36 protein-coding genes and 1 rRNA gene are annotated in these 43,114 nt (G+C 72.0%); 11 read left to right on the forward strand and 26 right to left on the reverse strand.

Translation table 11 applies throughout. The features are described from left to right. Positions 1–5: 5 nt before the first annotated feature. Positions 6–641, reverse strand: coding sequence for a LysM peptidoglycan-binding domain-containing protein (locus tag JW592_RS31035; RefSeq protein ID WP_229377152.1), 636 nt, complete (start codon positions 639–641; stop codon positions 6–8). A gap of 449 nt (positions 642–1,090) precedes the next feature. On the opposite strand from JW592_RS31035, the gene JW592_RS31040 reads away from it, so the two are divergent. Both JW592_RS31040 and JW592_RS31045 read left to right on the forward strand, forming a co-directional pair. Next, complete coding sequence (locus JW592_RS31040) at positions 1,091–1,981, forward strand: DUF8842 C-terminal domain-containing protein (protein WP_504739940.1); 891 nt, start codon at positions 1,091–1,093, stop codon at positions 1,979–1,981. Between the two features lie 236 nt (positions 1,982–2,217). Continuing rightward, a complete protein-coding gene (locus JW592_RS31045; RefSeq protein WP_209268612.1) occupies positions 2,218–2,478 on the forward strand; it encodes a hypothetical protein in 261 nt (86 codons plus the stop codon). 111 nt (positions 2,479–2,589) lie between these two features. Here JW592_RS31045 and der read toward each other — a convergent pair whose 3' ends face one another. The 5 genes from der to aroH form a co-directional block, all read right to left on the reverse strand. Continuing rightward, entirely contained in the window at positions 2,590–4,068 is a 1,479-nt protein-coding gene (gene der, locus JW592_RS31050) for a ribosome biogenesis GTPase Der (protein ID WP_209268613.1), read from the reverse strand. A gap of 77 nt (positions 4,069–4,145) precedes the next feature. Beyond that, positions 4,146–4,814, reverse strand: a complete 669-nt coding sequence (locus JW592_RS31055; RefSeq protein WP_209268614.1) for a lysophospholipid acyltransferase family protein — start codon at positions 4,812–4,814, stop codon at positions 4,146–4,148. After that, complete coding sequence (gene cmk / locus JW592_RS31060) at positions 4,811–5,536, reverse strand: (d)CMP kinase (protein ID WP_209268615.1); 726 nt, start codon at positions 5,534–5,536, stop codon at positions 4,811–4,813. Before cmk ends, JW592_RS31055 begins: the two co-directional genes overlap by 4 nt. Before the next feature lie 251 nt (positions 5,537–5,787). Next, positions 5,788–6,897, reverse strand: coding sequence for a prephenate dehydrogenase (locus tag JW592_RS31065; protein ID WP_209268616.1), 1,110 nt, complete (start codon positions 6,895–6,897; stop codon positions 5,788–5,790). 38 nt (positions 6,898–6,935) lie between these two features. Next, on the reverse strand, positions 6,936–7,325 hold the full coding sequence (gene aroH, locus JW592_RS31070; protein WP_209268617.1) for a chorismate mutase: 390 nt from the start codon (positions 7,323–7,325) through the stop codon (positions 6,936–6,938). A gap of 100 nt (positions 7,326–7,425) precedes the next feature. On the opposite strand from aroH, the gene JW592_RS31075 reads away from it, so the two are divergent. Further along, the gene (locus tag JW592_RS31075; protein ID WP_209268618.1) at positions 7,426–7,746 is read left to right on the forward strand and encodes a DUF952 domain-containing protein; all 321 of its coding nucleotides are present in this window, start codon (positions 7,426–7,428) and stop codon (positions 7,744–7,746) included. A 151-nt stretch (positions 7,747–7,897) separates the two neighbouring features. Here the strand turns inward: JW592_RS31075 and JW592_RS31080 are convergent, their stop codons facing one another. The 9 genes from JW592_RS31080 to pyrG all read right to left on the reverse strand — a co-directional run bounded on the left by JW592_RS31080 (position 7,898) and on the right by pyrG (position 19,616). Continuing rightward, the gene (locus JW592_RS31080; RefSeq protein WP_209268619.1) at positions 7,898–9,199 is read right to left on the reverse strand and encodes a pseudouridine synthase; all 1,302 of its coding nucleotides are present in this window, start codon (positions 9,197–9,199) and stop codon (positions 7,898–7,900) included. Continuing rightward, entirely contained in the window at positions 9,199–9,912 is a 714-nt protein-coding gene (gene scpB / locus JW592_RS31085; RefSeq protein WP_229377153.1) for an SMC-Scp complex subunit ScpB, read from the reverse strand. Before scpB ends, JW592_RS31080 begins: the two co-directional genes overlap by 1 nt. After that, positions 9,905–10,984 (reverse strand): segregation and condensation protein A, encoded by a 1,080-nt coding sequence (locus JW592_RS31090; protein WP_209268620.1) that lies wholly within the window; start codon positions 10,982–10,984, stop codon positions 9,905–9,907. Before JW592_RS31090 ends, scpB begins: the two co-directional genes overlap by 8 nt. A 25-nt stretch (positions 10,985–11,009) precedes the next feature. Next, positions 11,010–11,702 carry a hypothetical protein gene (locus JW592_RS31095; protein ID WP_209268621.1) on the reverse strand — a complete coding sequence of 231 codons (693 nt, stop codon included), beginning with the start codon at positions 11,700–11,702 and terminating at the stop codon, positions 11,010–11,012. Further along, on the reverse strand, positions 11,699–12,763 hold the full coding sequence (locus JW592_RS31100; RefSeq protein WP_229377154.1) for a ParA family protein: 1,065 nt from the start codon (positions 12,761–12,763) through the stop codon (positions 11,699–11,701). Before JW592_RS31100 ends, JW592_RS31095 begins: the two co-directional genes overlap by 4 nt. 529 nt (positions 12,764–13,292) lie before the next feature. Next, the gene (gene ald, locus JW592_RS31105) at positions 13,293–14,408 is read right to left on the reverse strand and encodes an alanine dehydrogenase (RefSeq protein ID WP_209268642.1); all 1,116 of its coding nucleotides are present in this window, start codon (positions 14,406–14,408) and stop codon (positions 13,293–13,295) included. A 394-nt stretch (positions 14,409–14,802) separates the two neighbouring features. Then, entirely contained in the window at positions 14,803–17,139 is a 2,337-nt protein-coding gene (locus tag JW592_RS31110; RefSeq protein WP_209268623.1) for a tetratricopeptide repeat protein, read from the reverse strand. 183 nt (positions 17,140–17,322) lie between these two features. After that, the gene (locus tag JW592_RS31115; RefSeq protein ID WP_209268624.1) at positions 17,323–17,961 is read right to left on the reverse strand and encodes an NUDIX domain-containing protein; all 639 of its coding nucleotides are present in this window, start codon (positions 17,959–17,961) and stop codon (positions 17,323–17,325) included. Positions 17,962–17,966: 5 nt separating this feature from the next. Continuing rightward, positions 17,967–19,616, reverse strand: coding sequence for a CTP synthase (gene pyrG, locus JW592_RS31120; protein WP_209268625.1), 1,650 nt, complete (start codon positions 19,614–19,616; stop codon positions 17,967–17,969). A gap of 419 nt (positions 19,617–20,035) precedes the next feature. Here pyrG and JW592_RS31125 point away from each other — a divergent pair, with 419 nt between their 5' ends. Then, entirely contained in the window at positions 20,036–21,865 is a 1,830-nt protein-coding gene (locus JW592_RS31125) for a glycoside hydrolase family 15 protein (protein ID WP_209268626.1), read from the forward strand. 124 nt (positions 21,866–21,989) lie between these two features. On the opposite strand, the gene JW592_RS31130 is transcribed toward JW592_RS31125, so the two are convergent. The 8 genes from JW592_RS31130 to JW592_RS31165 all read right to left on the reverse strand — a co-directional run bounded on the left by JW592_RS31130 (position 21,990) and on the right by JW592_RS31165 (position 30,836). Then, positions 21,990–23,195, reverse strand: coding sequence for a glycosyltransferase family 4 protein (locus JW592_RS31130; RefSeq protein WP_209268627.1), 1,206 nt, complete (start codon positions 23,193–23,195; stop codon positions 21,990–21,992). Positions 23,196–23,453: 258 nt separating this feature from the next. Further along, a complete protein-coding gene (recN, locus tag JW592_RS31135) occupies positions 23,454–25,196 on the reverse strand; it encodes a DNA repair protein RecN (protein WP_209268628.1) in 1,743 nt (580 codons plus the stop codon). Between the two features lie 125 nt (positions 25,197–25,321). Beyond that, positions 25,322–26,335: an NAD kinase gene (locus JW592_RS31140; protein ID WP_209268629.1), complete on the reverse strand. Its 1,014-nt coding sequence runs from the start codon at positions 26,333–26,335 to the stop codon at positions 25,322–25,324. Next, positions 26,332–27,138, reverse strand: a complete 807-nt coding sequence (locus JW592_RS31145; protein ID WP_209268630.1) for a TlyA family RNA methyltransferase — start codon at positions 27,136–27,138, stop codon at positions 26,332–26,334. Before JW592_RS31145 ends, JW592_RS31140 begins: the two co-directional genes overlap by 4 nt. Positions 27,139–27,141: 3 nt before the next feature. Then, positions 27,142–27,591, reverse strand: a complete 450-nt coding sequence (locus tag JW592_RS33080; RefSeq protein ID WP_229377155.1) for a hypothetical protein — start codon at positions 27,589–27,591, stop codon at positions 27,142–27,144. Between the two features lie 152 nt (positions 27,592–27,743). Continuing rightward, entirely contained in the window at positions 27,744–28,625 is an 882-nt protein-coding gene (locus tag JW592_RS31155) for an ABC transporter ATP-binding protein (protein WP_229377156.1), read from the reverse strand. A 73-nt stretch (positions 28,626–28,698) separates the two neighbouring features. Then, the gene (locus tag JW592_RS31160; protein WP_209268631.1) at positions 28,699–29,751 is read right to left on the reverse strand and encodes a FecCD family ABC transporter permease; all 1,053 of its coding nucleotides are present in this window, start codon (positions 29,749–29,751) and stop codon (positions 28,699–28,701) included. Next, a complete protein-coding gene (locus JW592_RS31165; RefSeq protein WP_209268632.1) occupies positions 29,748–30,836 on the reverse strand; it encodes a FecCD family ABC transporter permease in 1,089 nt (362 codons plus the stop codon). Before JW592_RS31165 ends, JW592_RS31160 begins: the two co-directional genes overlap by 4 nt. A gap of 198 nt (positions 30,837–31,034) precedes the next feature. Here JW592_RS31165 and JW592_RS31170 point away from each other — a divergent pair, with 198 nt between their 5' ends. Together JW592_RS31170 and JW592_RS31175 are read left to right on the forward strand one after the other, a co-directional pair. Then, the gene (locus JW592_RS31170; protein WP_209268633.1) at positions 31,035–32,045 is read left to right on the forward strand and encodes an ABC transporter substrate-binding protein; all 1,011 of its coding nucleotides are present in this window, start codon (positions 31,035–31,037) and stop codon (positions 32,043–32,045) included. A gap of 83 nt (positions 32,046–32,128) precedes the next feature. Beyond that, on the forward strand, positions 32,129–33,013 hold the full coding sequence (locus JW592_RS31175; protein WP_209268634.1) for a siderophore-interacting protein: 885 nt from the start codon (positions 32,129–32,131) through the stop codon (positions 33,011–33,013). Positions 33,014–33,043: 30 nt separating this feature from the next. On the opposite strand, the gene JW592_RS31180 is transcribed toward JW592_RS31175, so the two are convergent. Then, entirely contained in the window at positions 33,044–34,117 is a 1,074-nt protein-coding gene (locus JW592_RS31180) for an HAD hydrolase-like protein (RefSeq protein WP_209268635.1), read from the reverse strand. A gap of 157 nt (positions 34,118–34,274) precedes the next feature. On the opposite strand from JW592_RS31180, the gene JW592_RS31185 reads away from it, so the two are divergent. From JW592_RS31185 to JW592_RS31205, 5 genes are all read left to right on the forward strand, one after another. Beyond that, a complete protein-coding gene (locus tag JW592_RS31185) occupies positions 34,275–35,561 on the forward strand; it encodes a DUF1015 family protein (RefSeq protein ID WP_209268636.1) in 1,287 nt (428 codons plus the stop codon). 130 nt (positions 35,562–35,691) lie between these two features. After that, positions 35,692–37,212, forward strand: a complete 1,521-nt coding sequence (locus JW592_RS31190) for a pyridoxal phosphate-dependent decarboxylase family protein (protein WP_209268637.1) — start codon at positions 35,692–35,694, stop codon at positions 37,210–37,212. A gap of 23 nt (positions 37,213–37,235) precedes the next feature. After that, positions 37,236–38,564, forward strand: a complete 1,329-nt coding sequence (locus JW592_RS31195) for a lysine N(6)-hydroxylase/L-ornithine N(5)-oxygenase family protein (RefSeq protein ID WP_209268638.1) — start codon at positions 37,236–37,238, stop codon at positions 38,562–38,564. Next, the gene (locus JW592_RS31200; RefSeq protein ID WP_209268639.1) at positions 38,561–39,145 is read left to right on the forward strand and encodes a GNAT family N-acetyltransferase; all 585 of its coding nucleotides are present in this window, start codon (positions 38,561–38,563) and stop codon (positions 39,143–39,145) included. Before JW592_RS31195 ends, JW592_RS31200 begins: the two co-directional genes overlap by 4 nt. Beyond that, positions 39,142–40,953 carry an IucA/IucC family protein gene (locus JW592_RS31205; protein WP_209268640.1) on the forward strand — a complete coding sequence of 604 codons (1,812 nt, stop codon included), beginning with the start codon at positions 39,142–39,144 and terminating at the stop codon, positions 40,951–40,953. Before JW592_RS31200 ends, JW592_RS31205 begins: the two co-directional genes overlap by 4 nt. A gap of 145 nt (positions 40,954–41,098) precedes the next feature. Here the strand turns inward: JW592_RS31205 and JW592_RS33480 are convergent, their stop codons facing one another. Then, positions 41,099–42,379: a tetratricopeptide repeat protein gene (locus JW592_RS33480; protein WP_307805609.1), complete on the reverse strand. Its 1,281-nt coding sequence runs from the start codon at positions 42,377–42,379 to the stop codon at positions 41,099–41,101. Between the two features lie 520 nt (positions 42,380–42,899). Continuing rightward, a 5S ribosomal RNA gene (gene rrf, locus JW592_RS31215) occupies positions 42,900–43,016 on the reverse strand. Between the last annotated feature and the right edge of the window lie 98 nt (positions 43,017–43,114).

Below are 43,114 nucleotides of genomic sequence, written 5' to 3' on the forward strand. Positions count from 1 at the left end.
ACGGCTCAGACCTTGAGCTTCTGCCCGACGAGGATCAGATCGGGGTCGCCACCGATGACGTCCTTGTTGGCGCGGTAGACGTCCTTCCAGCCCTTCCCGTGCGCTGCCGCGATCGAGCCGAGCGTGTCACCGGTCTTGACGGTGTAGTTGCCGGAACCCCCGCGTGCGGAGCCCCGGTCGGGGTGCGAGGCGGGGCGGTCGTCCGACGGGGACCCGGCCTGCGGCGCCGACTGCTGTCCGGCACCCTGCCCGGACTGCTGCGACCCGGCGGCCGGCTGGGAAGCCTGCGGCGGCGTGCCGGAGGCCCCGGCCTTGACCGAGCAGTTGGGCCAGGCGCCCCAGCCCTGAGCCTGCTGCACCTTGGTGGCGACAGCGATCTGCTGCGCCTTGCTGGCCTTGTCGGCGGTGGAGGCGTAGGCACCGCCTCCGAACGCCCGCCAGGTGCCGGCCGAGAACTGCAGGCCGCCGTAGTAGCCGTTGCCTGTGTTGGTCTGCCAGTTCCCTCCGCTCTCGCACTGGGCGATGCGGTCCCACACTCCGTCGTTCGGCGCCGCCGAGGCCGTCGGAGCCGTGGCGGCGAGCAGGGCGAGCGGGGCGGCGAGACCGGCGCCCGTGAGCACTGCTGTACGACGCTTGGACAAATCAAACCCTCTCGACGAACCCGGGAATCCCCGTTGCTCCCCCGTGTGGACGAGTGCTGGTGGACGCATCCGGCGCCCGCACTCGGCTCCACCTGTCCCGGGTGATGCTCGTTGCACCGCCGTGGAATGTAGGGAGCGTCTCGCCCGAGTTTCAACCAGAACCATGTCTTTGCAGGCCATGCGTCGGTTACCAGGTATAACAGCGGTTTTAGGACACCCCACAAATGCATATGATCCGGGCGATAGTTGACAGCCCGGCACCTCTTTTGTGAGTCACTTCACCCGTCGAACCTCCCTGCCCACGGCAGGTATTGACGGGGTGTGAACCCTTCCGTCTCCTATGTGACCGGTTGCGTACGAACAGGGGACGCGCGCAGGCGCCCGCGCGTGACCGTGACCACAGATCACCCGTTGTCCAGGCGAACCGGAACCCAACGCCAGGAGCTCCCGTGTCCCCCATGCTCGATGTCAGTGACGCCGTACGCGCCGAGATCGGTGAAGCAGAAGCCGACAGGCTGCTCGCCGGAGAGAACGACCCAGGAGACTACGACTGCACCTCGTGCCGCACCCGGGGCAACACCAACCAGGAGCGCACCAGCACCGTGCTGTTCGTCGGCGAGGAGACCGCCGTCCTCGCCTTCGCCCACGCCGCGTGCATCCCCTCCCAGGTGGTGACGGTCAGCGAGGACCAGCTCCAGGGCGCCGTGCGCTCCATCACCGCGAACGAGACCGCACCACCCGCCGCGCAGCCCGCCGCGTCACTCGCGGGGCAGCCCGCGCCGTCCGCCGCGGCAGCGCCGCCCTCCCCCGGCGTCCCGTCACCGGCAGCGCCGCCCGCCACGGCACCGTCGGAGTCCGGGGCGCGCCAGGCGGTGCTGGGCGTCACCTGCGGCCAGGTCCTCATCGACGACACACCGCACCCGGCCCTGGTCGTCGAGCCCACCGGACCCATCGCGCGCCCGGGTTCGGACGGTCCCGGCGACGACTTCCTGCCGCTGCTGATCGAGCAGGGCTTCATGCCCGTCACCGAGGTCGGGCGGCTGCCCGCGCCGGTGGCCGGCTGGTCGGTGCTGGTGGCCATGGGCCGGCTGCACGCCGTCTTCCAGCCCCCCGCGACCCCGGGCGGGCAGCCGGTCCCCTGGTGGCAGGCGCACCAGCCGCTCGCCGTCACCGAGGGCTGGCGCACGGCGGCGGCCAAGAACCACACGGTCGTGGTCTACGCCGCACCCGCCGGTTCGATCGGCCAGCAGCCCCGTGAGGACCTGATGCGGGAGGCGCTGGAGAAGGCGGCGGCGAGCGGTGCCCTGGTCGCCGGAACGATGCCGCTGACGGGTACATGAGCCGCCCGCAGCCGCCGCACCCGAACCGTGCCAGGACCCAGGGGGCGGCGGGGAACGACGCCGGCAGAAGACAGGGACAACCCGTACGATCCGGTCATTCGTCACACGAGCCCGCATCCGGGGCGCCGCACGGTCGTTGGGCAGACGTGCAGCAATACGAGCCTCTACGAGCCCACCACCCGAACCTCGGCCACGGGCGCGCGGTGTCCGCATCCGGAGCCCCGGCTGTTCCCCGGATGCGGACGCCGCACAGCGCGGCCCCGGAGGGGTCCACGCCCATCTACGACTCGCTGTACGCGGAGTACCGCAGACTCTTCCGCGCGCTGCCCGGGGACCGGACGGGCGAGGAAGAGCTGCGGTTCGAGGGGTTCGGCACGGTGCACGGTACGGGCACGGGCTCCTGGGGCGACCAGGAGACGTCTGCCGGCTCCTGGCACACCCCCTCCTGGCACCTGCCCGCGCTGCCCCCGGCCCCCCGCCACGGCCACCCGCACTGAGCCCGGCCGCGCCGCCGCGGCCGGGCGGGCGCGGGCCGGGGCGGTGCGGACAGGAGCAGCGCGGGGCGGGGGGCGTGGGCCCCCGCCACCGACGCAGCCCAGGCCCTGTGGCTACTTCTTGCGGCCGCGCTTCTCGCGCACCCGCACCGAGATCTGCACCGGCGTCCCTTCGAAGCCGAACTCCTCACGCAGCCGCCGCTCCACGAACCGGCGGTAGCCGGCCTCCAGGAAGCCGGAGGCGAACAGCACGAAGCGCGGCGGCCTGGTGCCCGCCTGGGTGCCGAAGAGGATGCGGGGCTGCTTGCCGCCGCGCACCGGGTGCGGGTGCGAGGCGACGATCTCGCCCAGGAAGGCGTTCAGCTTGCCTGTGGGAACCCGGGTCTCCCAGCTGGCCAGCGCCGTCTCGATCGCCGGCACCAGCTTCTCCACATGGCGGCCCGTACGTGCCGAGACGTTGACCCTGGGCGCCCAGCGCACCTGGACGAGCTCCTGCTCGATCTCCCGCTCCAGGTAGTAACGGCGCTCCTCGTCCAGGGTGTCCCACTTGTTGTACGCCAGCACCACGGCCCGGCCCGACTCCACGGCCATGGTGATGATGCGCAGGTCCTGCACGCTGATCGACTCGCTGACGTCGATCAGTACGACCGCGACCTCCGCCTTCTCCAGCGCGGCAGCGGTGCGCAGCGAGGCGTAGTAGTCGGCGCCCTCGGTCATGTGGACCCGCCGCCTGATGCCCGCGGTGTCGACGAACTTCCAGGTCTTGCCGCCGAGTTCGATCAGCTCGTCCACCGGGTCACGGGTGGTGCCCGCCTGCTCGTTGACGACGACGCGCTCCTCGCCCGCCACCTTGTTCAGCAGCGAGGACTTGCCGACGTTGGGGCGGCCGATCAGCGCGACCCGGCGCGGCCCGCCCAGCGGGGTGCCTCCGAAGGTCTGCTGGGGCGCGCTGGGCAGTGCCTTGAGCACCTCGTCCAACATGTCGCCCGTACCCCGGCCGTGCAGCGCCGAGACCGGGTACGGCTCGCCCAGCCCCAGCGACCACAGATACGCGGCGTCCGCCTCGCCCGAGGGGCCGTCGACCTTGTTGGCACACAGCACCACGGGCTTGCCGGCCCGGCGCAGCAGCTTGACGACGGCCTCGTCGGTGTCGGTGGCCCCCACCATGGCGTCCACCACGAACACCACGGCGTCGGCTGCCTCGACGGCGAACTCGGCCTGCGCGGCGACGGAGGCGTCGATGCCCAGCACGTCCTGCTCCCAGCCACCGGTGTCCACCACCTTGAAGCGGCGGCCCGCCCACTCGGCCTCATAGGTGACCCGGTCCCTGGTGACTCCCGGGCGGTCCTCCACCACGGCCTCACGGCGGCCGATGATCCGGTTCACCAGCGTCGACTTGCCGACATTCGGGCGGCCGACGACGGCGAGGACGGGCAGCGGCCCGTGCCCCGCCTCGCCGAGCGCGACCTCGACCTCCTCCTGGTCGAAGCCCTCCTCGGCGGCGAGCTCCATGAACTCGGCGAACTCGGCGTCACCCAGCTCACCGTGTACCGGCTCGGTGCCGTCGTCGGCGGGGTGCATCTGGTCGTTCATGACGTCTCGTCCTCGTCGTTCAGCGGGGTCTGCTTGAGCTGCTGCCGGTGCCGCGGCTCAGGTTGCGGATCTGCGGGTCAGCGGCCGGTGAACCGCCTGGCCTCGGTCAGGTGCCCGGCGAGCCGCTCCTGAAGCCGTACGGTGGCCTCGTCCAGCGCCGTCCGCGTCCGGCGCCCTGAGCCGTCGCCCACGGTGAACGGATCACCGAACACCACGTCGACCCGGCTGCGCAGCGGCGGCAGGGCCCGTATCACCCGGCCCGGGCGGTCCGCGCTGCCCAGCACCGCGACCGGGACCACGGGCGCGCCGGAGCGCAGCGCGAAGTAGGCGAGCCCACCGCGCAGCGCCGCGAAGTCGCCCTCTCCCCTGGTGCCCTCCGGGAAGATACCCAGCACCCCACCGGCCTCCAGCACCGCCAGCGCCCTGGTTATGGCGGTGCGGTCGGCGGCGCTGCGGTCCACCTCGAGCTGGCCGATACCGTGCAGGAACCTGTCGAGCGGCCCGACGAACGCCTCTTTCTTGATCAGGAAGTGCACCGGCCGGGGCGCCGTGCCCATCAGCATGGGTCCGTCGATGTTGTGCGCGTGGTTGACCGCCAGGATCACCGGACCCGTCGGCGGCACCCGCCAGGCGCCCAGCACCCTGGGCCGCCACAGCGAGTACATCAGCCCGATGCCGATCCGGCGGCCGACAGCGGCGCCGCGCTCGCTGGGCGCTCCGCCCCCGGCCGGGTCGCTCGCCGTCACCTTGTCGCCTTCTCCATGCCTGTCGCGTTCTGCGCGGACCCCGCCTTGCCCGCGGCCGCCTTCTCCACCAGGGTGACGACGCACTCGACGACCTGCTCCAGGGTCAGCTCGGTGGTGTCCACCTCGACGGCGTCGTCGGCCTTCTTCAGGGGCGAGGTCTTACGGCTGGAGTCCGCCTTGTCCCGCGCGGTCAGCGCCTGCTGGGTGGCGGCCAGGTCGCTGACGGGCTTGCCGTCGGCGGCCTTCAGCTCGCCGTTCCGGCGTGCGGCCCTGGCCTCGGGCGAAGCGGTCAGGAAGACCTTCAGGTCCGCGTCGGGCAGCACCGTGGTGCCGATGTCCCGGCCCTCGACGACGATGCCGCCGCGCGCCTCGGCAGCGATGGTCCGCTGCAGCTCGGTGATCCGCTCCCGCACCTCGGGCACCGCGCTGACGGCGCTCACCGCCGCGGTGACCTCCTGGGTACGGATCGGGCCCGAGGCGTCCACGCCGTCGGCGGAGATCGCCGGGGCCAGCGGGTCGGTGCCCGAGACGATGCTGGGCTTGCCGGCGGCGGCCGCGATCGCGTCGGGGTCGGCCACGTCCACGCCGTTGTTCAGCATCCACCAGGTGATCGCCCGGTACTGCGCGCCGGTGTCGAGGTAGCTCAGCCCCAGCTGCGCCGCGACGGCCTTGGAGGTGCTCGACTTGCCCGTGCCGGAGGGGCCGTCGATGGCGACAATCACCGAAGACGCTGAAGACGCTGCCGGGGTTGCAGACACGGTTGTGAGCACCTTTCGTGGGTCTGAGGCTCGGCGCACGCGGCGCACGGACGGACGGGGACCGGTCCTGGTCCCCGTGCAGGACGGGCCTGGGTCCTCGCACAAGGCTACCGGCTGCCATGGACGCGCCGGGCCGCGCGTCCGGGCCGCTGCCCTGACATGCGGGGCACTGCTTCCACTGCGGGGCCACTGCCCTCACCGCCGGGGCACTGCCCTCACTGCCGGAGGGACCAGCCCCGTTCCCGCAGCACCTGCTCCAGCACCGGTACCGCGCCCGGCTCCACCATCAGCTGCATACGGCCGGCCTGCTGTCCGGTCGCGTGCTCGATACGGACGTCCTCGATGTTGACGCCCACGGACCCGGCGTCGGCGAAGATCCTGGCGAGCTGCCCGGGACGGTCGCTGATCAGCACCGTCACCGTCTCGTACGTGGCCGGCGCCTGGCCGTGCTTGCCCGGCACCCGGGCCCGCCCCGCGTTGCCACGGCGCAGCAGCGCCTCGACGTCAGCGGCGCCACCGGCCCGCTTGGCCTCGTCGGCCGAGTCCAGCTCGCGCAGCGCCCGGACCGCCGCCTGGAGATCCGTGGCCACCTCGGCCAGGATGTCGGCCACCGGGCCCGGGTTGGCGGACAGGATGTCCACCCACATCGCCGGGTCGGACCCCGCGACCCTGGTGACGTCCCGGATGCCCTGGCCGCACAGCCGCACATCCGTCTCGGCGGCCTCCTCCAGCCGCGCGGCCACCAGGGAGGAGAGCAGCTGCGGAGTGTGCGAGACCAGCGCAACAGCCCGGTCGTGCGCGTCGGCGTCCATCACCACCGGCACAGCGCCGCACAGCGCGATCAGCTCCAGCGCGAGGTTGAGCACCTCCGTGTCGGTGCCCGGCGCCGTGTCCGTGCCCTGGGTGGGGGTGAGTACCCACGGCCGCCCCTCGAACAGGTCGGCCGTCGCCGCGAGCGGCCCCGACTGCTCACGGCCCGACATCGGGTGGCTGCCCAGGTAGGTCGTCAGATCGCCGCCCAGCTCGACCAGCTCCCGCCGCGGACCGCCCTTGACGCTGCCCACATCGATCACCCCGCGGGCCAGCCCCCGCCGCTGTACGTCGGCCACGGCCGACGCCAGGTGAGCGGGGGGTACGGCCACGATCGCCAGGTCGACGGGGGAGCCCGGCGCCGGCTCCCCCTCCGTCCCGGCGCCCAGCGCGGCGGCCGTCCGGGCCCGCTCCGGGTCCCGGTCGCTGAGGTGCACCTTCACTCCCCGCGCGGAGAGGGCCAGCGCGGCCGAGGTGCCGATGAGTCCCGTGCCGAGCACGAGGGCGGTGCGCATTGCCGGGGGATGTCCTTACGCGTTGCTGAGGGATGTCCCTACTGAGCGATGTCCTTGCGGAGTGCCGCGGCCGCCCCGAGGTAGACGTGAGAGATCTCCGACCTGGGCAGCGTGGTCTCCGTGTGAGCCAGGATACGGACCACGCGGGGCATCGCACCCTCGACCTCCAGCTCCTGCGCGCAGATCAGGGGCACGTCCACGAGGCCCAGCTTGCGGGCCGCGGCCGCCGGGAAGTCGCTGTGCAGGTCCGGGGTGGCGGTGAACCAGATGCTGATGAGGTCCTCGGCGGAGAGGTTGTTCCGTTCCAGCACCGTGGTCAGCAGCTCGCCCACCCGTTCGGCCATGTGTTCGGCCTCGTCCCGGTCGAGCTGGACGGCACCGCGCACCGCACGTACCGCCCGTTTGGAACCTGTGGCATGTTCGGACACCGCCGCTCCTCCCCTGGACCGGTACCTGGCCGGGTCAGGCTAGATACGCCCACGCGCGGATGTCCGGGCTGCCCGCCCACTGAGACGGTACAAGTGAAGCATGCTCTTCCACGTGGTCCCGCTCGACGACTGGTTGCTCGCCCCGGACCGCCCTTACGCGCCGCGCGCGCTGGCCGAGGACGGGTTCATTCCGTGTACGGACGACGAGGCACGGGCGCTTGCCGTCGCCGATTCCCATTTCCGGGATGCCGTCGGTCCTGTGATGGCACTCATGATCGACGAGCGGCGCCTGGACGCACGGGTGTACTGGGAGCCGGAGCCGCGCATTCGTGGGCGGGTGAACCGGTCCGCGGTGGCTGGGATGCTGGAGGTTCGGCGCGATGCGGAAGGGAGGGCCGTCGAGTTGGCCCTCTGGTCCTGAGACCCCTTCCATTGGTGCCCCCGCTTGTGGACGCACGCCCCGTTTGTTGCTTCGGCTGCCGCCGACAGGTCGTGTCGGGGGGGGACCCGGGGGGTTGGGGGGCGAAAGCCCCCCAACGTGGAAGAGGGTCAGAGAGCTGAGCCCTCAGCCATCAGAGGTCGACCTCTTTCATGAGCATGCCGACTTCGGTGTTGGTGAGGCGCCGGAGCCATCCGGACTTCTGGTCACCAAGGGCGATGGGCCCGAAACGGGTCCGCACCAGCTTGTCCACCGGAAAACCCGCCTCGGCCAGCATGCGCCGCACAATGTGCTTGCGGCCCTCGTGGAGGGAAACCTCCACGAGGTAGTTCTTGCCGGTGTTCTCGACGACCTTGAAGTGGTCGGCCCGCGCATAGCCGTCGTCCAGCCGGATACCGGCCTTCAGCTGCTTGCCCAGGTCCCGGGGCAGGGGGCCCTGGATCGCGGCAAGGTAGGTCTTGGTGACGCCGTAGCGGGGGTGGGTGAGGCGGTGGGCCAGCTCACCGTGGTTGGTGAGCAGGATGATCCCCTCCGTCTCGGTGTCGAGGCGGCCCACGTGGAAGAGCCGGGTCTCCCGGTTCTGTACGTAGTCGCCCAGGCACTGGCGGCCCTCGGGGTCCTCCATGGAGGCGACGACCCCGGCGGGCTTGTTGAGGGCGAAGAAGATGTAGGACTGGGTCGCGATGGTCAGCCCGTCGACCTTGATCTCGTCCTTGGCGGGGTCGACGCGCAGGCCCTGCTCGCGGACGATCTCGCCGTTGACCTCGACCCTGGCCTGCTCGACGAGCTCCTCGCAGGCGCGCCGAGAGCCCATGCCCGCGCGGGCCAGCACCTTCTGCAGGCGCTCGCCCTCCTGCTCGCCGAAGGTCTTGGGGAGCTTGACCGGGGGCTTGCTGTGGCGGGCCCGGTTGCGCTCCTCGATCTTGGCCTCGTACTCGCGGGGGCGCGCGGGCGCGGAGACCTTGCGGGCGCGTGCCTTGGGTGCGCCGCTCTTGGTCACGTCCTTGCGGACGTTGCTCTTGGCGCCGCCGGGCTTGCCGCCGGTGCCCTTCGGGGCACCGGGCCGGGGACCGCCGGCCTTCGGGGCACCGGCCTTGGGAGCGCCGGGCTTGCCTGCCGGCTTTCCGCTCGCGGGCTTTCCGCTCGCGGGCTTTCCGCTCGCGGGCTTTCCGCTCGCGGGCTTTCCGCCGCCGGGCTGGCCGCCGCCCTGGGTGTAGCGGCGCTCCTCGGGGCGGAGCGGCCGGGAGCCCGAGGACTGCTGCCGCCCTCGCTGCCCGCCGCCCTGGCCCCGCTCGCCGCGGGGCGCGCCCTGGCCTCGGGGGGCGCCCTGACCGCGCTGGCCGCCTTGCCCGGGCCGGCCCCCCTGGCCGGCGCGTCCCGCGCCGCCCTGCTTGCCGCCTCGGTTTCCGCCGGTGTTCCTGCCGCTGCTTCGCATCAATGTTCCGTCTGGGAGTCGGGGGAAGGATCGTCTACGTCGAACGACGGCATACCTTCCTGGGTCTCCCCCTCCACGGCCTCCGCTTCCGGAAGGAAGGGCGCCAGCTCCGGAAGCTCGTCCAGGCCGCGCAGGCCCATCCGCTCCAGAAAGTAATGCGTCGTCCTGTAAAGGATCGCACCTGTTTCGGGTTCCGTGCCCGCCTCCTCCAGCAGACCCCGCTGGAGGAGGGTGCGCATCACGCCGTCGCAGTTCACTCCGCGTACGGCGGAGACCCTGGAGCGGCTGACCGGCTGCCGGTAGGCGACGACGGCGAGCGTCTCCAGCGCGGCCTGGGTCAGCCGGGCCTGCTGCCCGTCGAGGACGAAGCGCTCGACCGCGTCCGCGTAGTCACCGCGTGTGTAGAAGCGCCAACCGCCCGCGACCAGGCGCAGTTCGAAGCCGCGGCCCTGTGTGGTGTATTCGTCGGCGAGCTCACGCAGCGCGTCGGAGACCTCACGGGGGCGCCGCTGGAGGACCTTGGCCAGGTGCTCGGGGGTGGCGGGCTCGTCCACGACCATCAGGACGGCCTCCAGCGCGGGCTTGAGCGGCAGCTGTGCGGCCTCCAGGGCTCCGGCGGGCTCCGGGTCCGCCTGGTCGCGGGCAGCCTCGGCGACGGCTTCCTGCACCTCGTAGCTCTCGGACCTCTCGTCGGTCCGGGTGGTCTCAGTCATCCTTGCGCTCCCCTGGCTCCTGGTCGAACTCGTCGGTCACCAGCGGCTCGGTGTCCGCCGTGCCGCTCCATCTGACGAGGAGCGCGCCCAGCGCCTCGTCCTGCTCCAGCGCGACCGCCCGCTCCCGGTACAGCTCCAGCAGCGCGAGGAAGCGCGCGACCACGGTGAGGGTGTCGGGGGCGTCCTCGGTCAGCTCCTGGAAGCTGGCCTCACCCCGCTCCCGCAGCCGGGCGACGACCACTTCGGCCTGTTCGCGGACGCTGACGAGCGGAGCGTGGATGTGCTCGACGTACACCTGCGGTCTGGGCTTGGGCCGCATCGCCTTGACGGCCAGCTTGGCGAACCCCTCGGGGCCGACGCTGAGCGCCACTTCGGGCAGCAGCTCCGCGTGGTGCGGTTCCAGGCCCACGGTACGGGGGTGGCGCCGGGCCTCCTCGTCCAGCCGGGCAGCGAAGATGCCGGCGATCTCCTTGTAGGCGCGGTACTGGAGGAGCCGTGCGAAGAGCAGGTCCCTGGCCTCCAGCAGTGCCAGGTCCGCCTCGTCCTCCACCTCGGCCTGGGGCAGCAGCCGCGCGGCCTTGAGGTCGAGCAGGGTTGCTGCGACGACGAGGAACTCGGTGGTCTGGTCGAGATCCCACTCCGGGCCCATGGCCCGGATGTGGGCCATGAACTCGTCCGTGACCTTGGAGAGGGCGACTTCGGTGACGTCCAGCTTGTGCTTGGAGATCAGCTGGAGCAACAGGTCGAAGGGGCCCTCGAAGTTGTCGAGCACGACCCGGAAGCGGCCGTCGTCGGGCTCGTCCTCGCGCTCCTTCGCCGGTTCCTCGGGCACCGGATGGGCGGCGGCCTGTTCCGGTTCGGCCGCAGGCTCATCCGGCTGGGCGGCGGCCTGTTCCGGTTCGGCCGCCGGCTGTTCCGGCACGGGGGCCGGGACGGCCGGTGGGGGTGCCTGGGCAGGTGCGGCGGGCGCCGCTGCCAGGGGCTCCGGTTCCGACTCGTACGCCGCTCCGGGCCCCCGCCCCAGCGGTCGGCGGGAGCCCCGGCTGCGGAGTGCGTCGTCAGGAGTGGGCATCGCAGGCAGCGTACTGGCAAGCAGGTCAGCGCCCGCGCAACCGCCGTACGAGAATGCTCGCGTCTCCTCGCGATTCGAGATCGGCCAGCACGACGGCGACGGCCTCGCGCACGATCCGGCCGCGGTCGACGGCGAGTCCGTGTTCGCCGCGCAGCACGAGCCGGGCGTGCTCGAGGTCCATCAGCTCCTCGGCCGAGACATAAACCGTGATCTTCTCGTCGTGCCGTTCGCGTCCGCTGGGGCGGCGGGCAGCCCGGCCGCGGCGGGAGGCGGCAGGTGCCGGCGCTGCGGAGGACGAGGCGGCCGACGCCGAAGCGCCTGTCGCCTGGCGGCCCTTGGCCGCACCACCGCGTCGGCCGGCCCGTTCGGCCGGTGCGGGAACGGCCTGTTGGGGCGGAGCGGCGGCGCGCTGCTCGTCCGTCTTGGCTCCGCCACGCGTCCCGCGGACAGTACGACGGCCGCCGCTCACCGGCTCACCGCCGAGTTCACCGGTCTCGGCCGCCACCGCCTGTCCGTCCGTGCCGGCCTCCGGATCAGGCTCGGAGGCGGGAGCGGGCACCTTGGGTCCCGGGGACGGCGCGGCCGGCGCCGGGCCCGGCTGCGGGGTCTCCCCGTTGGTCTGGCCGGCCTGTGCGGACGGCTCCTGTTGCGGCGCCGAGGGCTGTACGGCGGCACCGCCGGTCGTACGGAACAATTCGTCGGCTGCCGGGAGACTCACTCGGCGTGGCACCGGGCGAGCACCTCCCTGGCGAGCTGGCGATAGGCGGCGGCACCGACGGAGTTGGAGGCGTAGGTGGTGATCGGCTCGCCCGCGACGGTGGTCTCGGGGAAGCGGACGGTGCGCCCGATGACGGTGTGGTAGACGTTGTCGTCGAACGCCTCCACGACCCGGGCGAGCACCTCGCGGCTGTGCACGGTCCGCGAGTCGTACATCGTCGCCAGAATGCCGTCCAGCTCCAGTTCGGGGTTGAGCCGCTCCTGCACCTTCTCGATCGTCTCGGTGAGCAGCGCGACGCCGCGCAGCGCGAAGAACTCGCACTCCAGCGGCACGATCACCTTGTGCGCCGCGGTGAGCGCGTTGACGGTGAGCAGGCCGAGCGAGGGCTGGCAGTCGATGACGATGAAGTCGTAGTCGTTGAGCAGCGGGCCCAGCGCGCGCTGGAGTGTCGACTCCCGGGCCACCTCGCTGACGAGCTGCACCTCGGCTGCCGACAGGTCGATATTGCTGGGCAGCAGGTCCATCCCGGCCACCGCGGTCTTCAGCAGCACCTCGTCGGGTGCCAGGCCGCGCTCCATCAGGAGGTTGTAGACCGTCAGGTCCAGCTCCATGGGGTTGACACCGAGGCCGACCGAGAGCGCGCCCTGCGGGTCGAAGTCGACGAGCAGTACACGGCGTCCGTATTCGGCGAGGGCCGCTCCCAGATTGATGGTCGACGTCGTCTTGCCGACGCCGCCCTTCTGGTTGCACATCGCGATGATCTTGGCCGGGCCGTGTTCGTTCACCGGGCCCGGGATCGGGAAGTACGGCAGCGGGCGCCCGGTGGGGCCGATGCGCTCACGGCGCTGGCGCGCGGCGTCGGGTGCGAGCGTGGCCGCGTACTCCGGATCGGGTTCGTACTCCGCGTCCGGGTCGTAGAAGTGACCCTCGGGCAGTTCGCCGTAGTTGGGGTCGTAGTGCGGGTCACTGTAGTCGGCGAAACGCTCGGCGGACTGACCGTTCGCAGCGTCGCCGGCCGTGGCGTTCACGTGTTGGCCGTCCGTGCTCTGGTTGGCTGTCATGGTGGGCGTCGGGTTCTGGTGGGCTGCGAAGGTGCGGACAGCAACGGAGCCGACACCCTCGGGTCCTGTGGGACCTGAGGACCCCTGGCCTCGTACAGGCGCTCCTGGTTGACCACCCCCGGGAGAAAATGTCGACTCGTTCACAAGTCGTCGTACCTCCAATGGTGACCAGGAAATTTCTCGACTAGTCAGCGTGACACCATGCCGACGGTTGGCGACTCTATGGCGTGTCGGCGGTCCGCAGCAACACAATCCGCCTCAGACGGCCCGATGTGTCGGTATGCGAGCCCCCCGATGTCAAGAGGCTCCCGGGTGACGTGCGGGTGGTTTCCCGGGTGGGCAAAAAGGTCGGACAGTTACGTTACGGGCAAGTTGGGTCGACGTCCCGGGGACACGACGACGCCACCGTCCGGACCTTCCCTCCAAGGTCCGGACGGTGACGTGAGGTTGCTGACGTTGACGCCGGGGGTTGACCCCGGCCGCAGGCTCTGTCCCAGCCTGTGCCGTCAGCGCACCGATGGGCCGGGAGTCAGCCCAGCAGCGTGGCGATGTCCCGCACCGGCAGGCCGTGCGCCTCGCCGACGGGGCCGTAAGTGACCTCTCCCTCATGCGCGTTGAGGCCCTTGGCCAGCGCCGGGTCGCGGCGCAGCGCGTCCCGCCAGCCGTGGTTGGCCAGCTCCACGATGTAGGGCAGTGTCGCGTTGGTCAGCGCGTGCGTCGAGGTGTTGGGCACGGCGCCGGGCATGTTGGCGACGCAGTAGAAGACCGAGTCGTGGACCCGGAAGGTCGGCTCGGCGTGGGTGGTCGGCCGCGAGTCCTCGAAGCAGCCGCCCTGGTCGATCGCGATGTCGACAAGGACACTTCCCGGCTTCATCCGGGAGACCAGCTCGTTGCTGATCAGCTTCGGGGCCTTGGCGCCCGGGATGAGCACGGCACCCACCACGAGATCGGCGTCGAGCACCGCACGCTCCAGCTCGAAGGCGTTGGAGGTGATGGTGCGCACCCGGTTGCCGAAGATCTTGTCGGCCTCGCGGAGCTTGTTGACGTCCTTGTCCAGCAGCGTGACGTGGAAACCGAGGCCGACGGCGATCTGGGTGGCGTTCCAGCCGGAGACCCCGCCGCCGATGACGACCGCGCGGCCCGGGTTGACGCCGGGCACGCCGCCGGGCAGCACGCCGCGGCCGCCCGCCGAGGCCATCAGGTGGTAGGCGCCGACCTGCGGTGCGATGCGGCCCGCGACCTCCGACATCGGGGCGAGCAGCGGCAGCGTCCGGTTGGCAGGCTCGACCGTCTCGTAGGCGATGGCCGTGGTGCCCGATTCCAACAGCGCGTCGGTGCACTCACGGGAGGCGGCGAGGTGGAGGTAGGTGAAGAGGGTCTGGTCCTTGCGGAGCCTGTGGTACTCCTCGGCCACCGGCTCCTTGACCTTCAGCAGCAGGTCGGCGGTGGCCCACACCTCGTCCGCCGTGCCCAGGATGGTGGCGCCGGCTGCTGTGTACTCGGCGTCGGGGATGGAGGAGCCGGCTCCGGCTCCCTGTTCCACGAACACCTCGTGCCCGTTCCGCACCAGCTCGTTGACCCCGGCCGGGGTGATGGCGACACGGAACTCGTTGTTCTTGACCTCGCGGGGGATACCGACCTTCACGTCGATCACGGTCCTTCACTCAGGGTGCAGAAGGCAGAGAAAGCCGGGTCGCGCATGCTCGAAAACACCGGGGGGACCGCGGCTCGACCAGTCTAATGAAGGAAGCTGAGCTGTCCAGCCTTACAAACGGTCGATCTTTTTCGAGATTGCTATACGTTTCGCAGGTTGCTGGTGAGGAGGCGTGGACAGGCCGCCGTAGACGTCGCGGACAGCCGTCCAGTGGCGCTCGTCACACCACACACCGGGTACCCAAGGACGCCGTTCCGCTTCTCCACTGCCATGGGTTGTCAACTGCCATGGGTTCTCAACTGCCACTGATCCTCAGCTGCCACGAGGCAGGTGCTCCCCCACTCAGGCCCGGCTCAGGACCGGCTCACGGCGGCTCCGCCCCGGCTCAGGCCCGCTGCTGCGCCCCGGCCCGGCCGGGCCCCGCCTCGGCGCGGTCCCGCTCGGCGCCGTCCCGCTCGGCGTCGGCTCCCACCGGCCGGGCGCCCGCCCACAGGTCCGCCTCCGCCCTCGGGTCCGCCTCCCCGGCCCGAGCCGCCGGGCCCAGCAGCCGTGTGGCCGCCGCGCGGTGCCGCTGGGCAGCGCGCAGGTGCCCCGCGCCCGCCGAGGCGTCGGCGGCCCGCAGTTCCAGGGCCGCCTCCAGCCGGGCGTCCCCGGCGCCCCGGGAGACCTCCAGGGCCTGCCCGACCGTGCGCAGCGCGTCCTGCGGCCGGCCCGCGTACTCCTGCACCCTGGCCGCCTCCGCCAGCGCCCGCGCCTGGGCCCCCGGGTCCGGGAGCCTGCGGAACGCCGCCGCCGAGGCCCGCCAGGCCCGCAGCGCCTCCTCCCACCGCTCCGCCTGCGTATGGACGGCGCCGATCCGGCCGTGCAGCCGCGCGGTCGCCTCGCGGTCGGCACGCTCCTGGCGGGTCAGCCGCAGGGCCAGCGCCCTGCCGTACCAGTCGGCGGCCCGGTCCCAGTCACCCAGCTCCGCGTAGCAGCCGCCCAGCGACTCCAGGGCCCGGCCAGCCGCCCGCTCGTCGTCCGCCTGACGTGCCGCGTCCAGCGCCGTGCGGTACCGGACCAGGGCCTGCTCCAGACGGCCGGTGCGCGCGTCGAGAGCGGCGAGGTTGAGCAGGGCTGCAGCGCGCTCCCGGTGCGTCCGGTTGCGCTCGGCCACCCGCAGCACCAGCTCGTGCAGCCGGTACAGCTCGGCCTCGGCGTCCTCGGGTTCACAGTGCGCGTCGAAAGCGCGGGCCAGCGCGGAGACCAGTCGGCGGGCCAGCGTGTCGAGCTGGCCCTCGCCCTCCGAGACGGCGGCCCTGGCCGCGGCCAACAGCACCCCCCGCCGCTCCTCCAGCCAGCCCCGCGCTTCCAGGGGGTGCAGAAAGCGCAGCGCGCGCGGCATCTCCGCCAGCTGCCCGCGCGCCTCGGACCCGGAGGGCTCGCACACCGCCCAGCTGGCCTGGACCCGGCGGATCAGCCGCTCCAGCATCCGCGCCCGCGCCAGCAGCGCCTCGCCGGGCCGCTCGTGCACCACCAGCTGGGCCCGCAGCAGCGGATGCAGACAGCCGGGCACCTGGTAGCGCTCGCCCTCCAGCGGGCGCAGCAGGCCGAGCCGTACGTACTCCTCCAGGGCAGCGTGCGCGGTGCTCACCGAGCAACCGCCGAGCGCCGAGGCCAGTTGCGGATCGACGAATCCGGCAGGTGCGAGGGTCAGCAGCCGCAGCAGCCGCGCGTGCGGGCGGGACAGGGAGTCGTGGACGAGCCGGAAGGCACGTGCCACCGGGGCGGGCGGCGCGGGGGATGCGGCCGAGCGGCGCCCGGCGGAACCGGCTTGCTCGGTGGCCTCCTCGCCCTCCCACCCGGAGAACGGGGACGGTGGCGGGGGCGGGGGCGCGGACGGCTGCGGCTGCCCCTGCGGCTGCGCCGTGGAGCTCTCCGCCGGCTCGGATTCCGTCCCGGCCAGCATCTTGACCGCGTCGTGCACCGAGACCTTGGGGCGGGCGCCGAGCCAGCCGCCCATCAGGGTGAGCGCCGCCGGAAGGTCGCCGCACTGCTCGGCCAGCAGTTCGGCGCTGCGCGGGTCCACGGTGATGCGGGGCGAGGAGCCCGCGTGCCGGGCCAGCAGGGCGACGGCCGTGGCCCGGTCCAGCCCGCCCAGGGTGCAGGGGCGCACGTCGGGCACCTCGGTGAGCGGCCCGGAGGAGACGGCGACGACGAGGCAGTCCCGGCTCTCCGGGGCCAGGTCGAGAAGCTGATCGGAGTGCGCCACGTCGTCGAGCAGCAGCACCGTGCGGCCGCGGCGGGCCAGAGCGGTACGGAACGCCTCGGCGACGGTGTCCTCGTCGGCGCCCGGCAGTGGGGTGCCGGGGCGGGTCCGACCGGTTTCACCGGACTCCCGGGGGCGTGGCGTACTCGACCGGGCGAGGGCCGCCAGCAGGTCGCGCGCTGCGCGCTCGGTGGTGACCGGGGTGCCGCCGGGTTCGGTCAGCCGGGCGCGCAGCACACCGCCCGGGTAGCGGTCGGCGATCCGGCGGACGAACTCCTCGGCGAGCGCGGTACGGCCCGAGCCGGGAGCCCCGGCGATCAGCAGTACCCGGCTCTGCTGTGGTGGATGGCCGGAGAGGGTGTGCAGCCCGGCGCGTTCGATGTCCTCGCGCAGTGCGCGCAGTTCGCGATCGCGGCCGGTGAACGGGTGGGGGCCCGGCCCCGCGGTCGTGGGCTGCACCGCCTGATCTGTCACGGGCTACGCTCCCGTTCGCTGTTCACCTGGTGTGTGCGCGGACGAATTGCTGCGAGCGTAGTTCACCGTCCGGTGGGGAAAGCCGCCAACGGCCGCCCCACCCGGCCCGAAAATCACCACATCGGCTCAGGTGACCCGTCCCCTCCCCCGCCCCCGGGCCCCGCGCCGGGGGAGGAGAAGCGGTTACCTCGGGTCGAAGGGCCGCGCCGGCCACGGCGCTTGGGCGTGACGCAGCGCGCCCAGGCCGCCGCCGCTGCTCAGCGCGGCGTTCAGCGCCAGGCACCCCACCACGAGGCAGTTGTTGTGCAGCTGTCCGGCCAGCGCCCCGCGTACCAGCTCCTCCAGCGGCACCCGGGCCAGCTCCATGTCGGCCTCTTCCTCGGCGACCTCGAAGCGCTCGCCCTGCACCTCGGAGAGCTGCCGGGCCAGGAAGATCCGTACGGCCTCGTCGCTGCCGCCGGGGGTGGTGTAGACGTCGACGAGGACGCGCCAGTCCTCGGCCTTGACGTGGGCCTCCTCGTACAGCTCACGCTCCGCGGCGGCCAGCGGGTTCTCGCCGGGGACGTCCAGCAGCCCGGCCGGGATCTCCCACAGCTTCTCGCGGACGGGGTGCCGGTACTGGCTGAGGACCAGGACGTGGTCCTGGTCGTCGAGGGCCAGGATGGCGACAGAGCCGGGGTGGGTCTGGTAATCGCGGCCGACCACCGAGCCGTCCGGCATGACGACCTGGTCGGTACGGACCCCGGTCTTGTTGCCCTGGAAGGGGGTGGAGGTCGCGGTGACCTCCCACTCCTCGGGGGTGTCGGCGATGCGGCTGGCCATGGCGGTCACTCCCCCTGCTGGCGCTCGACGGCGGCCTTGACCAGGCCGGCGAAGAGCGGGTGCGGACGGGTGGGGCGGGAACGCAGCTCCGGGTGGGCCTGGGTGGCGACCAGGTAGGGGTGGACCTCGCGCGGATATTCGACGTACTCGACCAGCTTGTTGTCGGGCGAGGTACCGGAGAAGACCAGCCCTGCCTTCTTCTCCAGTTCGGTGCGGTAGTGGTTGTTGACCTCGTACCGGTGTCGGTGGCGCTCCTCGACGTAGGGCTCGCCGCCGTAGGTCTCGCGCACGATGGAGCCCTCGGCCAGCTTGGCCGGGTACATGCCCAGCCGCATGGTGCCGCCCATGTCGCCTTCGCCGGCGACGATGTCGAGCTGCTCCTCCATGGTGGAGATGACCGGGTGCGCGGTGGACTGGTCGAACTCGGTGGAGTTGGCGTCCTTGATCCCCGCCAGGTTGCGGGCGCCCTCGATCACGATGCACTGCAGGCCCAGGCAGAGGCCGAGCAGCGGTACGCGGTTCTCCCGGGCGTAGGTGATGGCGCCGACCTTGCCGTCCACGCCGCGCTCGCCGAAGCCGCCTGGGATGCAGATGGCGTCACAGTCGCCGAGCTGCCGCTTGGCGCCCTCGGCGGTCTTGCAGTCGTCGGAGGTGACCCACTTGATCTTGACGCGGGCCCGGTTGGCGAAGCCGCCGGCGCGCAGCGCCTCGGTGACCGACAGATAGGCGTCCGGCAGGTCGATGTACTTGCCCACCAGCGCGACCGTCACCTCGTGGTCGGGCTGGTGCACCCGGCGCAGCAGGTCGTCCCACTGGGTCCAGTCCACGTCGCGGAAGGGCAGGTCGAGCTTGCGGACGACATAGGCGTCCAGCCCCTCGGAGTGCAGCACCTTGGGGATGTCGTAGATGGAGCGGGCGTCCTTGCAGGCGACCACCGCGGCGTCGTCCACGTCGCACATGAGCCCGATCTTCCGCTTGATGGAGACGGGCACGTCGCGGTCGGCGCGCAGCACGATCGCGTCCGGCTGGATACCGATGTTGCGCAGCGCGGCGACCGAGTGCTGGGTGGGCTTGGTCTTCAGCTCGCCGGACGGGCCGATGTAGGGCAGCAGCGAGATGTGGACGACGAAGACGTTGTCGCGGCCGACCTCGTGGCGCACCTGGCGGACGGCCTCCAGGAAGGGCAGCGACTCGATGTCGCCGACGGTGCCGCCGACCTCGGTGATGACGACATCCACGTCGTCGGTGGCCATCCGGCGGATGCGGTGCTTGATCTCGTTGGTGATGTGCGGGATGACCTGCACGGTGTCGCCCAGGTACTCGCCGCGCCGCTCCTTGGCGATGACCGTGGAGTAGACCTGCCCTGTGGTCACGTTCGCGGTGCCGTTGAGGTCGACGTCGAGGAAGCGCTCGTAGTGGCCGATGTCCAGGTCGGTCTCGGCGCCGTCGTTGGTGACGAACACCTCACCGTGCTGGAAGGGGTTCATCGTGCCGGGGTCGACGTTCAGATAGGGGTCCAGCTTCTGCATGGTGACCCGCAGGCCACGCGCCTTGAGCAGCGCACCCAGGCTGGAGGCGGTGAGCCCCTTGCCGAGCGAGGAGGCGACACCCCCGGTGACGAAGAGGTGCTTGGTCGTCATGGATGTAGGCGGCATGGCCAAGAGGGGGCTCCCGTGGTCGCTTGGTGGGGTGCGGAGGCTGCATCCTGGGATCGTCCCGAAGGGGCTTTCCGGGGTGGCCTCGCTGCGGTTCGGGGGGCTGTCGTCTCGAACAGAACGCGTTCACGTGCCCACCGCTCCACGGGCTACCAGCGTAACAGTGCCGCCGGGTCGCCGCGGCTGCCCGTGCCTACGGCCGGGTAGCCGAGCAGCCGGGCGGGTCCCAGCGTGACAAGGGAGTCGCAGCAGGTGAACGCGGTAGCGAAGGTCACCTAATCGGCGCATTCGGACTCAGCCGACCGTCGGGCGGAAGGGATCGCTGCGTCGTATCCTTCACGGACACTTGCCACCGACAGGCAGAAATACACACGTCACCAGCACGTCCCGCGGGGGCGTCGCAGTTCGTTCGACTGGAGATGCACGTGGCTGGGCGCATCGAGGATTACGCACTCATCGGAGACATGCAGACTGCCGCCCTCGTCGGCAGGGACGGCACGGTCGACTGGCTCTGCCTACCCCGCTTCGACTCCCACGCGGTGTTCGCCGGCCTGCTCGGCACCGAGGAGCACGGCTTCTGGCGGGTGGGCCCCGCACACCCGGCCGGCGGCGATCCGCCACCCGCCGACCGCCGCCGCTACCGGGGCGACTCCCTGGTGCTGGAATCGGAGTGGGACACCCCGCGGGGTACCGTCCGGATCATCGACTTCATGCCTCCGCGTGAGAACCACGCGCCCCAGCTGGTGCGGATCGTGGAGGGCGTCAGCGGACGGGTGCGGATGCGCTCGGCGCTGCGGATGCGCTTCTCCTACGGCTGGGTCGTGCCGTGGGTGCACAAGGCGGGGAACCGCACGGTGGCCGTGGCGGGACCCGACTCGGTGTGGCTGGACACCGAGGCCGACACCTACGGCAAGGACCTGACGACCTACTCCGACTTCACGGTCGGCCCCGGCGACCGGATGGCGTTCACCATCAGCTGGGAGGCGTCGCACCGCGAGGCACCGGAGCTTCCGGAGCCGGAGGAGGCGCTGCGCACCACCGAGGACTTCTGGCGCGACTGGGTCGAGACCTGCACCTACCACGGGCCCTACCGGGAGGCCGTGGTCCGCTCGCTGATCACGCTCAAGGCGCTGACCTACGCGCCCACCGGCGGAATCGTCGCCGCGCCGACCACCTCGCTGCCCGAGGAGATCGGCGGGGAGCGCAACTGGGACTACCGCTTCACATGGCTCAGGGACGCGGCCATCACCCTCTCCTCCCTGCTGCGCACCGGCTACCGAGAAGAGGCCCGCGCTTGGCGCGAATGGCTGCTGCGCGCGGTCGCCGGCGACCCGGAGAACCTTCAGATCATGTACGGCATCGCGGGCGAACGTGAACTGTCCGAGGCCGAGTTGACCTGGCTTCCGGGGTACGAGGGCTCCAAGCCGGTGCGGGTGGGCAACGGCGCGGCCGGCCAGCTCCAGCTCGATGTGTACGGCGAGATGGTCGAGGCCCTGCACCTGGGCCATATGACGGGCCTGGCGCGCAACGACTACGCCCAGCTCCTCCAGCTCAAGCTGATCGGCTATCTGGAGAACCACTGGGAGGAGAAGGACGAGGGCATCTGGGAGGTGCGCGGCCCGCGCCGGCACTTCGTGCACTCGAAGGTGATGGCGTGGGTTGCCGTCGACCGCACGGTCAAGCTCATCGAGGCCGGCGACGTGGACGGTCCGCTGGAGCGCTGGCGCAATCTGCGTGACGAGATCCACCGCCAGGTCTGCGAGAAGGGGTACGACAAGGAGCGCAACACCTTCACCCAGTCCTACGGTTCCAAGGAGCTGGACGCCTCGCTGCTGCTGATCCCGCAGATGGGCTTCCTGCCGCCGGACGACAAGCGGGTCATCGGCACCATCGAGGCGATCCAGCGTGAGCTGACGACCGAGGACGGGTTCGTGCTGCGCTACCCCACCAGCAGCGCGGCGGGGTCCGACGGCGCTGCCGAGAACGTGGACGGGCTCGCGGGCGAGGAAGGCGCCTTCCTGGCCTGCTCGTTCTGGCTCGCCGACGACCTGGCGATGATCGGCCGGGTCGATGAGGCACGCAAGCTGTTCGAGAAGCTGCTGGCCCTGCGCAACGATGTGGGTCTGCTGGCCGAGGAGTGGGACTCGGCGCGCCAGCGCCAGGTCGGCAACTTCCCCCAGGCGTTCAGCCATGTGCCGCTGATCGACACCGCCCTCCGGCTGACCGCTTCGGGGGCTTACGGAGTCTGATTCGGGGGTGCTCCTTCCCGCGCGTTGCAGACTGCGGGTGAGTTGTGGCTCGTCGCCCAGTTCCGCGCGCCCCTGACGGGGCGCGTCCCGCAGCCCCCATGCGGGGCAACGCACCATGCGAGGGTCAGCTCAGGAACTCGTCGTAGACAGTCAGCACTTGCGCGGCGACCTGGTCCTCCGTGGGCCAGGTCCGCGCCTGCGCGCGCCCGGCCGCAGCGAGCTCGGCCCGCCGGTCCGGATCGGCAAGCAAGGCCGCAACGGCCGAGGACAACAAGTCGGCGTCCCCGCAGGGCACCAGCACAGCGGCGGAGCCGACGAGCTCCGGCATCCCGCCACCGTCGACGGCAACCAACGGCACCCCGGCCCGCAGGGCCTCCTGCGCCACCAGCGAGTGGCCCCGGCAGCGGGCAGGCAGCAGGGCGATGTCGGCGCCCGCCAGCAGCCCCAGCGCGTCGGCCCGCCGCCCCAGCAGCCGCGCGGGCAGCCGCTCCTCCTCGATACGGCGCTGGAGCGCAGCGCGCTCGGGGCCCTCTCCCGCGAGGGCGAGCAGTGGTGGCGGGTTGAGGCCGCGCCAGCCGCGGGAGGCGGTCAGCGCGCTGTCATGGCCGCGCCGCCCGTCGAGCCGGCCGACGGTGAGGATCAGGGGGCGGTCGAGGGCGCCGATGCCCGCGCGCGCCTTGTGCCTCAGCACCTCCTCGCCGTCCGGGCTCTCCTCCCCCGGCGGGGGCTCGGCGTCGGTCAGCGGGATGGGCGCGGGGGCGAGCCGCGCGTCGCGCGCCCCGCCGCGGCGTGCCATGTCGACCAGCTCGGTGGTGGCGCCCAGGACGACGGTGGCGGCCCTGGCCACCCGCCGCACCAGCAGCCGGGTCACCAGTTCACGGGCGGCCTCCGTGCGGGAGGCGTGTGCGGCCGCGGCCCGTGGCAGGGCGTGCCAGGTGACCACGAGCGGCACGGTGCCGCGCCGCCTCCCGAGCGCCAGCGCTGCCAGCAGTCCGGCGCGCAGTCCGTGGGCGTGGATCAGATCGGCGTCGGCGCAGACGGTGCGCAGCCGGGCGGCCGCGTCGGCCTCCGTCCGGCCCGGCAGGGCGGCGAACTCGGCTCCGGTCCCGGTGATGGCGTGCCGCAGGGGTCCGTCCTGCCGGGCGCACACGGTCACCCGTACTCCGCGTGCGGTCAGGCCCCGGGCGAGGGAGCGCGCATGGGCCGCCGTACGCGCCGAGGGTGCCTCGGTGCCGTCGGCCGCGGGACCGCAGCCGAGCACATGCACGGCGTGCGGCGGCCGCGCACCGACCGCGGGCCGACGCGGTGCATGGGTACGGCTCGGGCTCACGGCAGGCGGGCTCCCTGAGTCGGGCGGTGAGGGCGGGGCCTGCCCAGGATGCCAGGCGAGGGGGCCCCGCCGCGCCGTCGTACGGTCCCAACGGCCGTCACAGCGGGGCGCACACCGGACGCTCTCACTCACACGAGTGACGGCGCTCGCAAATCAGCCATGCGCCCCTCGAAAGGCCGGCACGCCGCTCCGCGCACCATGGCGCCCCCAGCTCGCCTGCTCGCCTGCTCGGCGTGCGGTCGCCCGTCGTCGCGGCCGTCAGGTTCCGGTGCGGGCCGCCTCCAGAAGCTCCTCCGCGTGGGCGCGGGCGAGTTCCGAGTCCTCCTGGCCCGCGAGCATCCGGGACAGCTCGCGCACCCGGTCCTCGCCCTCCATGGCCCGTACGCCGCTGCGGGTCACCGAGCCGTCATCGGTCTTCTGCACCACCAGGTGACGGTCGGCGAACGCGGCCACCTGCGGCAGATGCGTGACCACCACGACCTGCGCCGACTTGGCCAGCCGCGCCAGTCTGCGGCCCACCTCGACGGCCGCCTTGCCGCCGACCCCCGCGTCCACCTCGTCGAAGAGGTAGGTCGGCACCGGGTCGGAGTCGGCGAAGACCACCTCGACGGCGAGCATCACCCGCGACAGTTCGCCGCCCGAGGCGCCCTTGGCGATGGGCCGCGCCGGTGCGCCCGGATGCGGTGCGAGCAGCAGTTCGACCTCGTCCGTACCGTGCGGGCCGAAGGCGAGGGTGCGCCCGTCGACGTCGAGGCCGTCCGGGTCCTCGGTGTGCTTGAGTTCGAAGGTCACCCGGGCGTGCGGCATGGCCAGCTCGGCCAGCTCCTCGGTGACCGCGTCCGCGAACCGCTTGGCGGCGTCGGCGCGCGCCTCGGTGAGCGTACGGGCGAGGGAGGCGAGTTCGGCGCGGAGCGCGTCCCGCTCGGCGGTCAGCTCACCGATCCGGTCGTCGTCGCCCTCCAGCTCGGTCAGCCGCTCGGCGCTGTTCTCGGCCCAGGCGAGGACGGCGGTGATGTCCTCGCCGTACTTGCGGGTGAGCTGGGCCAGCGCGGCGCGGCGCTCCTCGACGGCGGCCAGCCGGAGCGGATCGGCGTCCAGGTCGTCGGCGTATCCGGCCAGTTCGCCCGCGATGTCGGAGAGCAGGATGTGCACCTCGCCCAGCCGGTCGGCGAGCGCGGCCAGCGCCGGGTCGTGGGAGCGCACCGCCTCCAGGGCCCGGTGGGCCCCCGCGACCAGGGTGGCGGCGTCCACGCCCTCCGGGTCGGCCGGATCTCCGGCCAGCGCGCCGTGCGCGGTGGTGGCCGCGGAGGCCAGGGCCTCGGCGTGGCCCAGCCGTTCGGCCTCGGCCGCGAGTTCGGCGTCCTCGCCCGGACGGGGTTCGGCGGCCTCGACCTCCTGGATGCCGAAGCGCAGCATGTCGGCTTCCTGGGCGCGCTCGCGGGCGCGGGTGGTCAGCTCGGTCAGCTCCGCCGCGACGGTGCGCAGCCTGCGGTACGCCTCCTGGTAGGCGGCCAGCGGCCGCGCCACGGCATCCCCCGCGTAGCGGTCCAGCGCGGCGCGCTGCCGCGCCGCGCGCAGCAGGCCCTGCTGGTCGGTCTGGCCGTGTACGGCCACCAGGTCGTCGCTCAGCTCGGCCAGCAGCCCGACCGGCACCGAGCGCCCGCCCAGGTGGGCCCGCGAGCGGCCTTCGGCCGAGACCGTACGGCTGACCAGCAGCGCCCCCTCGTCCAGCTCCGCGCCCGCCTCCTCGGCACGGCGGGCGGCCGGGTCGTCAGGCGCGAGCGCGATCCGTCCCTCGACCAGGGCCGACTTGGCGCCGACCCGGACGAGCCCGGCGTCGGCACGCCCACCGAGCAGCAGCCCGAGGCTCGTGACGACCATGGTCTTGCCCGCGCCGGTCTCGCCGGTCACCGCGGTGAAGCCGGGCGACAGCTCGACAACGGCGTCGTCGATCACGCCCAGGGCTTTGATCCGCATCTCCTCCAACACGGATACGACCATACGAGGTCTCCTCGTGTCGGCCACACCAGTGGTCCGGCCGGCACCCGGACGTGGGGCACCCCACCATGCCGATCCGTCACCATTCACCCGCCTTGGCGGTTTTCTCCCCTCACTTCGGGCACCCCTCAGCGCGGTGCCCCTCGCCAGCCCGTAACCGGAAGAGCGAACTTGGCCACCAGGCGATCCGTGAAAGAAGCGTGGTGCAGCCGTGCCAGCCGCACCGGCACCGCACCGCGCCGCACCTCCACCCGCGCCCCGGCCGGCAGCTCGACACTGCGCCGTCCGTCGGCCCACAGCACCCCGTGCGGCGTCTGCGGCTGCACCTCGACGGCCAGCACCGAATCGGGGGCGGTCACCAGAGGCTTGGCGAACAGCGCATGGGCACTGATCGGCACCATCAGCAGCGCCTCCACCTCGGGCCACACCACGGGCCCGCCCGCTGAGAACGCGTAGGCGGTGGACCCGGTGGGGCTGGCACACACCACGCCGTCGCCGCCGAAGCTGGAGACGGGACGGCCGTCGACCTCGATGACGACCTCCAGCATCCGCTCGCGGGCCGCCTTTTCGACGGAGACCTCGTTGAGCGCCCAGTCGGCGTGCACGATGTGCCCGCTGCCGGGGCTGTGCGCGTTGTAGCCCGCGTTGCGTACGATCACATCGAGGGTCATCCGTTCCTCGACCTCGTAGGCCCGGGAGACCACCCGGTCCACGACCTTGTCCAGGTCGTCGCGCTCGGCCTCCGCGAGGAAGCCGACCCGGCCGAGGTTGACGCCGAGCATCGGCACCCCCGAGGCCCGTGCGAACTCGGCGCCGCGCAGCAGCGTCCCGTCGCCGCCGAGCACCACCAGCAGTTCGCAGCCCTCGGCGGCGTCCGGCTTGGCGCTCACCGTCTGCACCCGGTCGGGGAGCGGCAGGTCGGCCGCCTCCTCGGCGAGCACCCGGACCCCGATGCCGCAGCGCAGCAGCCCCTGGACGACCAGTTCGGCGCTGCGCACAGCGGCGGGTCTGCCGGTGTGCGCGAGGAGGAAGACCGTGCGGTCGCCATCCTGGGCGGCCGGACGGTCCGCGCTGACCGGGTAGGTGCTCCCGGAGGGCTGTGCTGGCTGTGCCGACTGTGCAGCTCGGCTGTCCTCGGTCACTTGGGCCCCTCTGCCACCGCTCGCTCGACTTCGGCCGGGTCGAGGTCATCGGCCCCGGCACGCAGCCACAGAAAGTATTCGACGTTTCCCGAAGGTCCCGGCAGGGGGCTGGAGGTGACGCCCTGCGCGCCCAGACCCAGGGCTGCCGCGTGTCCGGCGACCGTTCGCACGGCCTCGGCACGCAGTTCGGGGCTGCGGACGACACCGCCGCTGCCCAGCCGCTCCCGGCCCACCTCGAACTGTGGTTTCACCATCAGCACCAGGTCGGCCTCGGGCACGGCACAGCGGACGAGCGCGGGCAGTACGAGCCCCAAGGGGATGAACGACAGGTCACCGACGACCAGTTCCACCGGCAGGCCGCCGATGTCCTCCACGGTCAGCTCCCGGACGTTCGTACGGTCCTTGACGGTGACCCGGGGGTCGCTCCGCAGCGACCAGGCGAGCTGTCCGTAGCCCACGTCCACGGCCACGACGTGCTCTGCTCCCGCGCGCAGCAGCACGTCGGTGAAGCCGCCGGTCGAGGCGCCCGCGTCCAGCGCACGCCGGCCCTGGACCCGCAGCCCGCGCGGAACGAACGCTTCCAGCGCTCCGGCGAGCTTGTGGCCGCCGCGCGAGACATAGTCCGGATCGCTCTCGTCCGTCTTGACGACCAGCGCCGCGCTGGTCTCGACCTGGGTGGCCGGTTTGGCCGCCACATTGCCCCCGACCGTGACCCGTCCCGCGGCGATCAACTGGCCGGCGTGCTCCCGCGAACGGGCGAGGTTGCGGCGCACCAGCTCCGCGTCGAGTCGGCGTCGTGCCACGGCTCAGCTCCGGGGGGTGTGGGGTCGGTCCAGCGCGGCCAGGCTCTCGCGCAGGCCACGGTGGACATCTTCGTACACCTCCAGATGGCCGGAGACAGCGAGGTGGTCGGCGTCCTCCAGCCGCCGGAGGTGGGCGTCGACCGGGCCGTGGCCGGTGGGGCGCAGGGGAACACCGAGGGGCCGCGGACCGTCGTCGGGCTCACCGGCCTGCTCCTGGGCGCCTCCGGCGTCTTCGGCTTCCCGGTCCGGCTCCGCTTCGGCTTCCCTGGCCCGCTCCGTGGCGTCGGTCTGCGCGGACGGCGCCGTGTCTCCGGCTTTCTCGGCCGCCTCCGTCCGCCCGTACGGCTTCTCGGGCTGCGCCGTCTCGTCGTACCGCTCGGTGCCGTTTGCCGAGGGCTGCTGCTCGGGGGTGGGGGCGTGCCCGGGCCCGGGTCCCTGCGCGAACTCGCTCATGCCCCCGACGCTACCTCCCGGGTCCGACAGACCGCCGGGTCGACAGACTGCCGGGGCGGCAGACCGCCGGGTCGACAGACCGCCGGGTCGACAGACCGCCGGGGCGGCAGACCGCCGGGTCGACAGACTGCCGGGGCGGCAGACCGCCGGGCTCAGCGCCGGGCCGCCGGCACCACCAGCGGAGTGCCGGTCTCCGGGTCGTCGATCACCCGGCAGGGCATCCCGAAGACCTCCTCGACCAGCTCAGCTGTCACCACCTCGCCCGGCTCCCCCTGAGCGACGATCCGGCCCTCCCGCATCGCGATCAGATGGGTGGCGTAGCGGGCCGCGTGATTGAGGTCGTGCAGTACGGCGACGAGGGTGCGCCCCTCCTCCTCGTGCAGGCGCGCGCACAGGTCGAGAATCTCGATCTGGTGCGCGATGTCCAGGTAGGTGGTGGGCTCGTCCAGCAGCAGCAGCGGCGTCTGCTGGGCCAGCGCCATGGCGATCCACACCCGCTGCCGCTGGCCGCCGGAGAGCTCGTCCACGAACCGGTCGCCGAGTCCTTCGACGCCGGTGGCCGCCATGGACTCGGCCACCACCTGCTCGTCGTCCCGCGACCACTGGCGCAGCAGCCCTTGGTGCGGGTAGCGGCCGCGGGCCACCAGATCGGCGACGGTGATGCCCTCGGGAGCCGTGGACGACTGGGGCAGCAGGCCCAGGGTGCGGGCCAGCGCCTTGGCCGGCATGCCTGCGATGTCGCCGCCGTCCAGCAGGACCTGCCCCTCGGCGGGCTTGAGCATCCGGGAGAGGGCGCGCAGCAGCGTGGACTTTCCGCAGGCGTTGGGGCCGACCACGACCGTGAACGAGCGGTCGGGCACCGCGACGTCGAGCTCACGGGCGATGGTGCGCTGGTCGTAGGCGAGGGTGAGACCGTGCCCGGTCAGCCGGGGCTCTCCGGCCGCCGGCGCGGCACGGCCGGAGGCGGCCACCTTGTCTCCGGCAGCGTCTCCGGCGGCCTCCGGCCCGGAGATACCCCCAGTGGCGGTCTTCATCGTGTCCCCGCTTCCGTTGGGTGCGTGCATTCCTTCGAGGCCGGAGCCGGCACGTCCGACTCCCTCATATCCGTCATATCCGCCCGGCCCTGCGCTCGGTGGCCAGCAGCCACACCAGATACCCTCCACCCACCACTCCGGTGATCACGCCGACGGGGAGCTGGTGCTCCCCGAAGGCCCGCTGGGCCACCAGGTCGGCGCAGATCAGCAGCGCCGCGCCCATGCACAGCGAGGGCAGCAGGTTGGGCCCCGGCGTCCTGGTGAGGCGCCGGGCGAGCTGCGGTGCCGTCAGCGCGACGAAGGAGACGGGTCCCGCGGCGGCGGCGGACAGCGCCACCAGCAGCACCCCGGCGGCCAGCAGGGCGAGCCGGGTGCGTTCGACACGGACGCCGAGCGCGCAGGCTGCGTCGTCCCCCATCTCCATCATCCGCAGGGCGCGTCCGCAGCCCAGCAGCACCAGCGGTACGAGCACCACCATGCCGACGGCCAGCGGCATGACGTCGTTCCAGCCGCGCCCGTCCAGGCTGCCGGTCATCCACAGCACGGCGCGGGACGCCTCGGTGATACCGGCGCGGGTGATGAGGTAGCTGTTGACGCCGGTCAGGATGGCGGTGGCACCTACGCCGACGAGCACCAGCCGGTAGCCGTGCATACCGCGCTTCCAGGCGAGGGCGTAGATGAGCGCCCCGGTGACGACGGCTCCGGTGACGGCCCCGCCCGCCAGCAGTGCGCTGCTGCCGCCCGCCGCGAAGATGACCAACAGCGCTCCGGCGGCAGCCCCGTTGGTGAAGCCGAGGATGTCCGGGCTGCCGAGCGGGTTGCGCACCACGGCCTGGAAGACGGCGCCGCACAGCCCCAGGCTCGCTCCGACGAGCAGCGCGGTGACGGTGCGGGGCAGCCGCAGTTCGTTGACGATGAACGCGTCGGCGGGGTCGCCCTGCCCGAGCAGGGTACGGATCACCTCGCCCGGTGCCATGGGGTACTCGCCGCTGCCGATCGCGAACACGGCGGCGACCAGCGCGAGTACCAGACAGCCGGTGCCGACGAGCAGGGCGCGCGGCCGGTAGTTGACCGAGAGACCGCCCGGGGTGCGCAGGACGTTCTCACGGGTGCCGGTGAGGCTCATGCGTGTGCCACCCTCCGCCTGCGCACGAAGTAGAGGAAGAACGGGCCGCCGAGTACGACGGTGACGATGCCGACCTGGAGCTCGCTGGGCCGGCCGAGGATGCGCCCGAGGACGTCGGCGCCGAGCAGCAGCACGGGTGCCAGGACGGCGCAGTACGGCAGCAGCCAGCGCTGGTCGGGTCCGGTGAGCGCGCGCACCATGTGCGGCACCATCAGCCCGACGAAGACGATCGGCCCGCAGGCGGCGGTGGCGGCCCCGCACAGCAGGGTGATGGCCACGATGGCGGCGGCGCGCGTCCGGCCGGGCCGGGAGCCGAGGGCTCGTGCCGCGTCGTCGCCGAGTGCGAGCGCGTTCAGCGGGCGGGCCAGGACGAGTGCGAGAAGAGCGCCGACGGCGATGAAGGGCAGCGCCTGGAGGACGGTCGAGTCCTGGGCGCGGGCCAAGGAGCCGACCATCCAGAACCGCATCCGGTCCAGCGAGGCGGTGTCCAGGAGCTGAACGGCGCTCACATAGGAGATCAGCGCCGCGTTGAGTGCCGTCCCGGCGAGAGCCAGCCGCGCGGGGGTGGCGCCGCGTCCGCCCCCGACGGCGTAGACGAGGACGGAGACGGCGGCGGCACCGAGGAAGGCGAAGCCGATGTAGCCGGTGTACCCGGCGACACCGAAGAAGGAGATGGCCGTGACCACGGCGGCCGCCGCGCCGGCGTTGATGCCCAGCAGTCCCGGATCGGCCAGCGGGTTGCGGGTGAGCGCCTGCATCACGCCGCCCGCCAGACCGAGCGCGACACCGGCGAGCAGGCCCAGGAGAGTGCGCGGCAGCCGCATCTCGTGAACGACGGTGTAGTCGGCCGACCCGCTGTCGACGAGCCCCGACCACGCCTCGCCGAGCGAGAGCGGCCGGGCACCGAAGGCGAGGCTGAGGAAGACGACGAGCAGCAGCACGAGGGCGGCGGCCAGCAGCCCGGCGGCCCGGGCGAGCGGGGTCCGGGCACGCGCCGGCTGTTCCTCCGCGGCCTTCGGCTGTCCGTTGCCACGGCGTACTGCCGCTGAATCCCCTTGGACCTGCGGGGACTTGGTGAAAGTCACGTACGCGCTCCGGTCGGGGCCGGGGAGACGGGGGCGCCCGGCCACTGGACAACAACAACTTTGGTTAGGTTAGCCTAACTGCGAACTCGGCCCCACGGCCGCCCCGCAGGTACGTCCGCGGCATGCCCGCGGGCCCGTCCCCGTACCTCGTCCCCAGTACGTCGAGAGAAGGCCCTAGAAATGCCCAGCTCTTCCCCTATGCCCTCCCTTTCCCGCCGTGGTCTGCTCGCCGCCGGCGGTGCCGCCGGTCTCGGGGCGCTGCTCGCCGCCTGCGGCGGTGAAGGGTCAGGTTCCGGTTCGGGTGGCGACGCCAAGGGCAAGGGGTGGGCCTTCACCGACGACCGTAAGAAGAAGGTCACCCTGGACGCCGTTCCCGAGCGGATCGTCGCCTATACGGCCACCGCCGCGGCGCTGTGGGACTTCGGAGTGCGCGACAACGTCGTCGGCGTCTTCGGTCCGACGAAGAAGAAGAACGGCGAGCCGGATGTGCTCGCCGGCGACATGGACATCTCCAAGGTGAAGATCATCGGCAACGCCTTCGGCGAGTTCGACCTGGAGAAGTACGCCAAGCTCCGCCCCCAGCTGCTGATCAGCAACATGTACCTCAAGGACGCGCTCTTCTACGTCCCCGAGGAGAGCAAGGACAAGATCTACAAGCTCGCCCCCCAGGTGGCCATGAGGGCGGCGGGCATCCCGATGAACGAGGTCATCCAGCAGTACGCGAAGCTCGCCGAGTCGCTGGGTGCCGATGTGAAGGCCAAGTCCGTCACGGACGCCAAGGCCCACTTCGAGAAGGCGGCCGAACGGCTGCGCAAGGCGGCCAAGAGCGGAATCCGGGTCCTCGCCGCCTCCGGTGCCCCCGACCTGTTCTACGTCTCCGACCCGGACGCCAACTCCGACCTGCAGTACTTCAAGCAGCTCGGCGTCGACCTGGTGAAGCCCAAGAAGGTCAGCAAGCAGGGCTTCTTCGAGGAGCTGAGCTGGGAGAACGCCGACAAGTACAAGGCGGACCTGATCATCCTGGACAACCGCACCCAGTCCCTCCAGCCCAAGGCCCTCAAGTCGAAGCCGTCCTGGACCGACCTGCCCGCCGTCAAGGCGGGCCAGGTCGCCTCGTGGGCGGCCGAGCCCCGCTTCTCGTACGCGGGCGCGGCGCCCCTGCTGGAGGACCTCGCGGACGCGATCGAGAAGGCCGAGAAGCTCGACTGACGCCTCCGCCCTCCGGCTCTGCCGGCCGCCCGCACCACACGCACAGCGCCGCACCCCATCCCCTTCGCCGAGGAGCAGACACGATGAGCACGGTCAGCACGGCGCAGCCCGCGCCCTCCACCGTTCCGTTCGCGTTCTTCGAACTGCACGTCGTACGGGCCCGCCGACTGGGTCCGACCATGCTGCGGATCACCTTCGGGGGCGAAGGGCTGGATCGTTTCGCCTCCGGCGGCCGGGACCAGCGCTTCAAACTCTTCCTGCCGCAGCCGGGACAGACCACCCCTGTGGTGCCCACCGAGGCGGGCGAGAACTGGTTCGCGCAGTGGCGTGCAATGGACGAGAACATCCGCGGCATCATGCGGAGTTACACGGTGCGGGCGCTGCGCAGGGGCGGCCGGTACGGGGCCGACGACGAGTTGGACGTCGACTTCGCGCTGCACGGCGAGACCGGCCCGGCATCGCGCTGGGCGCTGCGGGCCATGCCCGGGGACCGGGTGACGCTGCTCGGGCCGGTCGTGGAGGACAACGCGGGCGTCGACTTCCGGCCGCCCGAGGGCACCGACTGGGTGCTGCTGAGCGGCGACGAGACCGCGCTGCCCGCCATCGGCGCCACCCTGGAGTGGCTGCCTGCGGGGATGCCCGCGCGCGTGTTCGTCGAGGTGGCGCACCGGGAGGACGTCCAGGACCTGCCGACCCTCGCCGACGCCCGGTTCACCTGGCTGGTGCGCGACGAGGCGGCCGCAGTACCGCGCACGGAGCGGATGGTCGAGTCCGTGCGCGGGGACCGGTTCCCCGACGGCATGCCCTACGCGTGGATCGCTGGCGAGTCCGGCACCGTCAAGGCGCTGCGCCGCCACCTGGTGGCCGAGCGCGGCTTCGACCGGCGCGCGGTCACGTTCACCGGCTACTGGCGGCTGGGCGCGACCGAGGAGCAGCTGGTCGCCGAAGCCCTGGCTGCCGCCGGCTGACAACGCCGCTCGGGTGACCCGGCCGGGCCCTCAAAGGCCCAGCCGGGTCAGCGCGCTGCCCGCGTCCAGCCGGCACTCCCCCTCGCCCGCCGCCGACCAGGCGGCCCCGCACAGGGCGCGCAGGCCGTCCACCGGGTCGCCGTCGCCCACCAGCTCCAGTTGCTCCGCGCCCGCGTGCGCCGTCCAGCCGCCGCACCCGAAGCCACTGGCGGCGTCGCCCGTCACTTCCGGCTGGGCCTGCAACAGTCCGCGCAGGTCGCGGGCCACATAGGTCGGGCGGTGCACCGGTCGGGCGGCGATCAGCTGAGCGGCGTCGGTCACCCCGGTGAGGACGAGAAGTGAGTCCACGCGCCCCGCGTGCGCCCCCTCGATGTCGGTGTCGAGCCGGTCGCCGACCACCAACGGCCGCCGCGCGCCGGTCCGCAGGATGGACTCCCGGTGCATCGGCGGCAGCGGCTTGCCGGCGACCACGGGTTCGGGCGGGGTGCGCATCCACCGGGTGGCGATGCGGACGACCTCGACGGCCGAACCGTTGCCGGGCGCTATGCCGCGTCCGCTGGGGATGGTCAGATCGGTGTTGGAGGCGAACCAGGGCACGCCACGCTGCACGGCGATCGCCGCCTCGACCAGGCGCCCCCACTCCATCGAGGGCCCGCCGTAGCCCTGCACCACGGCTGCGGGCTCCTCCTCGGCCGTCTCGACGACGGTCAGCCCGCGCTCCTCCAGCGCGACCCGCAGCCCGTCGGCGCCGACGGCCAGTACCCGCGCGCCCCGGGGGACGCGCTCGGCGATCAGCCGGGCGACCGCCTGTGCCGAGGTGATGATCTCGTCGGCAGCCGCCGGCACACCCAGCCGCGTCAGATGTGCCGCGACGGTCTGCGGTGTGCGGGCCGCGTTGTTGGTCACATACGCCAGCCGCAGCCCGCTCTCGCGCGCCGTGGCCAGCGAGCCGACCGCGTGCGGCACGGCCTCTCCGCCGGCGTACACCACCCCGTCCAGGTCCAGCAGTGCCGTGTCGTACGAGGTGTGCAGCGGCTCCTCGGCAGCCAGCGGGCGGGACGGCGGAGCCGCGGTGGCCGTGCCGGCAGCGGGGCTGTGGTGCATGAGGGCTCGCTCCTTGTGCTCTTTCCCGGGACAGACGGCGGCCGTGACCGGGCCGCGCGCCGTACCGATCCTCTCGTACACCCCGGGCGCGCTCCGCACCCCTGCGCCCCCTGTGCCCCGGTCCACCGGGTATCGGGCACCGGCATACCATGCACAGATGACCGTCCGAGGACTGAGACTCGCCCCGTTCCGGGGGCTGCGCTACGCGCCGGAGAGGATCAGCGGCCTCGCTGCCGTGACCTCGCCGCCGTACGACGTGGTGGTCAGGCCGGACGGGCTGCGTCACCTGGAGACGGCGGACCCGTACAACATCGTGCGGCTCATCCTGCCCCAGGCCGCGGACCCGGCGGCCCGGCACCGCCAGGCGGCCGAGACGCTGCACCGCTGGCGGGCCGACGGGGTGCTGGCCCAGGACGCGGAACCGGCGCTGTACGTCTACGAGCAGCGCAAGGGCGAGTTGCTGCAGCGCGGCCTCATCGGTGCGCTGCGGCTGACGGCCCCCGAGGAGGGGGTCGTGCTGCCGCACGAGGGAGTGATAGACGAGGTCGTCGCCGACCGCGCTGAGCTGATGCGCGAGCTGGCCGCCAATCCCGAGCCGCTGCTGCTGTCCTACCGCGGGGACGGCACCCGCACGGGGGCCACGGCGGTCATCGAGCGGGCGACGCGCGGGGCACCGCTGATGGCGACGACGACGGAGGACGGTTTCGCCCACCGGCTGTGGGCGGTCACGGACCCGGCCGAACTCGCCGAGGTGGACGCGGAGCTGTCCCGGCACAGCGCGCTGATCGCCGACGGCCATCACCGCTGGGCGACGTATCTGCGGCTGCGTGCCGAGCAGGGCGGCGGCGAGGGCTCGCCGTGGAACTACGGCCTGGTCCTGCTGGTCGACACCGCGCGCTACCCCCTCCAGGTGCGCGCCATCCACCGGGTGCTGCCCCGGCTCCCGTTGAAGCGGGCGCTCGACCTCCTCGACCGGGCCGGCGCGGCGCACGGGGAGGGTGCCGCCTTCCGTGTCCGTACGCTGGAGGCACCGCTGGACGAGGCGCTGGAAGAGCTCGAGGAGACCCCGGGGAACGCGTTCCTGCTGACCGAGGGCGACGGCGTCTTCCACCTGCTGGACAGGCCCTCGCCCGCGCTGCTGGCCCGCACGGTCGACGCGCGCCGGCCGCGGGCGTGGCGGCAGTTGGACGCCACGGTGCTCCACTCGACGCTGCTGGACGTCGTCTGGCAGGTGCCCGACCGCCCGGAGCACATCGGCTATCTGCACCACATCGAGGCGGCCGTGGAGCAGGCGGCGACGCACGGCGGTACGGCCGTGCTGATGCGCGCCGTTCCGGAGGAGACGGTACGGGCGCTCGCCGAGCAGGGCGTCACGATGCCCCGTAAGTCCACCTCGTTCGGCCCGAAGCCCGCCACGGGTCTGGTGCTCCGCACCCTGCACTGACCGCACCTTCCCCCGGCCCCACCAGCGCCTTTCCGGCGAGGGTGGGGCCGGTTTGCGCGCCGACCGACGGGTTTAGTTAGGGTAGCCTTACCTAACTTGGTGCATCCCACTTCCACGGAGGTAGCCCCCGATGAGCAGCAGGTCCCACCTGCTCAACGACAGGACGGCGGAGCACTACAGGCGCTCCGTCACCCACGGCGTCGAGCGCGTCGCCGTGAAACTCGCCGCCGCTCAGCAGCCGTTCACCGGCGTCACACCGGCCGAACTCGCCCCCACCGTCTCCGCCGTGGACCTGGACAAACCCCTGGGCACCACCGGCGAGGCGCTGGACGAACTGGAGCGCGTGTACCTCCGCGACGCCGTCTACTTCCACCACCCGCGCTACCTCGCGCACCTCAACTGCCCCGTGGTCATACCGGCCGTCCTCGGCGAAGCCGTCATCGCCGCCGTCAACTCCTCCCTGGACACCTGGGACCAGAGCGCGGGCGGCACCCTGATCGAGCGCCGCCTCATCGAGTGGACGACGCGGCGCATCGGCTTCGACGCCGCGGCCGACGGCATCTTCACCAGCGGCGGCTCCCAGTCCAACCTCCAGGCGCTGCTGCTCGCCCGCGAGGAGACCTGCCGCCTGGTGCGCAAGAACTCCGAGACGGCGCTCAGCACCGCGCAGCTCCTGCCGAGACTGCGCATCCTCACCTCGGAGTGCAGCCACTTCAGCATCGAGAAGGCCGCCGTCCTGCTGGGGCTGGGCCCACAGGCCGTCATCCCGGTACCGTGCGACGAGCAGCGCCGGATGCGTCTCGACGCGCTGGCCGAGGAGCTGACGCGCTGCGAGAGCGCGGGTGAGACGGTGATGGCCGTCGTCGCCACCGCGGGCACCACCGACTTCGGCAGCATCGACCCGCTGCCGGCCATCGCCGACCTGTGCGACCAGGCGGGCGCGTGGCTGCACGTGGACGCCGCCTACGGCTGCGGCCTGCTCGCCTCGCGGCGCCGCCGCGCACTGCTGGACGGCGTGGAGCGCGCCGACTCGGTCACCGTGGACTACCACAAGTCCTTCTTCCAGCCGGTCAGCTCCAGCGCCGTCCTGGTCCGCGACCGGGACACCCTGCGCCACGTCACCTACCACGCCGACTACCTCAACCCGGCGCGCAGCGTGGAGAAGGAGATTCCCAACCAGGTCGACAAGTCGATCCAGACCACCCGCCGCTTCGACGCGCTCAAGCTGTGGATGACGCTCCGGGTGATGGGCGCCGACGCGCTCGGTGAGCTCTTCGACGAGGTGGTGGACCGCGCCGCCGACGCCTGGCGGCTGCTGGACGGCGACGAGAGGTTCGAGGTCGTCGTGGAACCCCAGCTGTCCACCCTCGTCTTCCGCTACCTGCCCGGCGAATGCACCGGCGACGACGGGACGCTGACCGACCGGGCAAATCTGCACGCCCGCGAGGCGCTGTTCGCCTCCGGCGAGGCCATCGTCGCGGGCACTGTCGTCGACGGCCGCCACTACCTCAAGTTCACCCTGCTCAACCCCGAGACCACGCCGGCCGACATCGCCACGGTCCTCGATCTGATCGCCGCGCACGCCGACAGCTACGTCGACCAGCACCGCACCGTACCGACGCCCGCCCTCAGCGCCGCCCAGGCGAGCTGACCGACCCCGCACGGAGCCCCCACGTGACCCCCTCCAGCGCCCACCCGGCCGACGCACCGGTCCACGACTTCGTCGCCATCGGTCTGGGCCCCTTCAATCTGGGCCTCGCCTGCCTGACCGCACCCGTACCGGAGCTCGACGGGGTCTTCCTCGACGACAAGCCGGAGTTCAGCTGGCACCCCGGCATGCTGCTGGACGACAGCACCCTGCAGACCCCGTTCATGTCCGACCTGGTCACCCTCGCCGACCCCACCTCGCCGTTCTCCTTCCTCAACTACCTCAAGGAGTCCGGCCGGCTGTACTCGTTCTACATACGCGAGAGTTTCTACCCGCTCCGCGCCGAGTTCAGCGACTACTGCGCCTGGGCCGTCGAACGCCTCGGCGAGACCGTCCGCTTCGGCCACCGCGTCAGCAGCGTCGAACACGACGAGGCCGCCGGGCTCTACACCGTCCGCGCCGAGCACCTGCCCGACGGCGAGCACCGCACCTTCCGCGCCCGGAAACTCGTCCTGGGCACCGGCACCCCGCCCTACCTCCCCGAGTCCTGCCAGGGCCTGGGCGGCGACCTGATCCACAACTTCCGCTATCTGGAGCACAAGGAAGCCCTCCGGGAGAAGAAGAGCATCACCCTGGTCGGCAGCGGTCAGAGCGCGGCGGAGATCTACTACGACCTCCTCCAGGACATCGACAGCCGCGACTACTCCCTCACCTGGCTCACCCGCTCCCCCCGGTTCTTCCCGCTCGAATACACCAAGCTCACGCTGGAGATGACCTCTCCGGAGTACGTGGACTACTTCCACTCCCTCCCGCCCGACACCCGGGAAGCCCTGGTCGCCTCGCAGAAGAACCTCTACAAGGGCATCAACTCCGAGCTGATCGACGCGATCTTCGACCTGCTCTACCGGAAGAACCGCCGCGCGCCCTGCCCCACCAGGCTGATGACCAACACCGCGCTTACCGACGCCTCGTACGACGAGTCGAGCGGCACCTACACCCTCGGGCTGCGCCAGGAAGAGCAGAAGCGTGACTTCAGCCTCACCACCGAGGGACTGATCCTGGCAACCGGTTACCGCTACCAGCGGCCCGCCTTCCTCGACCCGATCGCCGACCGCATCGAGTGGGACGCCCGCGGCCGCTTCGCCGTACGCCGCGACTACAGCATCGACACCGCGGGGCGGGAGATCTACGTCCAGAACGCGGAGCTCCACACCCACGGCTTCGTCGCCCCCGACCTGGGGATGGCCGCCTACCGCAACTCCTGCATCATCCGCGAACTGCTCGGCCGCGAGGTCTACCCGATCGAGAAGTCCATCGCCTTCCAGGAGTTCGCCGCACCGGAGGCCGCACTGTGACAGCCGCCGACACCTCCGCCGTCTACACCCGCACCGACGAGCAGCTGGGCACCTTCTCCCTCCGCCCGCTCGACCCGCTCACCGACACGGAGTTGCTGCACCGCTGGGTCATCCACCCCAAGTCCGCCTTCTATCTGCTCCAGGACGCCACCCTCCCCGACGTCGAGCGCGAGTTCATGAGCATCGCGGCCTCCCCGCACCACGACGCGTTCCTCGGACTGCACAACGGCTCACCGGCCTTCCTCATGGAGCGCTACGACCCACGCCACGTGGAGCTGGCCGGGCTCTACCCGCACCAGCCAGGCGACATCGGCATGCACTTCCTGTGCGCGCCCGCCCGGCAGCCCGTGCACGGCTTCACCCGCGCCGTCCTCACCACCGTCATGGCGATGCTCTTCGCCGACCAGAACACCCACCGCGTCGTCGTCGAGCCCGACGTCCGCAACACCGCCGTGCACGCCCTCAACGAAGCGGTCGGCTTCCGCGTCGATTCCACCCTCACCAAACCGGAGAAGGAAGCCCTGCTCAGCTTCTGCACCCGCGAGCAGTTCCGCACCGCCACAGGAGTGACCCCAGCATGACCCTCCCCGTCACACCCCAGCCAACCCAGCCGTACGAGGCCGTCAGCCACCTCACCCCCGAGCGCTGGGCGCAAGCCACCCGGCTCCTCATCCGCAAAGCACTGGCCGAGTTCAGCCACGAGCGGCTGCTGAGACCGGCACCGCTGGACGAGGGCGGGAACCGCTACGCGGTCCGCTCCGACGACGGCGCCACCGAGTACCGCTTCACCGCCCGCCGCTTCGCCCTCGACCACTGGCAGGTCGACCCCGACAGCGTCACCCGCCACCGCGCCGGGGCCGAAATCCCGCTGGACGCCCTCGCCTTCATCACCGAGCTGCGCACCACCCTCGGTCTCGGCGAAGAGATCCTCCCCGTCTACCTGGAAGAAATCAGCTCCACCCTGGCGAGCACCGCCTACAAGCTGGCCGCCCCCTCGATGACCGCGACAAAGCTGGCAGCTGCCGCCTTCCAGGACATCGAGTCCGGCATGACCGAGGGCCACCCCTGCTTCGTCGCCAACAACGGCCGCCTCGGCTTCGACATCGCCGAGTACCGCGCCTACGCGCCCGAGACCGGCTCGCCCGTACGTCTCATCTGGGTCGCGGCCCGCCGCGACCGCGCCACCTTCACCGCCTGCGCGGACTTCAGCTACGACAAACTGCTGCTCTCCGAGCTCTCCGCCGTCACCCTGCGCCGCTTCTCCGCCGCCATGACCGAGCAGGGCCTGGATCTGGACGACTACTACCTGCTGCCCGTCCACCCCTGGCAGTGGTGGAACAAGCTCTCGGTGACCTTCGCCGCCGAGGTCGCCCAGCGCAACCTTGTCTGCCTCGGGCACGGCGACGACGAACATCTCGCCCAGCAGTCCATCCGCACCTTCTTCAACGCCACCAACCCCGCCAAGCACTATGTGAAGACCGCGCTCTCCGTCCTCAACATGGGCTTCGTCCGCGGCCTGTCAGCCGCCTATATGGAAGCCACCCCGGCCATCAACGACTGGCTGGCCGAGTTGGTGGCCGGCGACGACATCCTGCGCGAGACCGGCCTGGGTGTGCTGCGCGAACGCGCCGCCGTCGGCTACCACCCGGCCCCCTACGAGGCAGCGGCCCCCAAGGGCTCTCCTTATCTGAAGATGCTGGCGGCTCTGTGGCGCGAGAGCCCCGTGCCGTTCCTGCGGGAGGGCGAGAAGCCCGCCACCATGGCGTCCCTGCTGCACGTCGACCGCGACGGCAACTCGCTGGCCGCCGCCCTCATCCGCGGTTCAGGGCTGGAGCCGGCCGAGTGGCTGCGCGCCTACCTCAACGCCTATCTGACCCCGCTGCTGCACTGCTTCTACGCCTACGACCTGGTGTTCATGCCGCACGGTGAGAACGTGATCCTCGTCCTGGACGAGCACGGCGTCCCACGCCGCGCCCTGTTCAAGGATCTCGCCGAGGAGATCGCCGTCATGAGCGAGGATGCCGAACTGCCCCCGGAAGTGGAGCGCATCCGCGCGGACGTCCCCGAGGACATGAAGATCCTGTCCCTCTTCACCGACGTCTTCGACTGCTTCTTCCGTTTCCTGGCCCCCACGCTCGACGCGGCGGGCGTACTGGACGAGGAGGCGTTCTGGTCCACGGTGGCCGACGTGACGAAGAGCTACCAGAAAGCGACCCCCCACCTGGCGGCCCGGCACACCCGGTACGACCTCTTCGCCGAGGAGTTCCCCCTCTCCTGCCTCAACCGCCTCCAGCTGCGCGACAACCAGCAGATGGTCGACCTTCAGGACCCCGCAGGCGCCCTCCACCTGTCCGGCACCCTGGGGAACCCATTGGCCCGGTACAAGTAGCCGACAGACACAGAAGAGAAGGGCGGACCCCTGCGGGGTCCGCCCTTCTCTTCTTCGGCTTCAGCTTCGGCTTCAGCTTCGGCTTCGGCTTCGGCTTCGGCTTCGGTGTGCGACGGGTCGATACGCCTCGGGGGTCAGCCGAGCGTCAGTCCTGGCGGGGCTCGTCCTCGCCTGTCTTGATCTCGCCCTCGTCCTCGGGCGCGTCCTCGTCCAGCGCGTCGATGAACTCGACCCCGTCCAGCTCCGCAAGCCGGTCGGAGGCGTCGGTCACCCCGCCCTGATCCGCCTCCAGCGCCTTCGCGAACCACTCGCGGGCCTCTTCCTCCCGCCCGACCTCCAGCAGGGCGTCTGCGTACGCATACCGCAGCCGGGCCGTCCACGGCTGCACGGAGTTGGACGCCAGCTCAGGGCTCTGCAGCGTCACCACAGCGGCGTCCGGCTGCCCCATGTCACGACGGGCGCCCGCCGCGACCAGCCGCATCTCGACCTGGCCCGCCTTGTCCAGCTTCTGCACCTCGGGCTCGCCCGCCATCGCCAGCGCCTTCTCCGGACGGCCCAGACCGCGCTCGCAGTCGGCCATCACCGGCCACAGGTGCTGCAGCCCGGTCATCCGCCGGGCGGCCCGGAACTCCGCCAGCGCCTCGGCGTACTTCTGCACCCCGTACGCGGCGAACCCGGCAGCCTCGCGCACCGACGGCACCCGCGAAGCGAGCCGCAGCGCAACCTTCGCGTACCCGTAAGCCTGCTCGGGGTCCTCGTCCAGCAACCGCGCCACCATGACCAGGTTCCGCGCGACGTCCTCGGCCAACGTCTTGGGCAGGCTCATCAGCTCCTGCTTGACGTCCTTGTCCAGCTCGTCCCCGGTGACGTCCTCATCGATCGGCAGCCGCCGCAGCGGCTCACGCTCCGGCCGCTCCCGGCCGCCCCGGTCACGATCCCGGTCGCCCCGCCCGTACGGCCGGTCCCGGTCACCGCCCCGCCGGAAGCCGCCACCACGGCTGTCGTCCCGGTCCCGCCGGAAGCCGCCACCACGGCGCTCGTCCCGCCTGTCGTCCCGCCTGTCGTCCCGCCTGTCGTCCCGTCCACGGCCGCCGCCCTGGCCGTACGGCCGACGCCCGTTACGGTCGTCGTCGCGCCGCGGCCCCCGGCCACCCTCGCGGTCGTCCCGACGGTAGGGCGCGCGCTCCCGCTCCCGGTCGCTCCGCTGCGGCCGGTCGCCCCGGAAACCACCACGCCGGTCGTCCTGCCGCTCACCGCGGCCACGGTCGTCACGGCCACGGTCGCCCCGGGCCCGGTCGTCGCGCCTGAACTCCTCCCGCCTGCGGTTGTCACGGTCGCCGCCCCGCGCGTCGCGCCCGCGCTCGGAGGGCCCACGGTCCGCACGGCCGGCGGAACCGTACCGGCCCCGCTCGTCCCGCCGCTCCACGCGGCCACCGTCACGGCGGTCGTCGCGCCGGTCGTCGCGGCGAAAGGGAGGACGCCCCTGGCTCTCGCCACGCCCACGGCGATCGTCGCGTCCCCGGTTGTCGAACGTACGCTCACCGCGCGGGCGGTCATCCCGACGCGGTCGGTCGTCCCTACGTCGCTCATCTCCACGGCGCTCATCCCCGCCCCGGCGCTCATCCCGACGCTCGTCCCGACGGAAGCCGCCTGAGGTGCCACCACGCTCGTCACGCCGGAAACCCCCGCCGGGCCGACCGCCCTCGTCCCGCCTGGGTCCACGGCGCTCACGGCTGTCGCTGCTGCGCGGGGCGGACTGTCGGGGGCGACGTTCGGCTCGGCCGCGATCGTCGGAGGAACTGGGGGACATGGTGACTCCTGTCTGCGTGCCTGCGGCAGCAATTCTCTCGCAGGCGGTGGAACGACGTTCTTCGGAAGGCAAGGGAAAAACAAAAAGCCCTTGGCCTTCAGCGCATGCACGCTGAAGGCCAAGGGCCCTAAAGATTGTTCGGCGGCGTCCTACTCTCCCACACGCTCCCGCATGCAGTACCATCGGCGCTGAAAGGCTTAGCTTCCGGGTTCGGAATGTAACCGGGCGTTTCCCTCACGCTATGGCCACCGAAACTCTGATCGGGACAACCGGATCAAATATCCAGGTCCCGGAGTCTCCAAGCGAACAAGCACACTCTTCAATTTGAAGTGCGGTTGTTGTCTCAGAACC

The sequence above is a fragment of the Streptomyces spirodelae genome (assembly GCF_017676385.1).
GTDB classification, from domain to species: Bacteria; Actinomycetota; Actinomycetes; order Streptomycetales; family Streptomycetaceae; genus Streptomyces; species Streptomyces spirodelae.

Coding starts and splice junctions, on each gene's coding strand:
- JW592_RS31045 (WP_209268612.1), top strand. CDS start 2,218: ATGCGGACGCCGCACAGCGCGGCCCCGGAGGGGTCCACGCCCATCTAC.
- der (WP_209268613.1), bottom strand. CDS start 4,068: ATGAACGACCAGATGCACCCCGCCGACGACGGCACCGAGCCGGTACAC.
- JW592_RS31065 (WP_209268616.1), bottom strand. CDS start 6,897: ATGCGCACCGCCCTCGTGCTCGGCACGGGACTCATCGGCACCTCGGCC.
- JW592_RS31075 (WP_209268618.1), top strand. CDS start 7,426: ATGCTCTTCCACGTGGTCCCGCTCGACGACTGGTTGCTCGCCCCGGAC.
- JW592_RS31080 (WP_209268619.1), bottom strand. CDS start 9,199: ATGCGAAGCAGCGGCAGGAACACCGGCGGAAACCGAGGCGGCAAGCAG.
- scpB (WP_229377153.1), bottom strand. CDS start 9,912: ATGACTGAGACCACCCGGACCGACGAGAGGTCCGAGAGCTACGAGGTG.
- JW592_RS31090 (WP_209268620.1), bottom strand. CDS start 10,984: ATGCCCACTCCTGACGACGCACTCCGCAGCCGGGGCTCCCGCCGACCG.
- JW592_RS31100 (WP_229377154.1), bottom strand. CDS start 12,763: ATGACAGCCAACCAGAGCACGGACGGCCAACACGTGAACGCCACGGCC.
- JW592_RS31115 (WP_209268624.1), bottom strand. CDS start 17,961: ATGGCCAGCCGCATCGCCGACACCCCCGAGGAGTGGGAGGTCACCGCG.
- pyrG (WP_209268625.1), bottom strand. CDS start 19,616: ATGCCGCCTACATCCATGACGACCAAGCACCTCTTCGTCACCGGGGGT.
- JW592_RS31125 (WP_209268626.1), top strand. CDS start 20,036: ATGCACGTGGCTGGGCGCATCGAGGATTACGCACTCATCGGAGACATG.
- recN (WP_209268628.1), bottom strand. CDS start 25,196: ATGGTCGTATCCGTGTTGGAGGAGATGCGGATCAAAGCCCTGGGCGTG.
- JW592_RS33080 (WP_229377155.1), bottom strand. CDS start 27,591: ATGAGCGAGTTCGCGCAGGGACCCGGGCCCGGGCACGCCCCCACCCCC.
- JW592_RS31155 (WP_229377156.1), bottom strand. CDS start 28,625: ATGAAGACCGCCACTGGGGGTATCTCCGGGCCGGAGGCCGCCGGAGAC.
- JW592_RS31160 (WP_209268631.1), bottom strand. CDS start 29,751: ATGAGCCTCACCGGCACCCGTGAGAACGTCCTGCGCACCCCGGGCGGT.
- JW592_RS31170 (WP_209268633.1), top strand. CDS start 31,035: ATGCCCTCCCTTTCCCGCCGTGGTCTGCTCGCCGCCGGCGGTGCCGCC.
- JW592_RS31175 (WP_209268634.1), top strand. CDS start 32,129: ATGAGCACGGTCAGCACGGCGCAGCCCGCGCCCTCCACCGTTCCGTTC.
- JW592_RS31180 (WP_209268635.1), bottom strand. CDS start 34,117: ATGCACCACAGCCCCGCTGCCGGCACGGCCACCGCGGCTCCGCCGTCC.
- JW592_RS31185 (WP_209268636.1), top strand. CDS start 34,275: ATGACCGTCCGAGGACTGAGACTCGCCCCGTTCCGGGGGCTGCGCTAC.
- JW592_RS31190 (WP_209268637.1), top strand. CDS start 35,692: ATGAGCAGCAGGTCCCACCTGCTCAACGACAGGACGGCGGAGCACTAC.
- JW592_RS31205 (WP_209268640.1), top strand. CDS start 39,142: ATGACCCTCCCCGTCACACCCCAGCCAACCCAGCCGTACGAGGCCGTC.